The sequence below is a fragment of the Longimicrobiales bacterium genome (assembly GCA_028823235.1).
Classification (GTDB): Bacteria; Gemmatimonadota; Gemmatimonadetes; order Longimicrobiales; family Gaopeijiaceae; genus UBA2589.
Map to the genome: position 1 here is coordinate 57,672 of JAPKBW010000010.1, position 57,671 is coordinate 115,342.

48 protein-coding genes and 1 pseudogene (2 of these 49 cut by a window edge) are annotated in these 57,671 nt (G+C 60.8%); 16 read left to right on the forward strand and 33 right to left on the reverse strand.

Features of this window, described 5'->3' with window-relative positions:
- The 11 genes and pseudogenes from OSA81_07625 to OSA81_07675 form a co-directional block, all read right to left on the reverse strand.
- Window positions 1-876, reverse strand: partial view of an aspartate aminotransferase family protein gene (locus tag OSA81_07625; GenBank protein ID MDE0898870.1) — the 5' portion only. 447 nt of this gene lie to the left of the window's left edge; 876 of the gene's 1,323 nt are visible here — the first part of the coding sequence; it begins with the start codon at window positions 874-876; its stop codon lies off the left edge, out of view.
- Window positions 873-2,360, reverse strand: a complete 1,488-nt coding sequence (locus tag OSA81_07630; GenBank protein MDE0898871.1) for a CoA-acylating methylmalonate-semialdehyde dehydrogenase — start codon at window positions 2,358-2,360, stop codon at window positions 873-875. Before OSA81_07630 ends, OSA81_07625 begins: the two co-directional genes overlap by 4 nt.
- A gap of 46 nt (window positions 2,361-2,406) precedes the next feature.
- A complete protein-coding gene (locus tag OSA81_07635; protein ID MDE0898872.1) occupies window positions 2,407-3,999 on the reverse strand; it encodes a M20/M25/M40 family metallo-hydrolase in 1,593 nt (530 codons plus the stop codon).
- Window positions 4,000-4,056: 57 nt separating this feature from the next.
- A complete protein-coding gene (locus tag OSA81_07640; protein MDE0898873.1) occupies window positions 4,057-5,310 on the reverse strand; it encodes a P1 family peptidase in 1,254 nt (417 codons plus the stop codon).
- Window positions 5,311-5,324: 14 nt separating this feature from the next.
- Complete coding sequence (locus OSA81_07645) at window positions 5,325-5,795, reverse strand: EVE domain-containing protein (protein MDE0898874.1); 471 nt, start codon at window positions 5,793-5,795, stop codon at window positions 5,325-5,327.
- A gap of 124 nt (window positions 5,796-5,919) precedes the next feature.
- On the reverse strand, window positions 5,920-7,335 hold the full coding sequence (locus OSA81_07650) for an MATE family efflux transporter (GenBank protein MDE0898875.1): 1,416 nt from the start codon (window positions 7,333-7,335) through the stop codon (window positions 5,920-5,922).
- Window positions 7,336-7,383: 48 nt separating this feature from the next.
- Window positions 7,384-8,769 (reverse strand): M24 family metallopeptidase, encoded by a 1,386-nt coding sequence (locus tag OSA81_07655; GenBank protein ID MDE0898876.1) that lies wholly within the window; start codon window positions 8,767-8,769, stop codon window positions 7,384-7,386.
- A 13-nt stretch (window positions 8,770-8,782) separates the two neighbouring features.
- On the reverse strand, window positions 8,783-9,097 hold the full coding sequence (locus OSA81_07660) for a hypothetical protein (protein MDE0898877.1): 315 nt from the start codon (window positions 9,095-9,097) through the stop codon (window positions 8,783-8,785).
- Between the two features lie 215 nt (window positions 9,098-9,312).
- Window positions 9,313-10,932 (reverse strand): phosphoenolpyruvate carboxykinase (ATP), encoded by a 1,620-nt coding sequence (gene pckA / locus OSA81_07665; GenBank protein ID MDE0898878.1) that lies wholly within the window; start codon window positions 10,930-10,932, stop codon window positions 9,313-9,315.
- Between the two features lie 132 nt (window positions 10,933-11,064).
- On the reverse strand, window positions 11,065-12,045 hold the full coding sequence (locus tag OSA81_07670) for a phosphate acyltransferase (protein MDE0898879.1): 981 nt from the start codon (window positions 12,043-12,045) through the stop codon (window positions 11,065-11,067).
- Window positions 12,046-12,108: 63 nt separating this feature from the next.
- Window positions 12,109-13,335: pseudogene (locus OSA81_07675) on the reverse strand (hypothetical protein).
- A 106-nt stretch (window positions 13,336-13,441) separates the two neighbouring features.
- Between OSA81_07675 and OSA81_07680 the strand changes: the two are divergent.
- From OSA81_07680 to OSA81_07695, 4 genes are all read left to right on the forward strand, one after another.
- Entirely contained in the window at window positions 13,442-13,585 is a 144-nt protein-coding gene (locus OSA81_07680; GenBank protein MDE0898880.1) for a hypothetical protein, read from the forward strand.
- Window positions 13,586-13,983: 398 nt separating this feature from the next.
- Entirely contained in the window at window positions 13,984-14,442 is a 459-nt protein-coding gene (locus tag OSA81_07685; GenBank protein ID MDE0898881.1) for a hypothetical protein, read from the forward strand.
- Between the two features lie 223 nt (window positions 14,443-14,665).
- Window positions 14,666-15,526 (forward strand): RNA polymerase sigma factor RpoD/SigA, encoded by an 861-nt coding sequence (locus tag OSA81_07690; GenBank protein MDE0898882.1) that lies wholly within the window; start codon window positions 14,666-14,668, stop codon window positions 15,524-15,526.
- 151 nt (window positions 15,527-15,677) lie between these two features.
- A complete protein-coding gene (locus OSA81_07695) occupies window positions 15,678-17,753 on the forward strand; it encodes a hypothetical protein (protein MDE0898883.1) in 2,076 nt (691 codons plus the stop codon).
- A gap of 60 nt (window positions 17,754-17,813) precedes the next feature.
- Here the strand turns inward: OSA81_07695 and OSA81_07700 are convergent, their stop codons facing one another.
- From OSA81_07700 to gcvH, 8 genes are all read right to left on the reverse strand, one after another.
- Window positions 17,814-18,158: a single-stranded DNA-binding protein gene (locus OSA81_07700; GenBank protein ID MDE0898884.1), complete on the reverse strand. Its 345-nt coding sequence runs from the start codon at window positions 18,156-18,158 to the stop codon at window positions 17,814-17,816.
- 111 nt (window positions 18,159-18,269) lie between these two features.
- A complete protein-coding gene (polA, locus tag OSA81_07705; GenBank protein ID MDE0898885.1) occupies window positions 18,270-21,065 on the reverse strand; it encodes a DNA polymerase I in 2,796 nt (931 codons plus the stop codon).
- A gap of 366 nt (window positions 21,066-21,431) precedes the next feature.
- The gene (locus OSA81_07710) at window positions 21,432-23,735 is read right to left on the reverse strand and encodes a transglycosylase SLT domain-containing protein (GenBank protein MDE0898886.1); all 2,304 of its coding nucleotides are present in this window, start codon (window positions 23,733-23,735) and stop codon (window positions 21,432-21,434) included.
- A gap of 183 nt (window positions 23,736-23,918) precedes the next feature.
- Window positions 23,919-24,611: a MotA/TolQ/ExbB proton channel family protein gene (locus OSA81_07715; GenBank protein MDE0898887.1), complete on the reverse strand. Its 693-nt coding sequence runs from the start codon at window positions 24,609-24,611 to the stop codon at window positions 23,919-23,921.
- A 453-nt stretch (window positions 24,612-25,064) separates the two neighbouring features.
- The gene (locus tag OSA81_07720; GenBank protein MDE0898888.1) at window positions 25,065-25,322 is read right to left on the reverse strand and encodes an ABC transporter ATP-binding protein; all 258 of its coding nucleotides are present in this window, start codon (window positions 25,320-25,322) and stop codon (window positions 25,065-25,067) included.
- Window positions 25,323-25,433: 111 nt separating this feature from the next.
- Window positions 25,434-26,273 (reverse strand): biotin/lipoate A/B protein ligase family protein, encoded by an 840-nt coding sequence (locus tag OSA81_07725; protein MDE0898889.1) that lies wholly within the window; start codon window positions 26,271-26,273, stop codon window positions 25,434-25,436.
- A gap of 35 nt (window positions 26,274-26,308) precedes the next feature.
- Window positions 26,309-29,179, reverse strand: coding sequence for an aminomethyl-transferring glycine dehydrogenase (gcvP, locus tag OSA81_07730; protein MDE0898890.1), 2,871 nt, complete (start codon window positions 29,177-29,179; stop codon window positions 26,309-26,311).
- A gap of 90 nt (window positions 29,180-29,269) precedes the next feature.
- Window positions 29,270-29,656 carry a glycine cleavage system protein GcvH gene (gcvH, locus tag OSA81_07735; GenBank protein MDE0898891.1) on the reverse strand — a complete coding sequence of 129 codons (387 nt, stop codon included), beginning with the start codon at window positions 29,654-29,656 and terminating at the stop codon, window positions 29,270-29,272.
- A gap of 694 nt (window positions 29,657-30,350) precedes the next feature.
- Here gcvH and OSA81_07740 point away from each other — a divergent pair.
- The 4 genes from OSA81_07740 (at window position 30,351) to OSA81_07755 (ending at window position 34,263) form a co-directional block, all read left to right on the forward strand.
- A complete protein-coding gene (locus OSA81_07740; GenBank protein ID MDE0898892.1) occupies window positions 30,351-31,514 on the forward strand; it encodes an acyl-CoA dehydrogenase in 1,164 nt (387 codons plus the stop codon).
- Complete coding sequence (locus OSA81_07745; GenBank protein ID MDE0898893.1) at window positions 31,511-31,708, forward strand: twin-arginine translocase TatA/TatE family subunit; 198 nt, start codon at window positions 31,511-31,513, stop codon at window positions 31,706-31,708. The genes OSA81_07740 and OSA81_07745 overlap by 4 nt, the downstream gene beginning before the upstream one ends.
- Before the next feature lie 55 nt (window positions 31,709-31,763).
- A complete protein-coding gene (locus tag OSA81_07750) occupies window positions 31,764-32,594 on the forward strand; it encodes an RNA methyltransferase (protein MDE0898894.1) in 831 nt (276 codons plus the stop codon).
- A 124-nt stretch (window positions 32,595-32,718) separates the two neighbouring features.
- On the forward strand, window positions 32,719-34,263 hold the full coding sequence (locus OSA81_07755) for a sensor domain-containing diguanylate cyclase (GenBank protein ID MDE0898895.1): 1,545 nt from the start codon (window positions 32,719-32,721) through the stop codon (window positions 34,261-34,263).
- A 120-nt stretch (window positions 34,264-34,383) separates the two neighbouring features.
- On the opposite strand, the gene OSA81_07760 is transcribed toward OSA81_07755, so the two are convergent.
- The 8 genes from OSA81_07760 to OSA81_07795 form a co-directional block, all read right to left on the reverse strand.
- A complete protein-coding gene (locus OSA81_07760) occupies window positions 34,384-34,878 on the reverse strand; it encodes an FKBP-type peptidyl-prolyl cis-trans isomerase (protein MDE0898896.1) in 495 nt (164 codons plus the stop codon).
- 2 nt (window positions 34,879-34,880) lie between these two features.
- The gene (locus OSA81_07765; protein ID MDE0898897.1) at window positions 34,881-35,375 is read right to left on the reverse strand and encodes an FKBP-type peptidyl-prolyl cis-trans isomerase; all 495 of its coding nucleotides are present in this window, start codon (window positions 35,373-35,375) and stop codon (window positions 34,881-34,883) included.
- Between the two features lie 276 nt (window positions 35,376-35,651).
- Entirely contained in the window at window positions 35,652-36,953 is a 1,302-nt protein-coding gene (locus OSA81_07770; GenBank protein MDE0898898.1) for a hypothetical protein, read from the reverse strand.
- Between the two features lies 1 nt (window position 36,954).
- The gene (locus tag OSA81_07775; protein ID MDE0898899.1) at window positions 36,955-37,584 is read right to left on the reverse strand and encodes a cytochrome c; all 630 of its coding nucleotides are present in this window, start codon (window positions 37,582-37,584) and stop codon (window positions 36,955-36,957) included.
- On the reverse strand, window positions 37,577-38,095 hold the full coding sequence (locus OSA81_07780) for a DUF3341 domain-containing protein (protein ID MDE0898900.1): 519 nt from the start codon (window positions 38,093-38,095) through the stop codon (window positions 37,577-37,579). Before OSA81_07780 ends, OSA81_07775 begins: the two co-directional genes overlap by 8 nt.
- On the reverse strand, window positions 38,092-39,486 hold the full coding sequence (gene nrfD, locus OSA81_07785) for a polysulfide reductase NrfD (protein ID MDE0898901.1): 1,395 nt from the start codon (window positions 39,484-39,486) through the stop codon (window positions 38,092-38,094). Before nrfD ends, OSA81_07780 begins: the two co-directional genes overlap by 4 nt.
- Complete coding sequence (locus OSA81_07790) at window positions 39,486-42,506, reverse strand: 4Fe-4S dicluster domain-containing protein (GenBank protein ID MDE0898902.1); 3,021 nt, start codon at window positions 42,504-42,506, stop codon at window positions 39,486-39,488. Before OSA81_07790 ends, nrfD begins: the two co-directional genes overlap by 1 nt.
- 18 nt (window positions 42,507-42,524) lie before the next feature.
- Window positions 42,525-43,151 carry a cytochrome c3 family protein gene (locus tag OSA81_07795; GenBank protein ID MDE0898903.1) on the reverse strand — a complete coding sequence of 209 codons (627 nt, stop codon included), beginning with the start codon at window positions 43,149-43,151 and terminating at the stop codon, window positions 42,525-42,527.
- Between the two features lie 180 nt (window positions 43,152-43,331).
- Between OSA81_07795 and OSA81_07800 the strand changes: the two genes are divergently transcribed.
- The 5 genes from OSA81_07800 (at window position 43,332) to OSA81_07820 (ending at window position 48,307) form a co-directional block, all read left to right on the forward strand.
- Window positions 43,332-44,315, forward strand: coding sequence for a MoxR family ATPase (locus OSA81_07800; protein ID MDE0898904.1), 984 nt, complete (start codon window positions 43,332-43,334; stop codon window positions 44,313-44,315).
- Window positions 44,316-44,448: 133 nt separating this feature from the next.
- Window positions 44,449-45,408, forward strand: a complete 960-nt coding sequence (locus OSA81_07805) for a DUF58 domain-containing protein (protein ID MDE0898905.1) — start codon at window positions 44,449-44,451, stop codon at window positions 45,406-45,408.
- Window positions 45,405-47,420 (forward strand): transglutaminaseTgpA domain-containing protein, encoded by a 2,016-nt coding sequence (locus OSA81_07810; protein ID MDE0898906.1) that lies wholly within the window; start codon window positions 45,405-45,407, stop codon window positions 47,418-47,420. Before OSA81_07805 ends, OSA81_07810 begins: the two co-directional genes overlap by 4 nt.
- Before the next feature lie 31 nt (window positions 47,421-47,451).
- Window positions 47,452-47,754 carry a hypothetical protein gene (locus OSA81_07815; GenBank protein ID MDE0898907.1) on the forward strand — a complete coding sequence of 101 codons (303 nt, stop codon included), beginning with the start codon at window positions 47,452-47,454 and terminating at the stop codon, window positions 47,752-47,754.
- 169 nt (window positions 47,755-47,923) lie between these two features.
- Window positions 47,924-48,307, forward strand: a complete 384-nt coding sequence (locus OSA81_07820; protein ID MDE0898908.1) for a glycosyltransferase — start codon at window positions 47,924-47,926, stop codon at window positions 48,305-48,307.
- Between the two features lie 365 nt (window positions 48,308-48,672).
- On the opposite strand, the gene OSA81_07825 is transcribed toward OSA81_07820, so the two are convergent.
- Together OSA81_07825 and OSA81_07830 are read right to left on the reverse strand one after the other, a co-directional pair.
- Window positions 48,673-49,923 carry an ABC transporter permease gene (locus OSA81_07825; protein ID MDE0898909.1) on the reverse strand — a complete coding sequence of 417 codons (1,251 nt, stop codon included), beginning with the start codon at window positions 49,921-49,923 and terminating at the stop codon, window positions 48,673-48,675.
- The gene (locus tag OSA81_07830) at window positions 49,920-50,876 is read right to left on the reverse strand and encodes an ATP-binding cassette domain-containing protein (protein ID MDE0898910.1); all 957 of its coding nucleotides are present in this window, start codon (window positions 50,874-50,876) and stop codon (window positions 49,920-49,922) included. The genes OSA81_07825 and OSA81_07830 overlap by 4 nt, the downstream gene beginning before the upstream one ends.
- Window positions 50,877-51,048: 172 nt before the next feature.
- On the opposite strand from OSA81_07830, the gene OSA81_07835 reads away from it, so the two are divergent.
- Window positions 51,049-51,246 (forward strand): AbrB/MazE/SpoVT family DNA-binding domain-containing protein, encoded by a 198-nt coding sequence (locus OSA81_07835; protein MDE0898911.1) that lies wholly within the window; start codon window positions 51,049-51,051, stop codon window positions 51,244-51,246.
- A gap of 13 nt (window positions 51,247-51,259) precedes the next feature.
- Here the strand turns inward: OSA81_07835 and OSA81_07840 are convergent, their stop codons facing one another.
- On the reverse strand, window positions 51,260-52,609 hold the full coding sequence (locus OSA81_07840; protein ID MDE0898912.1) for a hypothetical protein: 1,350 nt from the start codon (window positions 52,607-52,609) through the stop codon (window positions 51,260-51,262).
- Window positions 52,606-53,763 carry a hypothetical protein gene (locus OSA81_07845; GenBank protein ID MDE0898913.1) on the reverse strand — a complete coding sequence of 386 codons (1,158 nt, stop codon included), beginning with the start codon at window positions 53,761-53,763 and terminating at the stop codon, window positions 52,606-52,608. The genes OSA81_07840 and OSA81_07845 overlap by 4 nt, the downstream gene beginning before the upstream one ends.
- Window positions 53,764-53,881: 118 nt before the next feature.
- On the opposite strand from OSA81_07845, the gene OSA81_07850 reads away from it, so the two are divergent.
- On the forward strand, window positions 53,882-56,248 hold the full coding sequence (locus OSA81_07850; GenBank protein ID MDE0898914.1) for a carbohydrate binding family 9 domain-containing protein: 2,367 nt from the start codon (window positions 53,882-53,884) through the stop codon (window positions 56,246-56,248).
- Between the two features lie 62 nt (window positions 56,249-56,310).
- On the opposite strand, the gene OSA81_07855 is transcribed toward OSA81_07850, so the two are convergent.
- Entirely contained in the window at window positions 56,311-56,823 is a 513-nt protein-coding gene (locus tag OSA81_07855) for a hypothetical protein (GenBank protein MDE0898915.1), read from the reverse strand.
- Window positions 56,824-56,830: 7 nt separating this feature from the next.
- Window positions 56,831-57,088, reverse strand: a complete 258-nt coding sequence (locus OSA81_07860; protein MDE0898916.1) for a hypothetical protein — start codon at window positions 57,086-57,088, stop codon at window positions 56,831-56,833.
- A gap of 95 nt (window positions 57,089-57,183) precedes the next feature.
- On the opposite strand from OSA81_07860, the gene OSA81_07865 reads away from it, so the two are divergent.
- Window positions 57,184-57,671 carry the 5' end (the start) of a YpdA family putative bacillithiol disulfide reductase gene (locus OSA81_07865; GenBank protein ID MDE0898917.1) on the forward strand. It continues 508 nt past the right edge of the window, so 488 of the gene's 996 nt are visible here — the first part of the coding sequence; its start codon is at window positions 57,184-57,186; the stop codon falls past the right edge of the window.

The window sequence follows — 57,671 nt, forward strand, 5'->3', positions numbered from 1 at the left end:
GGCACCAACTGGCGCTCCGTTCGCGATGCCCTTGGCCATGACCATGATGTCGGGCACGACACCCCAGTGCTCGATACCAAACCAATGCTTTCCGGTCCGCGCAAAGCCTGACTGAACCTCGTCGATAATGAGAAGGCCCCCGTACCGCCGAATGACTTCAGCCGCTTTTTGGAAGTAGCTTGGAGGGGGCACGACGTAGCCAGCTACGCCCATGATGGTCTCTGCGATGAACGCCGCTGGACGACCGTTGGTGGTCGTCATGATGACCTCTTCGAGGTCGTCGACGAACTTGTCGACGCAGGTGTCGTCACACGGCTGCTTGTACGGACACCGATACGGATTCGGGCTCTTGGCGTGCTTGATACCCGCAACCGGTGTCGCGAGAGGGCGCCAGCCGGAGTGTGCAGTCACACTCGTCGCCATGAATGAGCGACCGTGATAGCCGACCCGGAGCCCAATGATCTCGCTGCGGCCCGTCGCGAGACACGCCATCATGAGTGCCGTCTCGATGGCCTCGGTGCCGGAATTACTGAAGAAGGTACGCTTCAGATTTCCGGGGGAGATGTCAGCGATCTTACGCGCGCCCTCGACGTGCGCCTCGCTCGCATAGAGCGTCGAGACATGTCCGAGTTTGTGCATCTGCTTCGACGTAGCCTCAAGCACTTTCGGGTTGCAGTGGCCGACCGAGGTGGTGAGGATGCCGCTGAACAGATCGAGATACTCTTTGCCTTCCGGGTCACGAACATAGACGCCTTCCCCGGACTCTAGGACGAGCGGCTCGTCATAGAGATGAAGCATCGCCGGAAGCAGAAACTCCCGCTGACCGTGGACGGTCTCTGCGCTTGTAATTCCACTTGCCAGTCCCTGAGCACTCATGGCTTTGTGATCCGGTGAGGATCAGCCTGGCCGACCGACCAGCGTGAGATGACCACGCGCTGATCCGTGTAGAAGGAAATCCCGTCACGTCCGGCTGCCTTGAGATCGCCGAAGAATGACTGCTTGGAACCACCAAAGGGGAAGAACGCCATTGGTGCGGCAACGCCGATATTCACCCCGATCATGCTGATGCCGGCCTGGTAGCGGAATTCTCGCGCTGCATATCCGCTACTGGTAAAAATCGAGCAAGCATTTCCATATCGACTCGCATGCATCATGGCGATTGCCTCCTCGACATTGTTCGCCCGATTGATGCCCGCGACGGGACCAAAGATCTCTTCCGTCGCGACGGACATGTCCGGAGCGATGTCCTCGAAGACCGTCGGGCCAATCCAGTAGCCGCCCTCGAGCCCATCCACCGTCTGGCCTCGGCCGTCGAGCGACAACTTCGCACCCTCGACGACTCCCTTATCGATATAGGAGTTCACTCGGTCACGATGTGCAGCGGAAATTACAGGCCCCATGTCGGTGTCCGGCTCTATGCCATCCCCAACTCGAATCGAAGCCGCATGATCCAGGAGCCTCTCTCGGATCTGGGCATGCGCATCCCCGACACCGATCACCATGCTCCCGGCGAGACAACGTTGACCCGTTGATCCGAAAATAGACCCGGCGCACGCGTCGAGCGTCGCGTCCATATCCGCATCCGGGAGAACGATCAGATAGTTCTTGGCGCCTCCGAGGGTCTGCGCACGCTTCCCAGACGCGGTGGCCCGGGTGTACACGATCTTGGCAACATCACTCGATCCAACGAATGACACTCCAACGATGTCCGGATGGTCGCAGATCGACTCGACCGCCTCCTGGCCACCGTGCACGATGTTCAGCACACCAGGGGGAAGGCCGGCCTGCTCAGCGAGCTCAACGATCTTCTGGTGCGTGAGCGGATCCTGCTCGCTCGGCTTGAGCACTACGGTATTGCCCGTCGCAATCGCGTATGGCCAGAACCAGAGAGGAATCATGACCGGGAAATTATACGGGGTGATGATTCCGAAGACGCCGAGTGGCTGTCGCCACGTAGCTGAGTCGATCCCCTTGGAGATCTCCTCCACGGTGTCACCCATCATCAGAGCGGGAATGCCACACGCGTGTTCGATATTCTCGATGCCCCGCTGCACCTCGCCACGCGTCTCGGCCAGGATCTTCCCGTGTTCAGTCGTGAGCTGGATGGCCAGCTCTTCTTTGTGCTCTTCCAGCAGAGTCTTGAGGCGGAACAGCACCCTCGCCCTGACGGGCGCAGGTGTCGAACGCCACATCGGGAACGCCGTCTTCGCGGCCTGAACAGCGGCATCGACGTCCGCTCTCGTGGAGAGTGGCACACGACCGATTTCCGCACCCGAGGCCGGATTTTTCAAAGAGAGCGTGTCTGTCCCCGACGACTGTCTCCAGCCGCCACCTACATAGTTCCGTACGAGCCTGCTCATGTCGCTTTCCGCCGAGTCGTGGGGGTTCTGATCGTGATTCGCATAACTACATCCGCGGGCTGTTCTGTGAACTGCGCATGGCAGGCGAGCAAGTCGGCCATTCGCCTGGCTGCCCACCACGACCCGCAATGACCGTGCGCCTCGTGCGATCCACGAAGTTCGGGTCCTCCGAAGCCAGATATACGAGGGACGCCGTCAAGACTGCGTTGTTCTTCAGGTCGTCAAAAATGAGCTTGTCGAAGGTGTCGCGGTGTGTGTGCCATGTGTGCGAGCCGTAATCCCAGGACAAGGCACCAAGGCTGAAGCCCGGGGCGCCGTGACAGACAAACGAGGCATAGTCAGAGCCGCCCCCGCCCGGATTCCCGGGGAGATCCAGCTCGACATACTGCGAGACCTCCTGTGGGACCTGCGACATCCAGCTGGCCAGAGAGCCCGTCGCACCGGTGAGTCCCTGCGCGGAAATTCGAACCACACGCCCGGTGCCGTTGTCCTGGTTCCAGAGGGCCTGCAATCCCTCGACGACCTCAGGATGGTCCTCTGTGTATGCGCGGGAACCGTTCAGACCCTGCTCCTCGCCACTCCATAGGCCGACGAGAATCGTGCGCTTCGGGTTCGGATACGCTTCACGCAGAATCCGCATCGTCTCCATCATGAGAACGGAGCCGGAGCCGTTGTCCGTGGCACCGGATCCACCTTCCCACGAGTCGAAATGAGCGGAAAGCATTACGTATTCGTCCGGCCACTCCGATCCCGCGATCTCGCCGATCACGTTGAAAACCGGAACCTCACCCCGGTTCTCAGCCTCCGCAGTGAGTCGCAGTAAGGGTGCCTGCCCATTGGCGGCCAACCTGTGGACCAGGCTGTAGTCCTCACAGCCCAACTCGAAGGTCGGCGTCTCGCGATTATACGCGTTGAATACCCTCGTCGTCCCGTAGGAACCCGGCCACTGCGACGTAACGATTCCAGCGGCACCGGCCTCTTCGAGCTGAGCGTGCAGGTCTCGTCGTCGTCCGTCGGTCGAGCCGGTTGCCGCGAGGCTCTGATTCCACGCTCGGCGCACCATCGTGCGCTCTTCCTCCATGCGCTCCATCGAACCCGCCATGCCGAACTCTTCCCACTGCTCATTAGCGCGACACGTCGACTCCGGCGCGGACATCATCACCCACTTACCGCTCACCGTGCCGAGAAAACTCTGCCAGTCCGCAGGTGAACTGATCGGCGGCAGATACGTCACTTCACCTTCGACCGGGCGTCCATTCGTCCCCGGACTCCAGGCAAGAATCCGGCCTTCGAGGGAGCGCACGCGAGGCGAGATCAGATCCACATGACTTACGCCACGATCCCAGCCCTCCCAGGTGCCATACTGCTCGAGCTCGGCATCGACACCCCATCGCCGCATCGTCTCGACCGCCCAACGCTGGGCGGCCTCGATTCCGGGCGAGGCCGTCAGGCGAGGTCCGATTTCATCGAGCAGGACCTGTGAGAGTGCCTCGAACTGAGAGTTGTTCATGCCCTCGTCCCAGATGCCCTGCAAGACGGGGTCATCCGTCGCCAGGCGCTGAGCTTCGACCGCGGCCGGAAACGCGGTGAGTCCGGCCACGGCAGCCGCGACCCATGTCATCGTTCGAATCTTCATCATCAGGTCCTCAGTGTTCGGTTCAGTAGTTGTAATGCTGATTTGTACCACTCGCTTGGCTCAGCGCGAGTCATTCGCCTGATTCGCGCGTTCGATGATCACCCGGAGTCGACCCTGCGGGAGGGCCGGGACCGTATAGCCGTTGACTCCCGTAAGTGTCTCCGCAGCGAGCATGGCGTTGAGGATGGCTTCCTCGGTCGCGTGCACAGATGCGGAGATGAACGGGTTCAGTTGGTCGTTGGGAAGCATCTCGAGCCCGACCACCTGGCCACGCTCAGCCGCGGCCGCTCGGTTCGCGGTGCTAAAGCCGATGAAAATGTCACCCGACCCGTTGTAGCCCATCCCGCCAATCCGAGCGAGGCCCATCGTCGTGCGTGTGACGAGGCGCTTGATCTGCGTAGGGAGAAGGGGCGCGTCGGTGGCGAGCACGATAATGATAGAGCCGGTGATCTCGGGTACCGGTTCGAGAATGCCGCCGGCGTCGGGCACGGTAGTAGGGGTGCTAGTGTCCAACCGATCCGAGTCCTCTGCCTCGTCGCACCACGGGGCGCCAGAACGACGCACATCCGCTGGGATCGATCGGTCTGAATAGCACGAAACGGGCTCGGGCATCATCTCGCCAACGGGCACGCCTGCAATTCGAAGGTCCCTTCTCGCACCCTGGTTGCACTGGACGAGGACGCCAACGGTGTACTCCCCGACCTGACGCGACGACGACCCGATGCCACCCTTGAAGCCGTGGCAGCGCATGCCCGTTCCGCCACCAACCGCCCCCTGGGTCACGGGACCAGACCGGGCGCCGTCAAGGGCAGCAAACGTGTGCTCCTTGGTGACGTGAAAGCCATTGATATCGTTCAGACTTCCGTCATACGTCTCAGCGACTACGGGCAGCGCCCAAAGAAATGTCGGGTCACGCTCGCGGTTCCACTCGATCACCGCGTCACGGACAATCCCAACGCTGTGCGTGTTCGTGATCAGGATCGGGCCCTCGAGAATCCCCGAATGCTCGATCCATGTCGTCCCAGTCATCTCGCCGTTGCCGTTGAGGCTGAACCAGGCCGCAAACGTGGAGTCGCCTGCCGCCCGCCCCCGTGGCAGGATCGCGGTGACACCCGTCCGCACCGGACCCTCGCCCACGACGAGGAGCCCCTCGCCCTCAATGATCGTCGTATGACCGACCTCTACGCCCGATACGTCAGTGATCGCGTTATAGGGACCCGGCTGGCCCTCGAGTCGAATTCCAAGCTCTCGAGCGTCAGGGACGTTCTGCCCGACGACTGGAAAGCTCGCTGCAAAAACAGCGACAACCGCCATGGCCGGGAGAGCCCTCACTTCAAGCCCGCCATCTTCGTGACATAATCGAACTCGGTCTTCTTCACGGACTGCACGGAGAGGCGACCGTATCGCACCAGTTCCATGTCGGAGAGCTTCGGGTCGGCCTTGATTTCATGCAGACTGTATGGCTCCTCGACGTTCGCGACTTTTGACACGAACTCGACGTCGACCATGGACCACCGTGGGTTCTCCGAATCCGACTTAGCGTCGAAATACTTGCTCTTCGGGTCCCAGGCGAAGTGATCGGGGTAGGCCTCTTTACAGACCTGGGCGATTCCGACGACGCCCGGCGGCTTCGCGTTGCTGTGGTAATAGAGGACTTCGTCGCCGACCTTCATTTTCCGCATGTTGTTGCGGGCCTTGTAATTCCGGACGCCGTCCCAGTGGGTGGATCCGTCTCGCTCCAGATCTGCGATGGAGTAAACGTAGGGCTCGGACTTCATCAGCCAGTACTGCTTCGGCATGTGTGTGCTCGCGTGGAGTCAATCCGTCTTTCGCGGACGCCCATAATGGGGAGGCGAGCACAGGATCGCGAGGCAGCGACCTAGCTTTAAGCATCGGCCTCGGTGTCAGGCCGACGAGTTGTCGTCAGGCCGGTTTCGCGACATCGATGTCGACCTCGATGTCTCGCCACTTCTCGCGCCTGAACACGATCACGCTCAACACCGCACGAGTCATGTGACCCAGCACGATCGCCAGCCAGATATCAGACGGATCGAGGGTCGAGAAGGTCTGTATGGAGAAGCAGATGCCTAGCGGAATCACGATCTGCGAAACGATCGAGATGTACATAGGACTCTTCGTGTCTCCGGTGCCCTGGAGACCACCTGTATACGCGAGGGCCACGGTAATGAAGAGTCCCGAGACAGCGAGGTAGCGGAGCAGTTCAACACTCAATGCGAGAACCGTCGGGTCATCCATGCCAAAGAGCCCCAGTAGCTGGTATGGCACGAGGAAGAACCACACTCCGATACCTGCTGCAACCGAGAGCCCAAGGCCAGCAGCCACATGGACCGACCGCGCGGTTCGGTCTGGCTGCCCGGCCCCCAGATTCTGCCCGGCAACTGCGGCGGTGGCGCCCATGATTCCAACGGATGTCCATGTAATGAAAGAAAAAATCTGCGTGTAACTGACTACATAGGCAGCCTGTGCCTGAGCGCTCGCAGCGAGTGACCCGACGAACGCGAGCATCAGCACTCCACCCACATTCATGGCGACGCCCTGAATACCGGTCGGCAGGCCGAACTTGAAGAGCTGCCGGATGACCTTCCAGTCAGGTGCCCATCCCATACCCTTGTGGAAGGCAACGACCCAGCCTCCGCCGAACAGTCGGATGAGCGCATATACGCTGATCACGCCACCGGCGATGACCGTGCCCATCGCTGCGCCCAGCGTCCCGAAGGCCGGAATCGGCCCCAAACCCCGAATGAAGATCACGTTCAGTATGATGTTCAGCATCGTCATGACGACGCCAAGGCGAAGCGGTGTCTTCGCATCGCCGGCCGAGCGCAAAGCCCCGCCGATCATGAAGAACATCAGCATACCGAACGAGAAGACGAACATGGTCCGGAGGTACGGCAAGGCTTCCGCCTGGACCTCGGGTGTCGCGTTGACCAGATCGAGGAGCATCGGTGAAACGAAATATCCGATCGGAGCCAGAACGAAGCCGACCATCATGACCGACGTGAGGAAGGCCTGGTAAACCGTCCGGTTCACCTTCTCGGGTTCATTCGCCCCGGTAAAGCGCGCGACCAAGACGCCCATCCCTGTGAAGAGCGAGCTGATGAAGACGACGATGACGAGAAAGATTTGCCACGAAACGCCGATCGCCGCGTTTCCCGTGTATCCCACGTAATTTCCGACCATCGCGTGATCGACGAGCCCCTGAAGGCCGCCAATGAGGTTCTGCAGCATCGTCGGCCACGCAAGCTTCCACACGGCACCCCGAATCGGGCCCTCGACGATGGAGCGGTCGAAGGATTTTCCCGTCTCCGAAGCGCTCAAGCAATCACCGCGGTCAATCCCTCCGACCTAACCAGGGTCAGGGTCACACTACCACACGAGATGGAACGTGCTCTGTCGTCGATACACCCAGTGCCGGTCTCCATTCTCGTCCAGATACGCCTCTTCTTCCTGCCGGCACGACACCGGCTGTCCGCCCCACTCGGGAATCTCCGTCGTGGCTTGCAGCTCGATCGAATGCCAGACGTTAGCCAGCATGAGCGCCTCGCCACGGACAGGCACGCCCTCCTGTGCATCCCAGCGCCCGATCAGCGGCCCGGCCCCGTGACCGTGGTCCCCGATGGGGTGTGTATAGACGGTGCCGTTGATTCCTTCGCCGCGCATCTGGCCAAGCGTGTTCGCGAGGACCTCGTTGCCAGTCAGTCCCGGCTCCATGTGTGAGAGCAGGATGTCCTGGAGGCGATTCGAGTTCGCGAGACACTGCTTCAGGCCTGAGGGTACGTCGACCTCACCAGTCTTAAGGACGTATCCCATGTGCTGTGTGTCGGTGTGGAGGTTCATCGCCACTACTCCGAAGTCCGTCCAGAGAACATCCCCCGGCATGATGACCACATCTCCATCGGCCGGAACCCCTCCCTCACGCTGAACGTCCACCGAGGTCTGGAACCAGGTTGTATATCCCAGGTCCTGAAGCTTCTGACGCATCCACCAGACGACGTCGGCTGTGGTCGTGACACCCGGTGTGATCACTGAGTTCGAGAACGCCTCTGAGATCAGCGCGTGCACGCTCTCTTCAATCTTGCGATAACGCGGCATCATCTCGGGCAAACGCAGCGAGATGTAGTTCATTGCGAGTCGGGGCTCCCGTTTCACTCGATCGACGTAGCGGTCGCCCAGCGCTTCCAACAAAACCTCGGCCTCGCCGGAATGCAGTCCATCAGAAAAGGCCCATACTGGATCAATATTGAGGACGATGTTGTCCGGATCACGATCCTCGACCAACTCCCGGAGGAGATTCCACTGCTCGTTACCCACGAGTTCAGCAGTGGGCTGCGTGGGTGCCGGTCGAGTCGAACGGAAGGCTTCGAATACTCCTCCCTGGCTCGTGCCTCCGAGTGCGATGCGCTCGACGGTCCCGTCGTCCTGACGCGTAATCACATAGATAGAACGGCGCCGAGCAGCAAAAGTGGTCGGCGCGGTAATCGACCAGAAAACCGGGTCCTCTGCGTACTCCCGCATGGACAGGATCCACATATCGACACCGTACTCAGCCATCAACCCTGGTAACACCTCCTCTAGCCTGGTCTCGAGCCAGCCCTGCTGCTCTGTGGCCTGATCGCGGAGGGTGGGGAGCGGGTGATAACGCGCAGGCGCCGCGTCGGGTACGTTGGCGGGCGCCTCTGACTCACAGCCGGCAGCCAAGAGTACGACGGCACTGAGTAGAGCAAGCGAGGATCTCGAAAACACGAGCGACATGAGCAACTGTCCGTTAATGGGTCCGACGTCCGGGGGAGGCCTCGAAGCTAACCGGAGGCCAGTGAACCCGGGCATCCTTGGAATTGTCGATCCGCGCTCGACTGGGCCAGATCACTCCGATCACGCTTACGAGGACCCACTCGAGAATGCTCATCTCTTGTTTCCCTTTCTCGCCATGGAACCAGGCGAGGATCACCACCTCAGTAACACCGCCGATCGCCGTAAAAAAACTCACGCTGAAAACCCAATCGGGCCATTCGTATTGCTCATCGAGCATATCGACAATTTCCAGGATGGTCGTGAAGCCAATGGCGGACGAGCCTGGCACGAGCCCAATCCAAGAAACCCGTCGCTCATTGGCTGCTGAAGGTCTGCGACCTTCTCGACACTCCAGCTCGCATAGGCGGGGGAGTGTGTGGCGGTGGGTGCTCCCCCTGGGGCCCCCTTGGCACGACCTACGTGCCCAACCCGAACGTCAAGAGGGGCCGACGCACCAGCGTCGACCCCTCTCCGTTCTCTTCCACGAGTGCGACTCGCCTCCGGTCAGGCTGGTCCAGCAGCCTTCACCGCGTCAGATACCTGGTCGGCGAACTGTTCGAAATTCGCGCGGAACATACCGGCGAGTTCCGCTGCTACCGCGTCGTACACAGCACCGTCTGCCCAGGCATCCCTCGGTCGGAGCACCTCGGGCGGCACACCGGGCACCGCGGTCGGCACGTCCATGCCAAAGACGGGATCGACCGCGAACTCTCCGGAATCCAGATCGCCGGCAAGCGCTGCGTTCACCATCGCGCGGGTGAAGCGTAGCTTCATGCGATCGCCAACTCCGTAGCCGCCACCACTCCAACCAGTGTTCACCAGCCAGACGGCCGCACCCTGCTCCCTGAGTTTCTCACCGAGCATCTCTGCGTATACGCCCGGATGCCTCGGAAGGAACGGCGCACCGAAACACGCGCTGAACGTCGCGACTGGCTCGGTTACACCACGCTCGGTGCCAGCGACCTTCGCCGTGTATCCCGAGAGGAAGTGATACATCGCCTGTTCGGGTGTAAGGCGAGAGATCGGAGGCAGCACTCCAAAGGCGTCCGCCGTCAGGAAGACCACGTTGCTCGGCTGGCCACCTCGGCTGGGAAGTACCGCGTTCGGGATGTAGTGAATCGGGTACGAGGCCCGCGTGTTCTCCGTGATCGATCCGTCTTCGAAGTCGATCTCGCAAGTCTCCTCGTCGAGAATCACGTTCTCGAGGATCGTGCCGAACATCTGCGTCGCCTGATAAATCTCCGGCTCGCCCTCAGGCGAAAGTCGGATCGTCTTCGCGTAGCAACCACCTTCGAAGTTGAACACGCCGTCGGTGCTCCAACCGTGCTCGTCATCACCAATAAGCCCTCGGCTCGCGTCAGCGGAGAGGGTCGTCTTTCCCGTCCCGGACAGACCGAAGAAGAGAGCCACGTCGCCTTCCGGACCGACATTCGCCGAGCAGTGCATCGGAAACACGCCGGCCTCGGGCAGAAGGTGATTCAGAACCGAAAAAACTGATTTCTTGATCTCACCGGCGTACCGCGTCCCAGTAACCAGGACCTCGCGAGCCGTGAAATTGACCATGATCGCGGTCTCGGAATTCGAACCGTGCCGTGCCGGATCCGCCTGGAAGTGCGGCGCATGCAACACAGTGAAATCCGGCACGAAACCAATCCGCTCATCCGTGTCGAGGCGGAGGAACATGTTGTAGGCAAAGAGCGAGTGCCACGCGCTTTCGCTCACGACGCGCACGTTGATTCCGTGCGTAGGGTCCTCACCGGCTCGCGCATCCTGCACGAACAGGTCGCGAGCGTTCAAAAACTCGACGACATCCGTTCGCAGTGTGGCATAATGCTCACCAGAGACGGGAACATTCACCTTTCCCCAGTCGACGGGTCCTTCGGTTTTCTCGTCACGGACCACAAAGCGATCGTTCGGTGAGCGACCGGTATGTGGTGCAGTGACGGTCGAGATGGCGCCCATATGAACGAGCTGGCCATCGCCGCGAGCGAGCGACTCTTCGTAGAGTCGGACTGGCGCCAGGTTCCAGAAAACATCACCACGCGGCTCAAGACCGTGAGCGGCGAGACTCTTGCCGGCTTCTTCGGTCCCTGCCATCACGGGCTCTAGGGTGTCGGTGGACATCGGGGATCTCCAAGAAAATATACCAACGCATGCGCGCACGCCTTCCGCAAAAACGGCCAGCGATCACACACTCGTCTGGATCGAAGTCTGAAATAGAAATGCCCCCGTCGCAATCAGCGTCCGGGGCACAACTCAAATTTGTCCATTCCGGGCTTGCCAGTCCACCGACGCCACTGTCGCGAGGTTCAGGACGTCCTGGAGAGACGAGCCACGCTGGAGAATATGCATCGACTTCGCCATACCGAGGAGAACCGGGCCGATCACATCTGCGCCGCCGAGTGCATCGAGCAACTTGTATGAAGCGTTCGCCGCGGAAAGCCCGGAAAAGACGAGCACGTTGGCAGGGCCGGTGAGCCGCGTGAACGGGTAGATACTCCTCAGCTTGACCGCATTCACAGCCGTGTCGGCCTGCATTTCGCCGTCGATCTCAAGGTCCGGATCCATAGAGCGGACCATGTCGACCGCGGCCGCCACCCGAAGAGGTTCGTCGTGGCTTGCAGAACCGAAATTCGAGAACGTGACCATGGCGATCCGGGGCGTAATACCAAGTTCACGGACGAAATTCGCGCTTTGGACTGCGATTTCAGCCAGAGCCCGTGCGTCCGGCGCGATGTTCACGGTGGTGTCGGCGAAGAAGACCAGCTCCCGATTGGGAAACGCGAGCATGTAAAGTCCCGCGACCCGCCCGTTTCCACCCGGCTTTGGACCAATCACCTGCAGACAGGGCCGTAGTGCCTCTGCGTAATTGGCCTCGATCCCGGATACCAGCGCATCAACCTCGCCATCCTCGAGCATGCTCGCCGCAAAGTAAATCGGCTTGTAGAGGTCCCACTCCGCCGCGGCCAGCGTGAGCCCCTTCCGTCCACGCTTCTTGAAGAGCCGCGCCGCGAATTCCTCACGCTTCTCGTCGAGCTCGGCGGCATAGACGATCTCGACACCGTCCAGGCTCACTCCGAGTGCCTCAGCCTTCTCGGCGATTCGTGGCGGCCTTCCAAGCAGGACTGGCTTACAGATGCCTTCCTCGACCAGGTGGGCCGCAGCCTGAATGATCGTAGCGTTGTGACCCTCCGGAAACACGACCCGCGCCGGCTTCCTCCGCGCCCGATCGGTCATCCACCGCATGACCTCACGTCCGGGGCCGAGGCTGGCGCGCAGGCGGTCCCGGTAATCATCGAGGTTCACGTCCTCTCGGGCGACACCGCTTTCCATGGCCGCACCCGCAACCGCGGGAGCGACATGAAAGAGGACACGACTATCGAATGGCTTCGGGATCAAGTACTCCCGGCCAAACCTGATCTCAGATCCGTCGTACGCGCCGCGAACCGACTCGGGCACCTCCTGGCGCGCCAGGTCCGCGAGCGATCGCGTCGCCGCAAGCATCATCTCATGGTTGATGCTCCGCGCTCGCACATCGAGAGCCCCACGGAAAATGAAGGGGAAACCAAGGACGTTGTTGACCTGATTCGGATAATCCGACCGGCCCGTGGCCATGATCGCATCGTCGCGGATCGCAGCGACATCCTCCGGAAGGATCTCAGGGTCGGGGTTGGCAAGGGCGAAGATGATCGGGTTCTCAGCCATCGAGGCGACCATCTCCGGCTTCACCAGGCCCTTCACCGACAGCCCGATGAACACGTCAGCCCCTTCAAAGGCCTCAGCGAGTGTCCGCCTCTCGGTCTTCACCGCGAACGGAGCCTTGTACTCGTTCATGCCCTCTTCGCGCCCCTCGTAGATCACACCATTCGAGTCGACCATCAGAATATTCTCGGGAGTCACTCCGAGCCGCCCGAAATGCTCCGCCGTCGAAAGAGCCGACGCGCCGGCTCCACTGAAGACGACCTGGACCTCATCGATCTTCTTTCCGATGATCTCGAGCGCGTTGATCAGGGCCGCACCCGCAATGATCGCGGTTCCGTGCTGATCATCATGGAAGACGGGTATGTCGAGTCGCTCTTGCAGCGTCCGCTCGATAACGAAGCAGCTGGGAGCGGAGATATCCTCGAGGTTGATACCGCCGACAGTCGGCTCAAGGAGCTCGCAGAACTTGATGACGTCCTCTGCAGCCTCAGAGGCGACCTCGAGGTCGAATACATCGATCCCGGCAAAGCTCTTGAAGAGGACGCCCTTCCCTTCCATGACTGGCTTCGACGCCAGTGGCCCGATGTTTCCGAGACCGAGGACAGCGGTGCCGTTCGACACCACTGCGACGAGGTTGCCTCGCGCGGTGTACTTGAACACGTCTTCCGGGTTCTCATGGATGGCGAGACACGGCTCGGCCACCCCGGGGGAGTACGCGAGCGACAGATCGCGAGCAGTTGCAACGGATTTTGTCGAAACGACTTCGATTTTTCCGGGCCTTCCCTCAGAATGGTAATCGAGGGCTTCCTGGCGACGATCGGACATAGAAGAACCGGAATAGGTGGCCAACTTCAGGACGATGATCCTGTCAAATGGACGAGGCCATGTCAAAGCCCCGAAGCAGAGGCATATTTTCATCCATGAGGTGTCTGTGACCGCAATTCCACTCGTACTGCTCGCGCTGCCACCACTCACGGTGGCCGCTGGGGTCGATCTGTACCTGACGCGGCTCCTGCTTGGGGGCGGCGCCTACGGCGGGATTGTGGGGGACGCCTCTCCCTGGGGCTCTCGGTGATCTGGATCCGTCCGGGGTCCTGATCATGGTCGGCGCGTTCTACATTCTGGAGTTCACAGTAGAGCGTTTTTCACTGAGCACACTGGCCTGAAACGCCCTGCACGCAATCATTCGTCCGATATCAGGGGCTCTACTGGCTCTCCTTCTTCTGGATGGCCAATCGCTCCCGATCGTCGTGCTGGGCTCGCTCGCGGGAGGGCTGCTCACCTCGGTGACTCACGGAGCCAGAAGCGGAGGAGCCGTCCTCAGGTGGCTGGGCACAGGCAAAGCCCCGGCTCTTCTGCTGGGATCGCTCGTCCAGGATGTCATGGTCGTAGGGCTCGTGGCGCTGACCCTCGACCTGCCCGCTCGCAGCATTTGCCGTGACGTTGGTGTTCTGCCTCGTACTGATTCTCTTCTTGAGATCTCTGCTACGTGCCTTCGGCTACGCGATTCGGCTGATGCTCAGCCGCGTGTTCCTCACATTTGGACTGCGCCGATGGCGAGGTGCCAACGAACTGCCTGAGTGGGTCACCCTGGAACTGGAGGGTGAAGACATCCTCCCGACCGGCGGGCCGCTACGCGGCACACCCGGCGGGGCCTCGTCTCTTCCAGGCGCTCCCCATTTCGCCGTCGGCTGGGTCGTGTTGCGAGGCGGGGCCCGGATCTTCGTGTATAAGAAGAAACGGATAGTGCAGCGCGTCGCCATCGGCACTATGAATGCCCGCGATCTGGTTGAGACAGACTTCTTCCGGAGGGTCGATTTGGCAGATCCAGCCCGGACCGACCGGCAAACAATGGGCGACGCACCGTTCATTCTGTTCGGGCTCGTGGGCCCGAGTATCGAGAATCTCAGTGCCGAGTTGGTCGCGCCCTGAATACGCAGTACGCAATTCTGTTGTCCTGTACGGGTTTGGCTTGCACAAAAGAAAACCTTTGACCTTGTAAACACGCTTTCATATCTTCGCCGTCACCCTAGAATATCTCTAACTGGCCTTCCTTGAGCTTCCCTCCAAGACCAATCCCCAGGTGGATTGTTGGGGGGCTCTGCAACTAGGCCAGTGCCTCTTCGACCCGCAGACCGAGGACCGGCAGAAACGAATGTTTTCTTCCTCTCGTGGCCTGGATTCATTTGACCAGTACCTGCAGGACGTAGAGAAGTACCCTCTTATCCAAGATCCCCAGGAAGAGCGCGAGCTCGCCCGGAGAGCGCGTGTCGGGGACAAGGAAGCGGCCGAACGGCTCGTGACCGCGAACCTGCGCTTCGTCATCTCGTACGTGAAGAAGTACCAGGGACGAGGACTTGGACTAGCCGAGCTGGTGTGCATCGGCAACGAGGGACTTCTCAAGGCGGTGAAGAAATTCGACCCCGACAAAGGTGTGAAATTCATCTCCTACGCAGTTTGGTGGATTCGCCAGACTGTCCTGCAAGCACTGGCCGAGCAGACGAGATCCGTGCGGATCCCGTTGAACCAGAATTCCAACTTGGCCAAACTCGCCCGGACCAACACTGCGCTTACGCAGTCGCTCGGTCGAACGCCGACAGATCGTGAAATCGCCAACGAAATGGAGGAGCCGGTCGACACGATCAGGGCTCTCCGCCGCGTGGCCGCGTCTGAGCTAAGTCTCGATGCTCCGATGGATCGAGGTGATCGAGACAGTGCAAGTTTCGGAGAACGCTTCGCAGGAGCGGCAGCTGCAGACATCGAAGAGGATGTCGAGGCAATCGCTCGACGCGAATTCCTGGAAACCATGTTCGAGAGCTACCTCACCGAGCGGGAGAGAAAGATCCTCTACCTGTACTACGGGCTCGATGATGGTGAAGAGCGCACACTCGAGGAAATCGGTTCTCTCCTCGGTGTCACGCGCGAGCGGATCCGACAGATTCGCAACCGAGCGTTCGAGAAGCTCCGTGAAAGTCCGCAGGGGGCATCGCTCTCAGGGTTCTGGGACGCCAACTAGGCAAGGCCAGACGCACCCCACGCAGGTCTGAAGAGGGACTCCGCTCGCATGAGCGGGGTCCCTTTTTGCTATTGACTGGCCTGCGCCCTGATCGAAGAGCCGGGTCTCAACCCAACCGCGCCGGGAACGGGTGACTCCGAGGTTGCGTACCATGCTCGTGCTCATTCCGATTTCCCTTCATAGCGCGCGAGTCGTTGTCCTGACTCTGGCCACCACCATCCCAATCGTTGCGGTTGGCGAGCTGGCGGCGCAGAACCCAACCACCGTCGAGCCCGCGTCCGCGGCCTGGAACACCCCCCGAGTGCTCGAACTCATCGGACGCGCAACCAGCCAGCGACAGTCGACCGCAATTTCGGAAGACCTCAAGACCTACCGCGCAGATGCCCGGGGGTACGTGTATTTCTTCGTCGATCGGCCGAACGAAGAAGAACCCGTGCTAGTCAAAGCGGATCAGGTAGCCATCGACGTTCTGTGGGGCGCGCCCAACTCGACTCGGCAGACCATTGTCGGCCGGCGGGACGAAGAGCTGCTGCCGACGAATATCCGATACCACCTCGACCATCTCACGGTAGTTCAGGATGATTTCGGGGATTTCATCCGACTTGGTGACGGGGACGAGGTGGAGGCCGTTCTGCATCCGGTCGCACCGTCCGCCCCGGATACGTACGATTTTCAGCTGGCGGACTCACTCCGTCTCATGCATTCCGACGGGGCCACGGAGGTCCGAGTCTACGAGGTACTGGTGCGGCCAAGGAACTTCGACTTCCCCGGCTTCGTTGGGGCGATTTACCTGGATCGCGATCGAGCCGCGATCGTGCGAATGAACTTCTCGTTCACGCCGGCATCGTACGTGGACGACTACCTCGACTACATCCGCATCTCTCTCGACAACTCCCTCTGGATGGGCGCTCATTGGCTCCCATATCGCCAGGAGATGGAGATTCGCCGAGAGATACCGTACTTCGATTTCCAGGCCGGGAGTATCATTCGCGGCCGGTTCGAGATCGGCCCCTACGACTTCAACGAGACACTCTCTCCGAGCCTGTTCGCCGGACGGACAGTGCAATCCGTCTCACCAGCTCAGCAGAGGGACTTCGCCTTTGAGCGCGGACTGTTCGACGACCTCGCAGAGACCGGGGGGCTCGGTACCTCACCTAAGCTGGAAGGCGTCCAGGACCAGGTGAGGGCCGTCGTGGAGTCGGAGGTGATGAGCGGACTCGCTCCCGTTCGTTTCCACGGGTCTCAGATCTCCGACTTTGCCCGGTACAATCGGGCCGAAGGCGTGTTTGTCGGCGGTGGGATCACGCTCAGAGCGCCCGGAGGTTTCACAATCCGTGGGACCGGGGGGTATGCGTTCGGGAGGAGCCTCGCGTCCGGGACCCTCACATTGAACGGGTCGCACACCGGTGTCAGTCCCGTGATCGCCGCCTACTGGGATGTTATGAGCGATATCGGCGGCCACCCTGGCTCGACACGACTCGGGAACACGATCAGCTCTGCGGCAGGGGCTCGGGACTACCTCGACCCCTACTACAGAAGGGGCGCGACCGTGATGCTCAGCCTCCGACCCGACGCGGCCCTGTCCGTCGCGACCCGATTTGAGGACCACCGGTCCGCACGGGACGTGGTGTCGGATGGCCCCGATACCGGATTCCGCCCCGTACGCTCGATCGACGAGGGGACGATGGTGTCAGTGTCAGTCCAGGCGAAGACTGAGGTGAGACCGGGGGCGACGGTCCGCACGATGGTGACAGGAGGCCGGCTCGCCGACAGCAACTACGCGGTTATCACTGCGGACGCTGACTGGCAACTTGAGGACGCAGAGAGGCGTTGGAGCTTGCTGACGTCGGTGTCCGCAGGTCTGCAAAACGCCGATGCGCCGGCTCAGTCGCTGTTCCTCCTCGGGGGCCGCCACACACTCATGGGCCACGGTTATCGTCTCTTCGTCGGACAGGCCTACTGGCTCGCTCGGGTCGAGGGCACGATCCCCATTCGAGCTCCCTGGCTCGGGCTGCGAGCGTTTACTGCCCTGGGCTCTACATATCTGGGGGGAGCGACCCCGCCGGTCGCCTGGCAGGCGCGTGACTCGAACGGACTGCGCGGATCTGTCGGCCTCGGCCTGTCGATTGGGTGGGACACCGTCAGGATCGATGTCGGCCGCGCCGTGTGGGGCACGGGTTGGGAAGCCATGCTATCCGTCGCTCCGGAGTTTCGGAGCTGGATGTAGCTGGTGGGGCCCGATCAACCGGGTCCGGACTCAATGATCGTACCCGGACCCGGTATCTGATCAGGCCGCTCCGTCCAGATCGGCAGCCGCGCCCTTGGAGCGGAGCAACGCCACCTCACGAACGGTCACCTCAGCGGTAGGAATCACCACGCCATCCCGCTCGTACGAGTCATAATCCAGGCATCCGTCGACGTAGACGCGATCGCCCATTTTGATGTAGTCCTCGGCAAATCGCGCCTGCCGATTCCATAACGTCAGCCTGTGCCAGTCTGTCCGCTCCTCTTCCTCCACGCCCGGCGCACGGCGATTCGTCGCGAGCGAAAAGTGAGCCACCTTCGTGCTGTTCTTGGTCCCCTGGATGTCGGGATCCCGTCCGACACTCCCGATTAGCGTGATCCGATTCACCGACCGACCCGTGAACACCTCCAATCTGAGTACCTGACCCGCCGCTCCCGCGGGTTCGTGACGGAAGGTGTCAGGGCTCTGTGGGGCGGAGAGATCGCGGAAGGGGACAGGCTAGCCCTTAGCCTCATACCAGCTCTTCCCTACCCCCCACTCGGCCACAATCGGCACTCTGAGCTCAATCGCTCGTTCCATCTTCTCGACGACCAGACCGCGTATCTCGTCAACCTCCGCGTCGGGCACCTCGAGCAGCAGTTCATCGTGCACCTGGAGCAGCATCACGGCACCTGTATCGACCTCATCAAGTCCGGACTGCACGTCGATCATCGCCTTCTTCATCATGTCCGCCGCGGTGCCCTGGATCGGCGTGTTCTGTGCAACGCGTTCACCGAACTGACGCATGTTCCCGTTGTCCGCCCTGAGTTCTGGCACGTATCGGCGACGGCCCATCAGCGTCTCGACATATCCAGTCTCCCTAGCCATCTCGACCTGAGCATCCAAGTAGTCACGCACTCCGCCGAAGCGCTCGAAATAGGTAGCGATGAACTCCTTCGCCTGTTCACGGGAGATGCCCAGCTGCCGTGCAAGCGAGAACGGCCCCTGGCCGTAAAGAGTGGCGAAGTTCACGGTCTTGGCCTGACCACGCTGCTCAGCGCTGACGTTTTCGACCGGGACATCGAAAATCACTGAGGCCGTCTGCCGGTGGACATCGATCCCCTGGCTAAACGCGGTGACGAAGGCTTCGTCGCCGGAAAAATGCGCCATGACCCGCAGCTCGATCTGCGAATAGTCGACCCCAAGGAACGTCATCCCGGGGGCCGCGACAAATCCTTTCCGGATCTCACGTCCTAGATCGGTGCGAATCGGAATGTTCTGGAGATTGGGATCGCTGGACGAGAGCCGCCCGGTCGCGGCCACGGTCTGGTTGAAACTGGTATGAATCCTCTGCGTCCTCGGATTCACCAACTGCGGAAGCGCGTCGACATAGGTCGACCGGAGCTTCTCCAACTCCCGGTACTCCATCATCAACCGAGGAACCTCGTGGCCCATGGCCGCCAACTCCTCGAGCACGGACGCGTCTGTAGACGGTCCGGTCTTGGTCTTCTTCCGCACGGGAAGGTCCAGCTTCTCGAACAGAATCTGCCGGAGTTGCTTTGTAGAGTTCAGGTTGAAGTCGCCGCCCGCCACCTTGAAGATCTCGTCCTGGATCAGATCGAGCTCTCGCTTGAGTTTGGAACGCATGACTCGGAAGAAATCCTCGTCGATGCCGATTCCTGCCCGCTCCATCCGAGTGAGCACGGGCACCAGCGGCATCTCGAGCTCGTCCATCAGGTCGCCGAGCGAGGCCCCCTCCAGTTGCGCCCCGAAGTGTTCAGCGAGCTGACCTGAAATATCGACCGACTCACACAGATAGTCCCGTGCGCGAGCCACCGAGACATCACCGAACGCTACCCGACTGCGGCCCGAACCCGTTACGTCGTCTCGATTGAGCGGTTTGTGGGAGAATATCTCCATGGCGAGGGTCTTCAACTCATGTCCCCTGCGGCCAGGATCGAGGACATAGCTCGCGACCATGGTGTCAAATGCGGTCCCCACCAGCTCGACTCCAGCGACGGACAGGGCGAGTGTCGACCTCTTCAGGTCGTGACCCACCTTCTCGATCGATGCGTCCTCAAGCACAGCTCTGAGGGGGGCTAGGGACCCTGAAGCGAGGCCCGGCAGATTCTTGACCTCTCCCTGCCCCTCCCCTTCAAACGTCAACTCGAACGGTTGCAGGTGGCCGAAGGGCAGATAGCGAGCCGTGCCTCCCTCGACCGCGAGTGCCATCCCGACGATCTCGCCACGAAGAGGGTCAGCGTCGGATCCTTCGATCGCGACAACCACTCGGCCGGCCTCACGAATTTCCGCAACCAACGCCGGAAGATCGGCCGCCTCCTCGATCGTCTGATAGTCGACAGCTTTTGCCGAGGCATCCACGGAACCCGTACCGTGAGCACTCCCACCTTCCTTCTGTACCTCGAGCGCGAATTGGTCGGCCAGTCGCCGAAACTCAAGCTCGACGAAAAGGTCGCGGAGCACCTCATTGTTGGGCTCCTGTACACGAAGGGCCTCCAGATTAAGCGGCACGTCCAGGTCCGTCATGATCGTGACCAACCGCTTTGACAGACGGACCTCGTCGGCGTTCTCCCCAATCGACTTCGCGGCCCGCGGCGGCTTAAGTGCTGACGCATTCGCGATCATCTCCTCGACGTCCGCATAGTCCTGCAGCAGAGCTACAGCGGTTTTGGGCCCGACGCCCCTCGCACCCGGAACGTTGTCCGACGCATCACCCACGAGGGCCAGATAGTCAGCGATCTGATTCGGCGGGACACCGAACTTCTCGCTCGCGTTCTCCTCCGTGACCCAGTCTGCTGCGACCCCGGTGGAGCCACCTCGTCCCGGATTCATGAGATGGATGCCCGGACCAACGAGCTGATAGAAATCCTTGTCACCGGAAACGATGACGGCGTCGAGACCCGCGTCCCGAGCCTGAATCGCCAGCGTCCCAATTACATCATCTGCTTCGTATCCATCGAGCTCAACCACCGGATCGTTGAAGCCTTCGACGATGGCGCGACAACGCCCCAAACTGGCCCTCAGATCCTCAGGCATTTTCTCGCGAGTCGCCTTGTACTCGGGATACATCTCGGACCGGAACGAGTCACCCGCATCAAAAACAATGGCAAGATAGTCCGGCTCGAAGTCCTCTCGGATGTCCAGCAGAAATCGCGTGAACCCGAAAGGAGCCGACGTGTTCTCACCAGCCGCATTGGTCAGCGGCCGATTGATGAACGCGAAGTACGAGCGATAGATCAGCGCATACGCATCGACCAGAAAAATGCGTGGCTTCGTCTTCGGTGGAATCTTCAACGGCTGGAGAACCTGCGTCCTGAGTGGATCGGCGCCGGAAGATAGAAGCCGATGCCTCGCCACGCGAAACTGAATGCGGGCAGAAAAAGCCTCGCGACTGTGGGGTCGCATGGCCGCGCAGGGTTTTCCAAAAAGGGGGCGTCAGGCGCACATCACGTTGGAAGCGTGAGGGCCCTTGTCGGGGTCGCGAAGCCCGTATTCCACCTCTTCACCTTCTGCCAGGGTGCTGAATCCTTGCGTCTCGATGGCTGAGAAATGGGCAAAATATTCTCGCCATCCTGCTGCTGAATGAAGCCCTAGTCCTTTCAGTCATCGAACCATTTTATGGCCCCCCGCGAGCGAGTGACGACGCTGGGTGAGGAGGACTCAGTCCTGCCCGTACAGCGCTCGATAGAGGCCCAGATTGCGGCGGACACTCTTCACATAACCACGCGTCTCCGTGAACGGAATCCGCTCCGTGAAGCGGAGGGGGTCCGAGGCTTCCGGGTACCGGCTCCAGCGGGTGGCACGGGTCGGACCAGCGTTATAGGCCGAGAGGACGAGCGGGAGATCGTTGTCGTAGCGACGGCTCATATCAACAAAGAAGGCCGCACCCAGATGCAGGTTGACCTCAGGCTTGGTCAAAGACTCCTTGGTAAAGCCGTTGGGACCGTGAGTCCGGGCCAGCTGCGCCCCGGTCGGCGGCATGACCTGCATGAGACCAATGGCTCCGGCATGGCTTACAATGTCCGCCTTGAATGCCGATTCCTGTCGAATGATCGCGGCCATCATGAACGGATCCACACCCCACTCGGCCGCTTCCCGGCGCACGAGTTCACGATACGGGAACGGATAGGCAACGTGCAGAATCTGTTGATCCCAAGCGACTTCGTCCGAGAGTAGGGCCCAGCCCAGATTAATCCCGTCGATCGTTCTGCCTCGTTCGATCAAGGCCTCGGCGAGCCGCAGACGGGGGCCACGCGTTTCTCCGGCCCGACTCCGGAGCCTCGCGACCTCGGCATCCGCGCCTCTCGACAAGCCTGCCTCGGTCAGAACATCGAGCCGTAAGAGGCCCTCGCTCAACCAGCCGGGCTCCGTCGCGCTCTCTCCTTCCGGGATGTCGAGCGCGAACGGCACGCCAAGCAGATCCGCAGACATGACCGCGTAATAATCGACAGGCTGTGTCAGGACACGATCCAGATGGCGCGTGCCTATCACCGAGTCCCCCAGCTCGAGTCGAGTGCGACCCGCCCAATACGAGGCTTCCTGCCATCGCCTACCGTTCGGGAAGTCTTCAAGGTACAGCTCAAACACGTCCGCTGCGGCACGTGGATTCGCCCTACGAAGGTGTATTTGCCCCGAGCGCATGCGCCCCTGACCAGCCCGCGCGTGCGTCCGCACGTTCTCAGCGAGGAAAGCGTAGTGCTCGAGCGCTTGATCGAGCGCTCCCCGGCCTTCAGCGTTGCTGCCCTGACTCCAGGCAACCTCTGCGGCTTCGCTACTCCCTGGGTACTCTTCCAGCAGCCAACGCCGCAACGTGATTACCTGTGACGCGAGGTCCTGACGCCTTCTCATTTGAGCCCAGATCTCAAGATTCCTCGCGCCAATCCTGGAATCCTCGGTCGTCTCCCGGAGATCTCGAAACTCTTCGAGCGCTTCCGTCTGCCGAGATACCACAGTAGACATCAGGCGAGCACGCTCAAGCCGTGTCGACTCCGAGACGACCTGACCGGCATCCGTGGCCAAATCCACAGCACGGTCGTACCCAACGAGGGCGCGCGAACCATCACCTGCGCGGTCGAGGATCCGGGCCATCTCAAGCGTCGTCTCCAGGTCGTACCCACCCAGGTCCGTCAGAGTCGCCGCGGCTTGACTCCTCGCGGAGCCCGCGGCGGTCGCAATGCCCACCTCCAGCATCGCCCGGGCTTCCGCCGAGTCTCCCGACGCGACCATCAATCGCCCAAGTTCAACCGTCGACACTGCTGCCCGGTTGTCCCGCTCGGAAGTGCGAAGGCGAGCGAACTCCACGGCAGCAGCAGCAGAGTCACCACTTGCCATGTATGCGTCCGCGAGGGCTCTCCAGAGCACTCCCACGGCGGTGGGCTCGACAGCCTCCTCCACGAGCTGCTGTACCCCTTCCGGGTCTCCGGCCTCGCTGGCGCGAAGTGCGAGTTCAACCGCTGTCCAGCTGCGCAGGTACGGAGTCGGGCGAAGCGCCTCCAGTAGGCCCAGAGCAGCGGCATGGTCTCCCGCATACCAGAGCGCTCGAGCCTGGCGTGACAGAGCGGGTAGCTCGTTGCCGGACTCGCTCTCCGCAACCACCAAGCCATAGGCTAAAGCAGCATCCGACCAACGCTCCGCATGCTCTCGTGCTTGCCCGAGGAGATACATCCCACTGTCCGCCCCTCTCCCGACCCATTCAGCCTCGTCGAGGAGGGCAAGCACTGCCGGCCAGTTCTCCCAACCAGCCTCGGCTCGCGCGAGCGTCAGCACATCACCGGGAGAACCATCGGCGGCCCCCTCCGCGCGCATCGCGCGAGCGGCATGCCAGAATCTTCCAACCGCGAGCTCATCGAGTGCGGAGTCCGAAACCGACGTCGCCGCGAAAGGCGTGACATCAGCGCGCTCTGATGATGAAGCACCCGCAAAACCCAGGAGCGTGAGCGCTGTAATGAGAAGGCGAGCGGTCATTCGAGGTGCGGTTCCGGTCAGAGAGACGCCATCGTGGCGAGTAGGGGCGGGTGCCTAAGCATAAACATTTGACGGCCCGAATTCCTACACTTGAGTTATCGCCTGCACCGGCCCGGGGGTCCAACGAAAAGAGGCCACCCCGAATGGGGTGGCCTCTCGGTCGAACTAGACTTCAGCTGAGTGTCAGCCAGCATTACCTCTTTCGATCGAATGGAGCGTGTCGACCATTTTCTGAGCCGACTCTTCCATGTCGATGACGAGGCCATCGATTTTTGCAACGAAGAAGTTGTGGCCGATGGACACTGGAATCGCGATGACTAGTCCCGCCGCGGTCGTCAGCAGCGAGACCTTAATACCACCGGCAACCAGTGTCGCTTCAACCTCACCCGCAGCCTCAATCGACTGGAACGCGAGGATCATACCGATCACCGTCCCAAGGAAGCCGAGGAGCGGCGCAACGTTAGTAAGCGTCGCAAGAACGACGAGACCTTTCTCGAGCTTGCTCATCTCGATCAGGCCCTGGTTCTCGATCGCTTTCATCACGCGATCAGTGCCCTCATCGCTCCGCTCGAGACCCGCGTACAGGATGTTCGCCGCAGGCGAATCCGTGTCGCGTGTCAGCTCCAGGGCCTCACGAATGCGCTGCTGCGTGAGAAGTTCGTCGACGTCCTGGAGGACGCGCTTCGTCTTGGAAGCAGTCACCGTAAGGCTCACGAACTTCCAGATGATCACGGCAATGCCCATCACCAAGCAGACTAGAAGAGGGTAGCGCATGAAGCCCATCCCCTGCCAGCTATCGTTGATCTGCTCACGCATCGTAAGCTCGGCGACATCCATGCCCGGAATTTGAAGTAAGGCAGCGTACAATTGGACCAACGGAACCTCCAGCCAGTTGTTCTTCGATTGTCATGACAGAGCCCTTCCACACCGAAGCGCAGAAGGGCGGGTTTCAACAGGATCGCAACATGGCCCGGCCCTGAAAGAGTGTCAAGCCCTTGTTTTGGCCCCGAAATCAGAGTTTTGCCAAACTACAAAACAACCTGCACCCAACCGGGTCGTGGCAGGTAGTACCTCGATGCACCGGGCATCTTTGATCAGGCTCGGACATCGTGGGTGAAACGGACATCCCGAGGGAGGTCTGCTGGGGCTCGGGACGTCACCCTGGAGGACGATTCGCTCTTTATTTTTGCGGGCTTCTGGATTTGGACGAGAGATCGAGGAGAGCAAAGCTCGGGTGTACTGGTGCTGCGGATCACGGTACAGGTCCGTCGTCTCCGCGAGCTCCACAATGCGGCCGAGATACATGACCGTGACCCGATCGCTGACGTGCTAAACGAGGGTCAGGTCGTGAGCAATGAAGCGGTAGGTCAACCCGAGTTCGCTCTGCAGGTCAGCGAGCAAGTTGATGCCCTGCGCCTGAACCGACGCATCGAGCGCGCTCACTGGTTCAGTCAGGATCAGGAAGTAGAGTTCGACCGAAAGCGCACGGGCGATGTCCAGACGCTGACGTTGGTCCCCGCTGAACTCGTGCGGATACCGGTCGATGTGCTCCGCCCGAAGGTCAACTTTCCCAGGGAGTTCGACCAACCGCTCACGCCGGTTCCGCCCCCCCCAGTCCGTGAACTTTCAGGACCTTCTCGAGCATTGCGGCAACAGACATCCACAGATTCAGAGAGCCGAACGGACCTTGAAAGACGATCAGCGTCGCCAAGTCCACGCTTCGGTCCCGTATCGGGAGGCAACCAGATGCTCGGCCGTTTCCAGTTCGTCAGACCGGTACGCGCCGACGCTCCACGCACCCCGGAATGCGCTTTCCATTTCACGTGTTACCGCTGCGGCCACTTGGTCGGATCCAACGCCCGACACCAGCGCATCCAATGTCACGGGATTTCCGCCCTCGGCAGATGCTGCAGGCCAATCGTCACCGACACAAATCGTGGCGAGCCTCGACTGGTCCTCCGTGAGGAGAATCGACCCGTGCTGCAGCAGGGCTCCATCAACCCTCGCCTGAGCGCTACCCACAAGCTTTCGGCCCTCGGAAACCACCTCGCCCTGAGCTGGAGACTGGAAGCAGGGCCCGGAAGCGAGGGGAGCGATACCACCTGAACCCGACATCGTGACGGGCGCCCCGAGCGACTGAAGCGCCGAGGCCAGCGCCCGATTGATTTCGATATAGCCCGCCCGTGCACCGCCGATCCGGCGCATCGGCGCGACGACCGAGTACGTGAGTTCCGCGTCGTGGAGGACTGCTCGCCCGCCCGTGGGCCTGCGCACCAGATCGATGCCCAGTTCGGTGGCACGCTCAAGCGAATACCGGCCAGCCGCAGGCTCATTTCTGCCGAAGGAGACAGTGGGCGACTCCCAGTCGTACAAACGAAGGACAGCCTCATCAACGCAGAGATTCGAAGCGAGCGCGTGATCGATAGCCATGTTCCAGGCGCCAGACCTCGGTGGATCGTGCAGGACCCGCCACGACAGCGCGGCGCGGGTCGGGCCTCTGGTTCCGCCGGTTGACCCGGGCAGCGTGGTCATCGTCATCAGCTCGGAGTCATGCGTTTTCCGTCATCGTGCCGCTATTCGTCCGAGTACGCCTCGATCGGTGGACACGAGCACATCAGGTTCCGATCACCGTACGCATTGTCCACTCGCCTGACCACCGGCCAGAACTTCATGTCCCTGGTCCAGGGAGCGGGCCAGGCTGCATGGCTACGCGTATACGCATGGTCCCATTCATCTCCCGTCACCATCGCCGCGGTGTGTGGCGCATTTTTCAGGGCATTGTCTTCGGTGTCGGAAATGCCGATCTCGACCTGTTCGATCTCAACGCGTATCGAAATCAAGGCATCTACAAAGCGGTCAAGCTCACGCATGTGCTCTGATTCAGTCGGCTCGATCATGAGCGTGCCAGCCACCGGGAATGACACTGTCGGCGCATGAAAGCCGTAGTCGATGAGGCGCTTCGCCACGTCCTCCTCAGTGATGCCTGTCGTCCGCTTGAGAGGACGCAAGTCAACGATGAACTCATGCGCGACGAGGCCGTGCTCACCTCGATAAAGAATGTCAAAATGCGGCTCGAGTCGCTTCGCCATGTAGTTGGCATTGAGAATCGCGATCTCTGAAGCGCGCCTTACTCCAGTCCTGCCGAGCATCGCAATGTAAGCCCAGGAGATGACGAGAATGCTCGCGCTCCCCCACGCGGCTCCCGACACCGCACCGATCGCCTTGGAGCCACCGGTCTGCTGAACGGTATGACTCGGAAGGAATGGAGCCAGCTTCTCGTTACAGCAGATCGGCCCCATGCCCGGACCGCCGCCACCGTGTGGAATGGCGAAGGTCTTGTGCAGGTTGATGTGGCAGACGTCAGCTCCGTAGTCGCCCGGTCGTGCGAGGCCAACCTGTGCGTTCAGATTCGCTCCATCCAGGTAGACCATGCCACCGTTCTCGTGCACCATCCGACAGGCATCACTGATGCCTTCCTCGAACACACCGTGGGTCGACGGATAGGTGACCATGAACGCGGCCAAATTAGCAGAGTGTTCGGTCGCCTTCGCTTGAAGATCGTCGAGGTCGATCGTGCCCTCAGTCGTGCTCTTTACCACGACGACTTTCATACCAGCCATGACCGCAGAAGCGGGATTCGTGCCGTGAGCGGAAGAAGGAATCAGACACACGTTGCGGTGAGTGTCACCGCGATCCTCATGGTAACCACGGATGACAAGCAGCCCCGCGTACTCCCCCTGAGCTCCCGAATTCGGCTGGAGCGAGGTCGCGGTGAATCCGCTGATCTCGGCGAGCCAAGTCTCAAGCTCCCGAAAGATCGTCGCGTAGCCCTCAGTCTGGTCGGCGGGCGCACACGGATGAAGACCCCCAATCTCGGGCCAGGTCACCCCAGCCATCTGGCTGGTCGCATTCAACTTCATCGTGCACGATCCAAGCGCGATCATGCTCGTGTTCAAAGAGAGATCACGAGATTCGAGCTTGTGCAGATACCGAAGCATCTCGGTCTCAGAATGGTAGCGATTGAAGACCTCATGCTCGAGGTATCCCGAGGTGCGTCGAGCCCACTCCGGTAGTCCGGGCGCACCCCCATCTTCGGATAGTGAGCGAGCAGAGAAGGTCGGCTTCGCTCCACCATTGAACGCGATGAACAGGTCATCGAGATCCTCCGGCTGTGTCACCTCGTCCAGGGCGATGCCGAGCGTGCCATCACGGAAGTCGCGAAGGTTGATTCCACGCTCGTTCGCCAACGCGAGTACGTGTCCGGCGTCCCCGTCTGGCCGCACCCTGATCGTGTCGAAAAAAACGTCCGTCAGCAGCTCATGCCCCAACAAGCCCAGTCCATCTGAAAGGACACCCGTGAGATTACGGATCCGCTCAGCAATACGACGGACGCCATCCGGTCCGTGGTACACCGCATATGCGCCGGCCATGATGGCTAGCAGCACCTGGGCGGTGCAGATGTTGGAAGTGGCCTTCTCGCGGCGGATGTGCTGTTCCCGGGTCTGCAAAGCCATCCGGAGCGCGGGCTTGCCATCCGCATCCTGTGAAACCCCGATAATTCGGCCCGGCAACTTCCGTTTGAACGACTCGCGAGCGGACATGAAAGCAGCGTGCGGCCCACCGAAACCCATGGGCACTCCGAACCGCTGTGAGTTCCCAACGACAACATCCGCGCCCCACTCTCCCGGAGGAGTGAGGAGTGCCAGCGCCATGAGATCCGTTGCGACGACAACGGTCGCATTCACTTCGTGCGCGCGGGTCGCGACCTGGCTGTAGTCCAAGACCCGGCCGTCAGTCGCAGGGTATTGGAGCAGAACCCCAAAGACATCCTCGCTGAGATCTACGCTCAAGTGATCCCCTACAAGGACCTCGATCCCGAGCGGCCATGCCCGCGTCTTCACCACGTCGATCGTCTGGGGGTGACAAAGCTCCGACACAAAGAACGTGTTCGCGTCCCCCTTCGCCTCTCCGTGAGCCAAGTGCATGGCTTCCGCAGCGGCCGTAGCCTCGTCGAGAAGCGACGCGTTCGCGATCTGAAGACCGGTCAGATCCATCACCATCGTCTGATAGTTCAGGAGTGCCTCGAGTCGACCCTGAGCAATCTCCGCCTGGTACGGCGTGTACTGCGTATACCAGCCGGGGTTCTCCATGATGTTGCGCAGTATGACGCCCGGCGTGTGCGTGTCGCTGTACCCCATCCCAAGCAACGATCGGAAGACACGATTTCCCCCTGCGATGTCCTTCAGGCGGGCCAACAGCGCGGCTTCAGTCAGGGCCTCAGGAATCGAAAGAGCGCCCTTCATCCGAATCCGTGCGGGGACCACGTCGTCCACCAGCTTGTCCACAGAGTCGTACCCGATCGTGCCGAGCATCGCGTCGAGAGAACTCGCGTTCGGGCCCAAGTGTCGCGCTTCAAAGTCCGGTGCCGCATCAATCCGTGTCATCGTATCTCTTGTGAGAGGGCCACGGCCACCCTAAGGCGGACGCGGCCCGATCCATCATAATCAGTGCAGTTTTGGGGATTCCAGCTCGGGTTAGCCGATGTGCTCCGCGTATCCGTCCGAACTGAGCAGACCAGCCACTTCGCCTGGGTCAGCCAGCTTGAGCTTTATCATCCAGCCCGCGCCATACGGGTCCGAATTCACGAGCGACGGATCATCGTCGAGTGCGTCATTCACAGCCACGACTTCGCCCTGCAGCGGGCAAAAAAGGTCGCTGACCGCCTTTACGGCCTCGATCGTGCCGAAGACATCCATCTTGCTGAAGCTCGTGCCACCATCCGGGAGTTCGACGAACACCACGTCTCCCAATTCACCCTGCGCGTAATCCGTCACTCCGATGGCGTACACACCGTCCTCGTCGGTCGGCTTCAAATATTCGTGCTCTTCCGTGTAGTGCAGATCGCTCGGGATATCAGACATTGGTGTCTCCAGCGGGTTCGTCGGGCGGGGTGTCGAATGTGCGGATCGTGGGCAACGTGCAGAGGTGTATCGCGCCTGAGGATGACGGGGTATCGGGCCGAGGTCAAGAACTCCTACCCTCGCTCGCACTCCCCCTTCTCTGCACCCGCGTTCTTGGTCTGAATCTTGAAACCCAGGCCATGTTTTGATGAACTCATTGCTCCGCTCCGTGCAGACACGGTATCCGGCGCCTCCGTACTCGCCCTGGCTGCCTCGGACGTTGTTCGTCTCGCTGCCGGTGAGACCACTCGAGGAGCTTCGGTGAGGATCAGTCAACTGATCTGTGATGGCTCCACTTGTCTCACTCATTGACGAGGTGGTGGCGGCCATTGAGGGCACCGGCTCTCTCGAAAGTGGCAGCCTCGCAGCCACACGGGCCGCTGACGATTTCCGACCCGCGATGGACGACCCGCATATGGAATCAGTACTTCGAGGTCATGCCGATCGAATACATCCCTGCCATCGCCACAGACCGCGGGCTTGGTGTCGGTCCCGGAACTCGATGACTCAAGGGCGGCCCTGGTGCTCTCCGCCAGGCTCCGTGCGTTCGCCCAGGCGAAAGAACGGGGGCATCGCGGCGCCTTCCCTCCAAACAGGTGCTCAACCGGATTAGATTCCCCAGCGAACCACTTCAGGCCCGAGCCCCAACAGTCCGATGTCGCTAATTACTTCAGCACGGCCCCCGCTCACCGACCTCACCGAGCGAGAGCGCATGTTCCAGGAAGCCGTGCGTGACTTCGCGACGGCTGAGATCGCGCCCAACGTCGCGAGGATGGACGAGACCGCACAGATGGATCCAGAACTCATCACCCAGCTTTTTGAAATGGGATTGATGGGAATCGAGATCCCCGAGTCACTCGGCGGCACGGGCGCCGACTTCTTTACGTCGGCTCTCATCGTCGAGGAACTATCACGGGTCGACCCCTCCGTGGCCGTCCTTGTGGACGTTCAGAACACACTCTTCATCAACGCACTTCTGCGTTGGGCTACGAGTGAGCAGAAAGAGCGCCTGCTCCCTCGCCTCGCGTCGGACACAGTCGGCGCATACGCACTTTCGGAGGCGGGAAGTGGCTCCGATGCGTTCGCTCTGTCATGCCGAGCAACCGTCGATGGCGACGACTGGATCCTGAACGGTCACAAGCTGTGGATCACAAACGGCCACGAGGCGGGCTTGTACATCGTCTTTGCCACCGTGGACCCGGGCGCAGGCTACAAAGGGATCACCGCCTTCCTCGTTGAGCGCGAGTCGGAGGGCTTCTCGATCGGGAAGAAGGAGGACAAGCTCGGGATTCGAGCCTCGTCGACAACTGAACTCGTCTTCGAAGACGTCCGTGTTCCCGGCGCCAACGTTCTCGGGGAGGTCGGGATGGGCTACAGGACGGCAATTGAAACGCTAAACGAAGGGAGGATCGGCATCGGTGCACAGATGGTGGGCCTCGCGCAGGGCGCTCTCGACCACACCGTCCGGTATGTTCGGGAAAGAGAGCAGTTTGGTCGGGCGATCGGATCCTTCCAAGGCGTCCAATTCCAACTCGCCGAAATGGCTACCCAGATCGAAGCTGCACGGCTCCTCGTTTACAACGCCGCGAGACTGAAGGATGCCGGCCAGCCGTTCGTGACCCAGGCCGCCATGGCAAAGCTGTTCGCCTCCGAAGCGGCCCAGAGGGTGGCGTCCACCTGCATTGACCTGCATGGTGGATACGGCTTTACCAAAGAATACCCGGTCGAAAAGTTATACCGCGACGCGAAGATCGGGACCATTTATGAAGGCACGTCCAATATGCAGAAGCAGACGATCGCCAAGGCACTCCTGCGATGATCGGACTCACGACAGGGCTCGGACTCATCACATTTGGCGTTACAGAGGCATTGTTCGTGTTCGCCATCATCACGATGCTTTTTGGGGCGAAGAAGATACCTGCCCTAGCGAAGGGCCTGGGCAGCGGTATTCGCAACTTCAAGGGCCAGTTGCGAGCACCGGACGACGACAACGACGACGACGGGGCGGTCTGACCGCGGCTGAGATCGGCTGCGGAATGAGCAGGCCCGGGGTGAAAGCGAGCCTCCCATGTCCGTAGACAAGAGACTGTCCCGTATTGCGGTCGTTCTCGATCATCCAAAGAACGTGGTGAACATCGGCGGCGTTCTTCGGGTCATGAAGAACTTCGGGATGACCGACCTGCGGCTTGTGAACCCTGACGAGTTCGACGCGTATCGTCTCGAGGGCATTGCCCACCGCACTCTCGATTTGATCGAGGCGTGCACCATGCACGACACCCTCGACGACGCCCTTTCCGACGTTTCCTACGTAGTAGGCACGACCGCGCGAAGCAGGACCGCTGGGCGTACGTACGCCCGACCACGAGAACTGGCTGTTGAGATCGGTCACCGCACCCAAGAGGGGAAAGTTGCGATCCTCTTCGGACGGGAAGACCGAGGGCTCACGAACGATGCACTCGATCGTTGTCATTCAGTGGCCATTATCCCCACGAGCCCTGAGTACTCGAGCCTTAACCTAGCGCAGGCGATGCTCGTGCTGGCGTACGAAATCTTCGTCGAGGTCGATGGCGGCAGGGAGGAAATGCCAAAGGGCCGTCGTGCCACACGACCTCCAACTCAAGGAGAGCTGGAGCAAACCTTTGATGCGCTCGCCGATGGGCTGACCCGGATCGAATTCTACAAATCCCGGAAGCCGGAAGCAGTCATGCGCACGCTCCGAACCGTGATATCACGAGCGGATCCTGACCTGCGCGAGGCGAAGCTGTTTCAAGCCGTCGGATACGAGATCGGAAATTTCCTCGATCGCGAGGAGATCGCAGGACCAGGGGCTCCTTCGAGGAGTCGGTCCGCGCCAGCCGGGGAGCCAGTTGGTGATTCAGACGACAGCCCAACAGAATAGCTCCACCTTGAAGCGCTTCCCGCGACAAATGGCACATTGTGGGTAGGCCACGGGCCACACATTATGGGTGCGCTGTAGCCAATTTTGGGTTGCCATGACCCGACACGAAAATTGACGCCTAGCCATGTCTCAATCCGATCGCCAAAGCACGGTTACTCAGGATGCGGATCGCTACCGCAACCTGCTTGAGGCCAGCCAACGGCTCGGGGCGAAGCTCAGCCCCGAGGAGCTTCATGAGGCGATTTATCGAGAGGCATCTCAGGTCGTCAGCGCTCCAGGCTTCTACCTCGCACTCTACGATCAAGGTCGAGACCTCGCACGCGTCGTATATCGAGCCGAACACGGTCATGGCCGAGAGGTTGATGTGCCGTTTCGAGGGTCCGACTCAGGAGTCATCACAAGTCAGAAACCCTCAGTCGTCAGCGATGTCACACCTGATGCATTTCTGCAAGCGCTGAATGAAGACGTACCGGATCCGGCCACTTCCGCGATCGTCGCTCCGCTCATACATAATGGGCGGGTGCTTGGTGTGATCTGCGCTCAGAGCTACGAGGACGAGGCTTATTCTGATTCGGAGCTCAAGGTCCTAGAAGGAATCGGGAGCGTGGCCGCCGTGTCCATATATAACTCGCAGCAGCTCGCTGATCTGGACCGGCGGCGGAGAGAGGCTGAACAGCTCGAGGAGATCGGGCGTGCGCTGACCGGAAAACTGGACCCGGATCAGGTCGTGGGCCTCGTTATTTCTGCGGTCTCCGATGTTCTTGATGTCGATGGAGTAGCCGTCTGGCTCAAGGATCCACGCAAAGTCGGTATGTTCAGCGTTGCTGACTCTGGCGGAGAGATCGCGCTTCCCATTGGGCTCGAGTGGGAGCTCGCTGGCGAACTACTCGACCGGCTCGTCGATCAGAGCGAGCCCGTGATGCTGGACAACCTAGTCAACTCTAAGGACCTACCGGATCACGTCGCTGAGCACCTCACAGGGGGATCCGTCGTCGGGGTACCGCTGGTGTTCGGCGGACAAGTCGAGGGTGTGCTCACCGCGGGCAGTCGGCAGGCCTACCGGTTCACCCGCGAGGATGTCGCCGTGCTGCAGCGGCTTGCCAGTCAGGCCTGCGTTGCGTTGGGGAACGCTCGCTTGCATGCGAACCTCCACGCCCTGTCCCTGACAGACCCGCTCACCGCCCTACCAAACCGCCGGTGTCTCCAGATTCATCTGGATCATGAGGTCGCCGCCGCCCGCCGCGGTCGCCCCATGTCGATCGCTATTTTCGATATCGACAACTTCAAACGCTACAACGATACCCTTGGCCATGTCGCCGGAGACGAAATTCTCGTAGCCATCGGCCAAGTGCTTTCTGCCGAAAACCGTGCGATGGATATCGTGGCCCGCTATGGAGGCGATGAGTTCGTGTCGGCGCTTTCCCAGACAGACATCGAGGGGGTGCGACACTTCGTGGAACGCGTCCAAAAGCGTATCGGCGAGAATGAGACTCTCGTGAAGTTTGGAATCTCCATATCGATTGGATGCGCTGAATTCGATCCGGGAACGATGGCGAGCGTAAACGATCTACTGCGGGCCGCAGACGCCGACATGTACGAGGCGAAAGCGAAGAGACATGCAGCTGAAGGCCGCCGAGAAGTAAGGACCGTCCGTCGGGGAGACGCTTAGTCACCGCCGACTGAGCGCACTCTGATCAATGGATGCCATACCGGAGCCAGCAGGTGCCACGGCTCTCAGGCCAAGGGTAGGATCGGCGAGAACTCCAACACCTCACCGGTTCACAGCCCCCTAAGACGTCACTCCCAGCACAACCACCTCATAGACAACCACCGAATCCGGCGGAACGAGCTGGTTTCCCTGCAAGTCAAATAGCCCCAGGCCGCCATAAGCACGGTTAGGCGGAACAATCATCAGTCGCTTACCGCCAACCCGAGTGTTCAGAATTCCGTCTTCAATTCCTGAAACCACCCTGTTGTTGCCCATGAGAAAGGTGATCTCTCCCATCTGGAACTGAGTCCCGTCTGGGAGCCAGCCAGTAAGCAACACGGTAATCGCCAGGCCGAAAGCGGCCTCATCCCCGCTCCCTTCAACGATGTCTTTGAAGTACACGCCCGTGCTGCGTCGCTGCATCGTGGTGAGGTCGATACCCAAGCTCGCCGCGAACTCCGTCTCCGAGACGACATCGACTACCTCAGTCGGTGTTTCACTACACGCGACCAGGGCGGTGAGGACCAGGCCGAGCGACATCCGTCGGGCTAGCTTGGGCACTCGAAAGGAACCCATGGTCAGTTCCCCTGCGCGGTGCCGCCGCCTGTCGGATCAAGCGGAATCGAGTCGACCGTGATATCGAACACGAGGACCGATCCGGCGGGTATCGCGCTCTGGACCTGATCTCCGTAGCCCAGCTCCGGCGGGATCACGACCTTCCGCGTTCCTTTCTCCAACATGCCCAGCACCCCCTGCTCGAAGCCGGCGATGACCTGTCGTTGCCCCATGAGAAAGCTGAACTCGCCGGTGCCGAACTGGCTTCCGTCGGCCAGATAGCCGGAGTAGGTCACGAGCAACTCTGAGTTACTAAGCACCTCTAAGCCAGCGCCGATTTCGAGATCCTCGATGTAGACCCCCGAAGGGAGCATTTCCATCCGGGCGAGATCTACGTTCAGGCTCGTCGCGAATTCCAGCTCCTCGACCACTTGGGTCGAACTGTTATCGCAGGCGCCCAAAGCGGCGCCAAAGGCGAGGGAGAGAAGCCCTCCGGCTCTTGAGTTGAGCTTCTTCATACGGACCATCCGTCTCAATAGTCGAATCAGTACCAGATCAGCCATCCCACCAGCCCGTTCCCTTCGCCACACGTCCCGCTCAGAAGCGAGGCTCGCGCGACTCAAAGAGGGCTTCGCGGCCTAGGAACCTGCCGCACCACAAAAAGGTCAGCCTCTCCAGCCTTCTCGCGGAAGTACTCCTTTCTTTACGCTAGCCAGTCCATTGGATTTCGCGCCAGATATGAAAGCGCCGCCTAGTGACCAGCGCAGCAGATCCAGTACCCGAGAAACGACTCCCTAGTCACCAGCCACAGGCACCGGCAATTCCGCCTCGAGCGGTTCCGGATCGACCATCGGCTGCCACAGCTGCAGGACCGGGAACGTCGAGAAGAACCAGCGAACGGATCCGAGATAGAGCCCCAAGAACATCAAACCGATGAGCGGCTGCCAAATGGTGAAGACGGGGTCCCCTTCGTGGTGCAGGCTCGGCGCCACCATACCGTACCGCTCAAGCCAGAGGCCGAGCATGATGATCGAAGCGAAGAACCCGTAGATCGGCGGCTTCATCTTCGGCTTCCGACCGATGAGCCCAATGAACGGCACAACGAAGCAGAGCAGGACCGTGATGGTCGAGTAGGTACCCCAGGTTATTCCGGAGCGACGGATGATCCACGCCTGCTCCCAGGGCAACTTGCCGTACCAGATGACAATGTACTGGGAGAAGAAGAGATATCCCCAGAAAACGGTGAAGGCGAATGTCAACTTGCCGATGTCGTGGCGTTGCTGAAGCCCGATCAGGTTTGAGATGTCTTTGTGCTTAGTCCGCAGATAGATGCTCCACAAACCGGTCACAGCTACGCCACCCCAGAACGCTCCCATGAAGTACCAAGGGCCAAACATGGTGCTGAACCAGTGCGGCTCCAGCGACATTGCCCAGTCGTACGCGACGATCGTCATGACGAAGGCGTAGATGAGCGCCATCGCGGGGCCCATCGTTGTCATGCGATGGTAACTGTTGACCTCTTCCTGTTCCTGACCCATCCAGCCCTGGGCGAGCTTGGTACGCCAGGAGGCCCGCCGTGCGTCATCTTCGTCAGCACCTGCTGTCCGGCCCATATCCGGCCGGACCGCAAGGTAGACGAAGTAGCAGCCGAGACCGAATAGGACCGCGAGACCGACCACATTTCGTGTGATCAGAAACGGCATATTCAGGTAAGCTGCCTTTTTTTGAACGATGGCATCGGTGGCCATCATCTCGATCCACGGGAAGTAACTGTCCCCGAGGAAGAGCATCGGCAGCATCAGTACGAAGGCGATGGGCAGGAACGCCGCACTCGCCTGACTGACACGCCGCACAGACCAGTTCCACTTCGCCTTCACGATCCAAGTTGCGATCGCAAACATGACGCTTCCCATCGCGATGCTTGAGAAGAACATCCAGTTCGTGATGTAACTGACCCAAGCCGACTGCGCATCCTGTGTCAGCCGTACGACAAACGCGAGGAGACCCACCACGAAGAACGCGGCGGTGACCATCGTCATCGTCTTGTCGCGGGGGAGATACCGGACCGGGACCTCGGAGGGAATGTGATGATGCATGTTAGTTCCCCGCCTCGCTCTGGAGCTGTCTCACGTAGTTCACCACGTGCCAACGGTCAAAGTGAGTGATCCGACTGCCGTACTCGGGCATAAGCCCTCGGCCGACACGCACCATGGCATAGATATATTGGTCCGAATACGCGGCGACTTGTGCCCCCGATACATTGTATACCGGAAGCAAGGGGTGCTTGTCAGCGATGTTGGCATTCGCGCCGACGCCGTCCGGCCCGTGACAAACCACACAGAACCGGTTGTAGATCTCTTCGCCTCGCTCGAGAGACGCAGGCGACGTCGGATCCGTCGGATTCGTCATCCCTTGAATCGCAGGGCCGCCCACGCCCGGCACACCGAGCTCGAACTGCGTGAAGTAGGGAATCACCACTCCTTCGGGCTGACCGAGATTCACGGTACCGTCCTCAGCGGGATAGTTGCCCGCAGAAAAGGGCACCGCATTCTCAGGTGCCCTGCGCGGATTCTCGTATGGGTCAAACGAACGCTGATCGCGCATCGAGCGTCCGAACACAGCCACCATCCCGTCGTCCAGAGGCTTGCAACCGCCGAGTGTCATCAGTGCGAGAACGGCCACCATCGGGCGTAGTATCCTCGACTGGGTCGTAGCGCGCTTACGCATCGGCGGCACCCTCACGAAGCTCGATGGGTTCCCCTGCGTTCATGATCTTCCGTGCTTCCTCAAGGCGATCACCATCCGCCTCGATGTAGACGCCGTACCGTCCCGCTGTGAACTCAGGGTCGTAGACGACCGCGGGCTTCACGTTGGGGAGGCGGCTCAGAATGAAAAGTCCGATGACCGTGGACAGTGCACCGAACAGCACAGTCATCTCGAAGGCGATCGGCACAAATGCGGGAATCGATATGATTGGCTTTCCACCGACGACCAGCGGCCACTCAGCCGACGTCCAGCTCGTGAACGCAAACCCTGCAGCGGTGCCCGTCAGCGCGCCGACGAGCGTGAACACACGGACAGGACTCTGATCGTAGCCAAGCGCATCCTCAATGTGATGCTCTGGATACGGAGCGTAGGCTTTGATGTCCTTGAAGCCAGCCTTTCTCAATCCTTCGATCGCATCGACCGTCGAGTCGAGGTACTCGTACGAGGCGAGAATTCCTTGCGCGGTACTCATGTGTGCGCCTCTTCGGCCGCATGGTCGGAATTCTTCTTCCGCATCGGCGGAGGCAGAACCTCCTTGAGCTCCTGAATCGCGATGGGCGGAATCAATCGCGTGAAGAGCAGGAACCAGAACGAGAACCAGCCGAAGCTCCCGACCAGAATCATCATCTCGACGGTTGATGGCCGGTAGATACCCCAGGCGAACGGCTCATATTCATGGTGCAGCGACGTCACGACGATGACGTACCGCTCGAACCACATCCCGATATTCACGAAAATCGAGATGGCGAAGAGAGCGGGGATCGAGCGCCGAACACGCTTGAACCAGAGCATCATTGGAACGAAGCCGTTGCAGATCAGCATGATCCACGTGGCCCACCAGTACGTTCCGAAGAGCCTGTTCCAGAAAGCGGACCGCTCGATTTCCTCTCCGCTGTACCAAGCGAGAAAGAACTCGGAGAGGTATGCGTAAAAAACGATCATCGACGTGAGTAGGCACAGTTTCGCCATCGCGTCGAAGTGCTTCACCGTCAGATAGGCTTCGAGCCGGAAGACCTTGCGAAGCGGAACGGTGAGAGTGATCACCATCGCCACGCCCGAGTAGATCGCACCTGCGACAAAATACGGCGCGAAAATCGTGGCGTGCCAGCCTGGGACGATCGACATCGCAAAGTCCCACGACACGACCGAGTGGACTGAAAGCACCAGCGGCGTCGCGAGAGCCGCGAGGAAGATGTAGGCCTTCCCGAAGTGGTGCCATTGACGGTCCGTGCCCTGCCAGCCCAACGAAATCACGTTGTACAGCTTCCGACGCAAGCCCGTGGCGCGGTCACGCGCTGCCGCGACATCGGGGACAGTCCCGAGGTAGAAGAACACCGCAGAGACCGTGAAATACGTGGTGACCGCAAAGACATCCCAGACCAATGGCGACTTGAAGTTCGGCCAGAGAAAACGCGAGTTCGGGTACGGGATGAGCCAATAGGCATGCCACACCCGCCCAACGTGAATCAGCGGGAAGAGTCCCGCGGTCATCACAGCGAAAACCGTCATGGCCTCCGCGGCCCGATAGATGGATTGACGCCATGGCGCGCGGAACAAGAACAGAATGGCCGAAATCAGCGTTCCGGAGTGGGCGATACCAACCCAGAACACGAAGGTGGTGATGTAGACACCCCAACCGACTGGCGACATCAGGCCACTGACGCCGATGCCTTTGTAGATCTGGTAGAACCAGGCTCCCAGGAACATGCCGACGCCCGCCACGGACAGCCCGAAGAGCATCCACCACACCTTACCGGGGGTGGACATCATCTTCAGGACATCGCGGTTTACATCATCGAGACGCTTGACGTCCGGATGAGTCAGGGCACCACGTTCTCTGGATCCAGGAGTGTTCATCGGCATCAGCCGTGCCCTCCCGATACCTCGTGGAACGTGACCTTCTTCAGGTAGTTCACAGCCGGCTGCGTGTTGATGAGCTCGTCGAGCACCTTGTAGGTCCTCTCGTTGGCGACGATCTCGGAGACACGCGATTCAGGATCCCGAATGTTTCCAAACACAATTGCTTCGGCCGGACAACTCTGCTGACAAGCCGGCACGATCTCGCCGTCTCGCACGTCGCGACCCTCCTCCAGCGCCGCTCGGTTTTCCGCATCACGGATTCGCTGCATGCAGAAGGAGCACTTCTCCATGATACCGTTCGTGCGAACAGTGACGTCCGGATTCCACTGCCAAGTCATCGGCTCAGGGACGTTCTCATCCGTGTACCGATACCAATTGAAAACGCGAACCTTGTAAGGGCAGTTGTTCGCGCAGTACCGGGTCCCGACGCAGCGATTGTAGATCTGCGCGTTGACACCTTCGGGTGTGTGGTACGTCGCATAGACAGGGCAAACCGGCTCACACGGCGCATTCCCACAGTGCTGACAAATCATCGGCAGGAAACGGACGTCGAGCTCACTCGCCTGTGTAGCATCGACATGCTCGTAGTACCGCTCGATGCGGACCCAATTCATGTCACGGCCCATGACCACTTGGTCTTCTCCGACCCAAGGCACGTTGTTCTCGGCATGACAAGCTGTCACACAAGCGCTGCACCCCGTGCACTTGTCTAGGTCGATCGCCATCGCCCAGCGCGGCCCTTCGTGGGCATCCGCGTAGAGGCCGTGATCTGCACCAGGGAGAGGGAAAGCGGTGGCCGCTCCATCATGTGCCGGAACCGGCTGAACACCCCCGTATCCCTGCAATTCCTGCAGTTCCTCATGATGCGCACCCTCCGCCTCGGCCTCTTCATGACCCAGGCTCGCGAAGGCTATCGCCGGCGCGATCGGACGATCGTACTGCTGGTTCGACCCCTCGATTGTCGCCATCCGACGGCGTTCACCGGTCGGAACGACCGACACCGTGGTCACAACCATCACGAAGGCGCCCGAAGGCTGTTCAGCGATCGCAGGCAAAAGGTCCAGAGCGTTGACGCCCTGTCCTGTCGCCCACCGGCCCATCTTCGTATGGCCACCGCCCAGCGCCAGCGCGACCGAATCTTCTCGGATCCCGGGGTAGGTCCAGACCGGCACATCGACAGTGCCGTGCGGAGAAGTGACCGTCACGATGTCACCCTCGCGAACTCCCCGAGCCTCGGCTGTAACTGGATTCATCTCCAGCCACGAATGCCATGTGATCTTAGAAACCGGGTCAGGTAGCTCCTGCATCCAGGGACTGTTGGAAAAATCTCCACCCCCGAACTTCGGAGAGGGGTGCACGATCAACGTGAGATCGCCGCCCTGATCGAAGGCCGGCACGTCAAAGCTCAGGGCCAAATCAGGTGACCGGAGCTGGGGCATCATCGCCGCACGGGCCATGCCCATTTCCATGACGCCCGTCCGGAGGTGGCTGCGCCACATCTCCTCAAAGGCCGCCGGATCGTTCGCGTGCATCGCCTGGTGAGGCGCCCGCAGATACTCGTAGAATGTCGTCGCGCCGAGGTCATTGCCGAGGTGAGCGGAGACGGAAATGAGTGCGTCTCCAGCCTGCTTCGAGTCAAAGTGCGGCACAGCCTGCATGACTGGCTGCTGAATTCCGGTCACGCCCTCACGCGGGTTTGAATCGCCCCACGATTCGAGAAAGTGTCGGTCCGGCATAATGAGGTCCGCGAGAGCGGTCGTCTCATCCATGGCGGAAGCAAAGGACACCTTGAACGGTACTTGCTCGAACGCGCTGTTGAATCCGGAGGCCTCAGGAAGCGAGTACGCCGGGTTCGTACCGTGAACGATCGCCACACCGACCTGCCCGCTCGCCATGGCATTGATCGCGGCAGCCATGTCCGAGAACGAAGTCGAGGCTGCTGTGGGTCCGCCACCAATGTTGATGGTGCTCCCGATATTGCCCGCAACGTCATTCAGAATCAGAACTGCCAGATTCGCCGCGGTTGCGTTCCGATGGTGCGCTCCAACTCCGGGCCCCATGGCGAGGCTCGGACCTTCACTCGAGAAACGGTCAGCGAGTTCACGGATCGACTCTTCACTCACACCGGCGGCTTCGGCTGCCCCCGCGATGCTGTAAGACTGCAGCAGGTTCGCGTACGGGCCGGTCGGGTTCGGACCCGCGATATGCGACGCCATTCCGAGTGCGACAGCGGCTTCGGACCCAGGTCGGATCGGAATCCACTGGTCAGCGTTAAGCCCGGTCGTCGAGAGCCGCGGCCCTAGGTATACGAAACGCCCCTTGTCGTTCCCCTCGGCATCGACCGCGCTCATCTGGGCGAGGCCCTTGTTGTGCGCTACCGGCGAGGAACCGCCGTCGATGAAGTCGTTCCCAAACGAAAGGAGGACCCGAGCCCGCCCTACGTCATACGACGGGAGTTCGTCCACTCCGTAGGCGATGCGAGTCGCCTCACGAAGCGGGGCGTCTGACACCGCGTCGTATTCGACTCTCGTGCCGCCGACTCCCGCAACGAACTGATCGACGAGCCTGCTCATGGTCGGGCCCATGTGCCCGCCAACGAACATGACGTTGCCGCTGGTACGAATCCGCGCCGCGAGCAACCGCTCAGCCTCGTCCCATGTCCCCTGACGGAAGCGATCGCCCTCGCGGATCATCGGCCCGTGAAAACGATCGGGATTGTAGAGGTGCTGAAGCGTCGCGTGCCCGCGTGAGCAAAGCCCGCCCTGGGAAACCGGATGGTCGGGGTTGCCCTCGACTTTTACGGCCCGCCCTTCACGGGTCCGCACCCACATACCGCACTGCGCCGAGCAACCGCCACAGGTCGTCGCATACCACGTTGCCACGCCAGGCGTGATCTCTTCGTCCGCAACTACATAAGGAAGGAGCTTCTCGACCTCGCTGGTGCCGCAGCCGGTCATGGTCGCTCCGGCGCCGGAGACGCCTAGGACCTTAAGGAAGTCGCGTCGCTTGATGCCGTCAGTCATATGGTTTGATTCTCCCAGCTAGTAGTGACAGACGGAGCAGTCTGTGGATGCCTGCTGCTCGCCGGTCGCCGGATCCGGCTCCCGATGGCATTCCACACACCAACCCATGTTGTCACCACCCCAGACCGGGTCTCTCTCGGAAAGCACGCCCATCTCCTGTACCTCACCGTGACACTGCTGGCACTCAAGGCCTGCACTGACGTGCCGCATGTGAGGGAAATGGGCATGGTCGGAAATCTTGTAAATACGATTCCATGGAATCGGCTCGTCACGATCCATGTACTCCTGGATCTTCGCGATCTCGGTTTGCTGCTCCGGGGTCGTGCCCTGCACGACTTGGTGGCAGCCCCAGCACGTCGAGACAGGCGGTATACCTGCGTCAACCGAGCGTTCTGCCGAGAAGTGGCAGAACTGGCAGTTCATGTTGTTCTGCCCGGGCTCGCTGCCCGCATGTTGATCATGGGGAAAGGCAATGGGCTGCCCAGATTCGGCCACTACGGCCTCACCCTCGGCACCCCCACCCTGAACAAAGGCGAGACCCCCCAGCGCAAACACGCAGGCGAGTCCTCCGATCAGCCAGTTCTTTTTCATGTCGAAGCCACGGCTCTCTGGCAAGGCATCGCGCCCTTGAGAAATCGGGCGCAAGGTGGGTTTTTCCGCGTCACACAAGGCTTGTGACAAACAGAACTTGACCCTTGAAACGGCATGAAGCTACCGGAATCCCGCGTGCGAGGTCAAGACGGACGAGGCCCCCGATCAAGAACCCTTTTCGCCACGCGAGTGTTATATTTTTTCGCCTTCGACCCGCCCGTGTGAGGCGCATCTTTGTCCGACACGACCGCTGCCGTACAGACGAGCGAATCTCACCCCTCTCTCGAACTGCTCGACCACCTCGTTCAGGAGGTCGAGACTGTCTTTCACGGGAAGGGAAAGGTTGTCCGCCTCGCCGTCGCCGCCCTGCTCGCGCGCGGCCACATTCTCTTCGAGGACGTACCCGGCGTGGGCAAGACCACGCTCGCCCACGCGCTTGCCAAGGCGCTCGGCCTGAGCTTCCGCCGGATCCAGTTCACCTCTGACCTGCTTCCATCGGACGTACTCGGGGTCTCAATCTACAACCCCCAAACGGCACAGTTCGAGACACGGAAGGGCCCGATCTTCACGAACGTCGTGGTTGCAGATGAGATCAATCGTGCCCCGCCGCGGACCCAGAGCGGGCTTCTCGAAGCGATGCAGGACGGTCGCGTCACGATCGACGATCAGACGTTTGACCTTCCTTCGCCGTTCATGGTCATGGCGACACAGAATCCGCTCGAGCATCATGGAACGTACCCGTTGCCCGAGAGTCAGCTCGACCGCTTCCTGATGCGCATCACGATCGGCTACCCAGACGATGAGGCAGAACGCAAGATCCTGACAGAGTCTAGGTCACTGGCTCCGGTGGTCGATCGCCTGCGAACAGTGCTGTCGCCCGCTCAGGTGAGCGCCTTGCAGGATCGTATCGAGGAGGTAGTGGTGGATCCCGCGATCCTCGACTACCTCATGGCGATCGTCCAGAGGACGCGCACCACGCCAAAGCTGCGAATGGGTGTCAGCCCTCGGGGGAACATCTCTGTGTTCAGGGCCGCTCGCGCGTATGCGCTGACTCGGGGACGGACCTATCTGATTCCGGACGACGTGCGCGATCTCATTATCCCGTGTCTGGCTCACCGGATTCTTCCCGCCGGTGCTTCCGGTAGCACGTACGACGTCCATAACGAGACCGCGGTGATCCTCGAAGGTATCCTCGGAGAGGTCGAGGCTCCGTTTTGACCGTCCGGTGATAGGACGACTGATCGCTAGCCTTCGGAGCACGCGCGCGCGACTCCGCGCCTGGCGGCGCATTCATTTCACCTCGGGCGGGATCGCTTTCACGTTAGGAACGGTGGCTGTCGCGTGCGCCGCGATGAATACCGGCAACAACCTCTTATACCTGTTGATGGGCTCGATGCTGGGCTTCATCACGGTCAGCATCTGGCTCTCCGAGCAAGCGATCCGCGGGCTGCGAATCGAGAGGCGCTCCCCACGAGCTGTCACCGTCGGTCACGACCTGCGCCTTACCTATGAGGTCACGAACCAGAAGACCCGTCTGCCGTCGCTCGCGGTGGAAATCTCGGAGGACGGCCTCCCGGACCGAGCATTTCTCGCCCACGTGCCGCCCGGAGGCCATGAGACCGTGTGTTCGCTCAACTCGTTCGTGCGGCGCGGCATCTATTCGCTGAACATCGTGACTCTCTCGACAGGCTTTCCCTTCGGCCTCTTCCAGAAAGAACGTGACGTTGAGCTCGCCGGCGAAATCCTGGTCTGGCCACGGACGGATCGGCCAGTGCGAGAAACGAGCCCGGGTTCGGGAGGTACCGCACGTGCCAGCTCCGCAGCCAAAGGAGCCACAGGGTCGCGCGGCGAGTACCGGAGCCTGCGAACATACCGAGCCGGAGATGACTCTCGGGACATCCACTGGAAATCGTCCGCCCGAATGCGTGAACCCGTGATCCGGGAGTACGAGCGAGACGGTGTCGAGACACGATGGATCTGCCTGGATCTGGGCGCGGAACCAGGTGAAGCGGCAGAGGTCGCAGTCGAGGTCACAGCATCGCTGGCCGCAAGGGCGATAGCTCAACAACGGCCGTTCGCACTCGTGTCTGGCAAGGACGTACTGGAGCCCGGGGATGGCGTCGGTCAACTCGAACGTGCGCTCGACATCCTCGCGCGCGCCGATTTCCGTCCGGACGCGCCCGCACCCGCACCCCCGATCGATCTGCAGGCGTGTGTCCTTGTTTCGGTCGACGGACGTCCAGGATTCGGCGACACGATTACTGTTGGGAGAGAAGCGACGCTTCGCCTCGAGAAAGAGTACGATTCTTGAATCTCCGCCTCGTCCATCGACGCCTGGCAGTACTCATGGGCCTCGCCGGCCTGGCTGCATTCGCGGGGAGAGCAGGGTTCGAGCCGATGCCGGCGTCGCTCGCCATCATCGCACTTGGAGTCGCACTGTTCTGGCACCCGGAGAAGGCGCTCTCCGACCGGCTCGAGCGCGTCTGGTTACCACTCGCCGCATTACTCGCAGGCAGGGCGCTTTTTCATTTCTTCGTGGTCCGCGACGACATAGTAATTCCGGTGGTCGACCTGCTCCTGCTGCTGCTCTCAGCGGAGGCCCTAAGGGCGCTCGAATCGCGCAATGACCTTCGGCTGTACGCTCTCTCGTTCGCCCTCATCCTGGCGGCGACCGCATATCGCCCGGGCATACTTTTCCTGATAGCCTTCGTCGCCTATGTGGGCTTGGCGACGGTGACTCTCATGGTGGGGCACCTCCGGCGGCAGTCGGAGCGCCATGGAGTCGCAGAGGCGCTCCTAGGTCGGGGCATGCTGGCAACAACGGGAGCACTGTCGGGAGTAATCCTGGCCGTCGCGCTCGTCATCTTCGTGACCTTCCCTCGCGTGTCTCAGGGCTGGGCTGGGCGGGGTGACACCCCGGTCACCTCGATCGCAGGCTTCAGTGATCAGATCTCAATCGGTGAGCACGGGTCGACGATTCTCGGGAATCCGCAGATTGTGCTAAGGGTCGAGTTCCCGGACGGCCGGCCAGGCAATGTGGGTGACCTGCATTGGCGTGGTCGATCCTATGACCGATTTGATGGCGTCCGCTGGATCCGGTCCCAGAATCTTCCACCATCCGCCGCCCCGACCTCGTGGTACAGGGAACGATGGAGTGGAGAAATCATTGAACAGAGAATTTTCGGAGCTGCGCTCGACGAGAGAGTGCTGTTCGCGTTGCATCCGGCGCTCGTCATCGACTCGGACAACGGCATCCAGCCGCTGTTCGACAATGCCGGAGACTACCTCTACTGGGGTTCTGGCACACCGGCTTACACAGCCTTCTCTCCCTCAGGAATTCCCTCCGCTGAAGACCTGAGGCGTCCCGCGAGAGGATACCGCCCGTCTAACGATCACTTTCTTCAGTTGCCGCGAAGGCTCGACCCAAGGATCGCCGAGCTCTCGGACTCACTGACCGCTGGCATCGACAATCGATACGACCAGGCTGTCACCATTCGGAACTGGCTACAGACGTTCGGCTATACCCGCCAACTCCCGACCACCGCTCGCCAAGCCACACTTGAGCACTTCCTCTTCGAACGGCGTGCCGGGCATTGCGAATATTTCAGTACAGCTATGGTCGTCATGCTCCGAAGCCTTGGCATTGAAGCGAGAAACGTGAACGGATTTCTCGGCGGCCAGTGGAGTGACTTCGGGAACTACCTAGCGGTGACGCAGAATGAGGCGCATGCCTGGGTGGAAGCGTGGTTCCCGGGATACGGCTGGGTGACGTTTGACCCGACCCCATCCGGCGATGGCTCGACCGAAATCTTCTCCTCGTGGTTCTGGCCGGGCCGCATTCTCTTCGACGGAATTCAGCACGGCTGGAACAAGTGGGTGCTCGACTACAGTGTTGATGACCAGGTTGGTATCTTCGCGGGATTACTCGGAGAGCGAACTGGCGAACAGGACGCCCCATCCGCCCCACTGAGCGACGAACGGGGTCCGGTTCCGCTTGGCTTGGTCGCATTGCTCACAGTCGCGGCCCTGGGCGTGTACGGGGCGCGTCGGGGTGGCCAACGCCTCGGTCCCTCGACCCAGATGTATCTGCAACTCCGCTCTGTGACGCAGCGGGCCGGAATCCCCGTGAATCCGGGCGTGACGCCGTTGCTGCTCGTCGAGCGGATTAAAAATGCCAAGGAGGCGGCCGGTCGACCCGCCGAACGTGTGGTCGACTTTTATCTCCGGGCACGCTACGGACAAGAGCCGCTCCGGCACTCAGATCTGCGTGAAATGAAGAACGCCCTCAATACGGCCAAGAAGACTCTGAGGTCCAAGCCGTGACGCGTGGCTTCGAATTCCCTATCGTGCTTCTATGAATTCAACCTCCCCCCGCTCCGTCGAGTACCCTGCCCCCGTTGTGCACATCGCGACAATCGCGCACGAGGGTCTTCTCTGGGATGTTTACCTAGACTTCGAGAGTGATCCGCTCCGCCCCGTGAATTTCCGGGCTCGCATGCGTTTCGAGCCTCCATCCGGAACAGAAGGAGCAGCGTCGACGCAGACAACTGTCATCATAATCGAGGACAGCTATGATGACGCAGTCGCGAAGGCGCACCGATTCGATGATCGGCAACTGAAGGGGCTCCTCCGGTCGACCCTCCCAGAAATTGACTAAGGCCTGAATGAAGCGGCGGTCGTGATCATCCACGTTTTGTACGTGGTGCTCGCGAGCGGCATTGGCCTGTTTGCCACACTTGCTTCGGATATCCTGCGACTCTCTGGTTGCAGGGAAGGTCATCCAAAAACCCGGACCTGACGACATCTCCGGGAACCAGTGGCCGCCCGTGTCGGTGTCCGAGTACAACGAAGACGATCAGATCAAGGACCCGATCAAGAGCCTCCTCGCCCTCGCTTATCCGCGTGGCCGCCGGGAGATCCTGATCATATCGGACTCCTCAAGCGATCGGGCTGACGAGATCGTGCGCAGCTATGAAGATCAGGGCATCGGGCTTCTCGGGCTCGAGGGCCGAGGCCGGAAGAAGCGAGCTGCCAACACTGCCGCTGCACACCTCACCGGTGAGATCGCCGTCAACACGGACACATCGATTCGCATCACAAAAGACGCACTCAAGCCGCTGATCGTGGTATTTCAGGATAAACGCATTGGATGTGCATCCGCGCTGATCCGCACCGGCTTGCCCCCCTCTGCCGGAGTCCCTGTCGCGTGACTTTTCAGCCGCTCTCCACACACGTGAGCACGGATTCCGCCCGGTCTCGGTATCGAGATCCGTCTGCTACGTAACCAGAACAGCATCTCCGAAGAAGGAGTGCCGCCGAAAAGTTCGGACCATCACGCGTGGCATACAGACGCTTGGCATAAGCGAAAGCTCATGAATCCTTTTCATTACGGCTGGTTCGCATAGATGCCCTTCAGGCATAAGGTTTGCCGGTGGGCGCCACCCTGGGGGGCGGCAGCGTGCGGACTCGCAATCATGGCTCCTGACGGACACGTCCCACCAACAAGACAGGAACGCTGCGACCCTCGTGGGTAGCGCAAAGAATTTCGCCAAGCCAGATCGGAGCACTTCCCTCCTCAAGCCTCCCGGATCCACCTCAGCAACTCGGGTAGCGTCGGACGCTTTCCAGCCATGAGAATCCCGACCTTGTAGATCCTCCCGGCGACCCAGGCGATGGCGAATATGGCGAACAGCATCAACACGAATGACAAGCCGATCTGCCAGGCCGGCACGCCACCTCCCGCTACTCGACCCCACATGAGAATCGGACTAAAAAGGGGCACAAGCGAGAGCGTGATCGCTATCGTGGAGCTTGGGTTCTCGATCACGTTCGTGACCATCACGATGGGGATGATCAGCAACATGATGATGGGCCACTGCGCCTGCTGGGCCTCCTCGTCGCTGTTGCACATGGCACCAACAGCAGCGTAAAGCGCCGAGTACATGAAGAATCCAAACACAAAGTAGCCGACGAACAGAGCAAGCAGTCCGAATCCCGGCAGAAATTCGATCGCCTCTGCCATACTCGCCATTTCGGGGCGGGCCGAGATGAGCATGGGCAACCCCATCGTGAACATCAGGACGCCGGATAACAACCAAATGCCCATCTGAGTCATGGAGACGGCACCGACCCCCAAAATCTTGCCCAGCATCAGATGCCACGGCTTCATCGACGAAATGATGACCTCGACGATGCGGTTGGTCTTCTCCTCGAGCGTCGCCCGCATGACCGCCACGGCGTACAGCATAATCACCATGTAGAGCAGGAACGCTCCCATGTAGGCGACTACGAACTCGGGATCCTCTATGTCCGCGCCCTCTTCCGAGAGCATCTCGATGCGGAGTTCTCCGCCACTGAGCATCGCATCGGCATCTACGCCCTGCTGCTCCAGCTGATATTCAAGCGCCGCGAGAGAGATCGTGCTCCGTAGTGTGACCTGGCGGATCGCACTCGGCCGATCCTTTGTGTAGAGGATCGCCTCACCGGTTTCGAGCGTGAGTTCGTCGAGCAGCAGGAATCCGCCGAGGAGGTTGTTGTCCGCAGCCTCCCGAAGCTCAGTGACTACGTTGACCCTCCACCTCTCCTCACGTACGTCCCAGCCTCCCTCCGCAAGCTGTGGCGCGAGCCGTTCGTAAAGCACGCCGGTGCCATCGACAACCGCCACCTCTCGAGCATCACGTGAGCCCTGCGAAGCAAAATACGCTGGGACCACGATCATCGCAGACAGGAACAGCGGCCCGCCGACGGTGGCTGCGACGAACCACTTCGATCGCACCCTCTGGAGGTACTCGCGGCGGATCACCGCCCACACGTTGACCCACATCATGCACCTCCCGGAGTTGCGCCCACGGGCGTGCCCGCGTCACCAACCACCCCGGCCCCAGCGTGCCGCACGAATATGTCGTGGAGCCGTGGCTCCACGAGATCAAAGCGAAGGATCTCCGCTCCACTCTGAACCCCGCGATGCAGGATCGCCTGATGGTCAGCGCCGTCCCGCAGGATGAGGCGTAGCTCTTTCCCTGTGTCTTCGATCCGGTCGATCTCCGGGCCGTCAAGCCAAGTGTCGGGCCCGATGAACTCGACGGCGACAACACCCTTTCGCTCAGCGGCCTTCAGTTCGTGGAGATTCGCGTCGAGCACCTTCTTCGCGTTCGAAATCAGACAGACCCGCTCACAGAGTCGCTCGGCCTGATCCATGAGATGGGTGGAGAACAAGATCGTCGTACCCCGCGAGTGAAAGTCACGCACGATCTCCTCCAGAACATCCTGATTGATCGGATCCAGACCAGAAAACGGCTCGTCAAGAATCAAAAGCTCAGGCTCATGAATGACTGTGCCGACGAACTGGATCTTCTGCTGCATTCCCTTGGACAGATCTTCGATCTTCTTATCAGCCCACTCACTCAGACCAAGACGCTCCAGCCAGGCAAGCCCGCGCCTCTTCCCTTCGGCCCGGCGCACACCACGGATCTCTCCAAGGAACGTCACGAACTCGATGCACTTCATCTTCCTGTAGACGCCGCGCTCCTCCGGCAGGTAGCCAACCTTTGTACGCCGCGTTACGTCTGGGTTCGCACCGAATAGCTCCACGGACCCCTCATCGGGATGAAGAATCCCCATGATCATTCGGATCGTCGTCGTCTTCCCTGAGCCGTTCGGGCCGAGCAGCCCGCAGATGCTTCCCCGCGGAACCTCGAAATCGAAGCCTTCTACAGCAGTGTGCTTGCCAAAGCGTTTCGTGACGCCCTGCAAGCGTATCGCGAAGCCGGTGTCGTTCATTTCGTTCGCTACGATTCGTGGTGAGGTTCTGGGCGTACCGCCTAGCTACGCGGACTGGATCTTCCCGGAACGCCAAAATGTGGCGCAAGTCAACCGAAATCTGCCCTCCGTACCGAATCGCAGCCCGATCGCTTAGATTATCCGGCTACAGGGTAACATTAGAGGAGTCCAGATGGCCATCTATCGTACGCTCTATTACACCGATGTAAGCGTCGGTGTCGGCGGGCGCGTCACGATTCCGCAGGACATGCGTGAAGATCTCGGCATTGAGGAGGGGGATTCCCTCACGGTGCGAGTGGAAGCAAACCCCCACGGGGGTCGTCAGATGGTGATCTGGCGGGCGGACGAAAAGGCCGACGAAGACGAGTAACTCTTCTCGTTTTTCATCGATTCAGCTCCAGTTGAGATGAATTTTCGATCTCCGTCCAGCGGACGAGGTCGCGTAGCGGGCCCCTTCCGTCATGTAACCACCAGGGCGGTGGGAAGGACATGTCCTGAATGGGGACGATCCGAGAGGCTCCGAGGCGGCCCAACATCAACGCGACCGATTCGAGGCGATCGCCCAACCCCGCGTGTCCGATGGTCTGGAGATGAGAGGAAAGCGGCCCAAGTGCCCGGCCCAGTTCGCCAATATCCGCCATTCGGCGCACGCGAACGCCGCGGTACGCGGTTGGCGGACCCAGTTGGGTCGAACCCTCACCGATAACGGTCCATGAGGATTGAGCTCCACCATGGTGGAGAGATCCTTCTCCGCTCGCGGCGTGCATTTCGGCCGCTCCGCGTAGCTGCTGCAGCGAACCACCTTCCTCCACTTCGAGAGGAATCGCCGGCAGCACCTCCTCCAGTGCTCGCAGCGATCGTGCGAGTGACTCAGCAAACTTCTCTGCGCTGACTCCCAGACCGGTCCCACCATCCGCAGGGTCTTCGACATACACGACGTGAGGGCACACACACCCGCGCTGCTCGAACATTGCAATCGCCCGCGCTACTTGATCGGATACTGACTCAATCTCCGCTGTTTCGAGGTCCCGACCGATTACACATGCGGCGACTCGGTGGTGATATCCCAGCACCCGCGTCGTAGGTGGGGCCAGGGCCCGAAGCGCAGCAACCGTCTCGTCGCTGCCGTATACCACCGCGACCTCCGCTTCGCTCAACGCGATCCGCTCCAAGATCTCAGAGCCTCCACGCCACTCGACGATTGCGACGGAGTCCGTGAGATCAGAGTCCACTTCGGCGAGAGCCTCCACGAAGAGCTTCGGCAACAGGGTATCGCCAAATCCGGGCTTGAGCAGGGTCGGACTCTTCACCAGGAGGCTACGAATCAGCGCGTTCACCCCAACGCCAGGGACGCTCCCTGACACGACTTGGACGCACAGCCGGGGGCCCATCCCGGCGACGGACCTGCCTTGGACTGACTGGAATCCGTCGAGGGCAGCCGGATCGCCAAACTCTGCTCGAACTGTCCGCTTGAGCTGATTCCGCGACCAGTCCCGGGCCATGCCATCGAGGACCTCGGCCGCCATAGCAGAGGACAGCCTCGCCTCCTCGGGAAGAGCCGCAAGGGCGCGTTTCCGGATGGGATCAGCATCCTCCAGGAAGCGCTCTCCGACTGAGCCCAATACTTCAACGATCTCTTCGACGGGTCGACGAACCAGCGAGTCCCGGGTGGCGCGAAGCTCGGCAATGTGTGCCTCGAGCTGTTTCGCTGTCACTTCTGTGCGTCCTGTCATCGGTCATCCACCGCCGACATAAGGTCATCCATGGCACGCGAACATCCGCGCGACTCCGCACCCGGAGCCCTGCCACGCAATCGAACACGCCCCTCCATCACGGACCCGACATCCTCTGTGAGGACATGAGACACCGAACCGAGGTTTGCGAGATCGAAGAAACAGAGAATTCCGTCATCACCCTCCGGCATCGGAGCGAGCGTAGTTGCGTCGAGTGCGCGCACGCGGAGCCACGGAGCCGGCACATGCACTCCGACCGCGTCCAGACCCTCCGCGAGAACGGGCTCCCAAAGCTGAGAGAGGAGTTCGGTCATGCCGTACTCGTTCACAATTCTGGAGGGCGGCACTCCCGTATGCTCCGTGATCGCCGCATAGAGCTGATCCCGTGGCACCTCTCGCCGCACACCCTTAAAGCCTCCCGTCTCCATAATCCGACTTCCGTCCGGGAGTCCTGCCAGCCCATCTCGCCCCCGTTCCATCACATGAAGGAATGACAGCGCTGTTCCCAGGACCAATACCGGCTCCCCGGCCGATCGGACAGAGTCGAGCATCTCGCTCGACCGCGCGCCCCATCTGCCATCGGAACCCACGAGCCAGTCCATCTGCGTAGCAAATCGGGAGACGGCCTCTCCGACCATGAACGACAACGAGGAATCCGGTACCTCCTCGGGGTCAGGGATTAGAGACACCATGCGTATTTGTTCAACATCGGGAAGAAGGGCCGCCCGAAGGGGTGGCGTCAGAGAGGCTCGATACAGATCGAGAGAAGGCACTAGGTGCCTGCCACGCACTGCACCGCCCCGAGTAGTGCCACTGGTCTGAAAGACGGCCTCAGCTTGGCGGCCCTCCGCTGACAGGAAGTCGAAGTACTTGAACGCCGCCGCCGGGACGGCCGGGACGTCCTCCCAAGAGGCGACAGACTCCGGGGTGACCCCGCGCGCAACGCAAAACGCTCGGTACGGATCACAGGTGCTGAACTGATGCTTGAACGACACGAGAGCCCACGACGAGAACTCGCCGTCAGACCATTGCCCCGACCTATCTTCCGCGCCGAAGCGGGCCTCGAGGGAACTGAACAGGCCCTCGAATCCGAGGTAGTCGGCCGGTCCGGCAGCTGGCCCATCGGGAGCCGTGGAGTCGTCATAGGCAGTCATCAGGTGAATCTAAGCTCTTACCGACATTGGACTACGCCAGCATCTCAGCCGAGAGGCGTGTCTCCCTTGGTGTTGGACCAGAAGGTGCGAAGTCTTTATAAATCTTGGGGTGCAGTCCATGAGTCGGTCAGCGTCCGCTGTCCTCGTTCTCCTTGTAGCTCTCTCCCCGTTCCCCACCTGTATCCAGGCACAACAGACGGGCGGCGGAAGTCCATCCGGGACGGACGCGTCGTCGCTTCCCTCGCTGATCGCACATCGACCAACGGGGGCCCTGACGATCAATCTCGATGGACGGATCGAGGAATCCGTGTGGATGGACGCCACGCCCATCACGGACTTCACTCAGCAGGACCCTGTCGAAGGCGCGCCGCCTTCGGAGAAAACTGAAATTCGGGTCGTCTATGACGACGACCATCTCTACATCGGCGTCATCATCTATGACGACCCGGACGGAATCCTCGCCTTCCAGCGCGAGCGCGACGCCAGTCTGGGCACCGACGATCGCTTCATGTGGATCCTCGACACCTTCCGGGACGGACGCACCGGTTACTTCTTCGAGATCAACGCCGCAGGGCTCATGGGTGACGGCGTGATTGCAGGCGGCGGCGGTGGGCATAGAGGCGGCGGCGGTGGCGGCGGCACCAACAAGGCGTGGGATGGCATCTGGGAGGCCCAGACGTTCATCCGACCCGACGGGTGGTCCGCGGAAATCCAGATCCCGTTTCGCACTCTGAACTTCAACCCGGATCAGGATGAATGGGGCATCAACTTCCAGCGCACGATCCGGCGGCGGAACGAAGAGATCATGTGGCGCGGCTACCGTCGGAGCGAGGGACTGCGGAATCCGGTGTTCGCAGGTCGACTCACCGGACTTCAGGGGATGTCTCAGGGGCTCGGCCTAGAAGCCGTCCCATCCGCGATCGCGAACTACAAGAACGTGCCCACGAATGCAGATCCGACGACATTCCCCAGCGATGTCAGTCTCGATGTGAACTACAGCGTCACCTCGAGTCTGAGAGCCTCCGTCAGTGTGAACACCGACTTCGCGGAGGTCGAAAGTGATCAGCGTCGGGTAAACCTGACACGGTTCCCGCTCCGGTTACCCGAGCGACGGGATTTCTTCCTTGAGGGATCAGGTGTGTTTTCGTTCGCTCCCAGGAGCGGGCCTTCCCCCTTCTACTCGCGGAATATCGGACTGAGCAGCGGAGAGCCGATTCCGATCACGTACGGCACACGGCTGACGGGTCAGGCCGGTGCCTTCGAGCTCGGGTTCTACCAGATCGCGACGGCGAATCACGAGTACCTCGATCAGATCGATGAAATCGACGTCACGGTGCCGAGTGAACACTTCACGGTGGCACGCGTGAAGCGAAAGCTCTGGGAACAGTCAGCTATCGGGGCCATCTACACCCGACGCGGGACTTCTGTCGACCCAACCGGATATGCCCCGATCGACCAACATACGGCCGGGGTAGATGTCGACTTTCGCACACGGCATTTCCTGGGTAACAAAAACCTGGAGCTGGAAGCGTTCGTGGCATGGAATTCGAACCCGAACGCCACGACTGATCCCGAGTGGCAAGAACTCGGCGCCGACGATCTCACCTCGCACGGTCTTCGCATCAGCTATCCGAACGACGTCTGGACGGCCCATGTGTCGTATCGGCAGTTCGGAAACTGGTACGACCCAGCGGTAGGATTCGTCACGAGAAACAATTTCCGCCGACTCGAGCCACGTGTCGGCTGGGCACCTCGGACACCGAGTATCTCGTGGCTCCGACGCATGGACTTCTCCGTGCAGTTCCGGGAGCAGGTGAGCCTCAGCTCCGCCTTCCCTGGCGACGATCCACAGCTGCTGCCCGGCGCGGGTGGCACGGAGGAGCGCCAGTGGGAGTTCAACCTGCTCGGACTCGACTTCGAGAGTGGGGACGGATTCGACATCAAGGCAACGCAGACCTACGAGTATCTGGACCGAACGTTTTCACCGAGTGATGGCGTCGTGGTCACGCCCGGTGACTACACGATCTGGGAATACCAGGTCAGCGGACGTACAGCGGGACGGCGCCGTGTATCCCTGTTTGGCGGCACAACCGTCGGTGGCTATTGGGACGGCGACCGGCAAAGCTATTTCGCCCGAGCAAGCTTCAGACCGAACCCGGGGTGGACGCTCTCCACCAACTTCTCCTATAACGACGTCCAGATGCCCGACGGAGACTTTACGCTCTCGCTGTACGAGGTCGAGGCGGACTGGAATCCGTCACCATGGGTCTCGATTACTGGCCAGACGCAGTATGACGATGTGAGTGAGATCGTCGGCCTGTTCACGAGACTCCGCTGGATCGTGAATCCCGGGAACGACATCTACGTCGTCTACTCACACAACTGGCGTCGCGAAGCGCTCGACATCCTCGATCCTGACAACCACACGTACAACACATTGTCGCGGGGAGGCTCGATCAAGGTGAACTACACCTACCGCTTCTAGGAACGAGACCAGCGGGCAGGGTCTGAGGGGGCCGGTCCGGGGCAAACGCCCTGGGTCCGCCCCTATCGCGCTGCCCCAGCGCCCTTCACCCCGCGCTCCACAAACCCTGCAGGGTCCCGATAGTCGACCTCGACCCCCCGGCCCCGGAAGCGATCACGCGTGGCCTCGAACTCCCCGTCAGACCAGGGGCCAATCGAGCCCCCATCCTGACCAACAACCTCCAGCGTAACACCCTGACGAATCCGACTCTCTGCCTTGTTGTTGATGAGCAGATTGGTGTCCGCATGCGAGTGGATGTCGATGAAGCCAGGAGCCAAGGCGAGGCCGCGTACGTCGAGCTCGGTCTCACCCCGGGCAACCCCTAGACCAACCTCGGTGATTCGATCGCCGGTGATCGCGACATCGACCTCCCGACCGGGTGATCCGGTCCCGTCGTAAACCATCGCTCCACGCAGGACTAGGTCGGCCCGACGTCCGAACCACGACTCGAACATGCTGCCCGCGAACGCCGAGCCACCCCATAGCGAACCAGCTCCGGTAATCGACGATGCTCGAACGAAAGTCCTTCTCTTCATGGCACCATCATCCTCTTTTGACCCGGCCGGGCTCCAGCCCGCCCGAATGCAAAATCTTTTCCTGCAGCCGCGTCCCTTCCTCTTCCGTGAAGTCGAGAACGCGTTGAACTGAAGCGTTCACTTCGTCATACGCGTCACGAGGGAAGTCTGTCCCCTCGGCGTGGGACAGTGCCCCTTCGAGCGTCTCCATCTCTCGCTCGGCCTTCTCCATTGCGCGACGGAGCCTGTTGAGCGCTTTTCGCGCCTCTGATTCTGCAGATGTCATGCCGTCATTGTGATACCGCCGGCCACCAGAGAACAGACTTCACGCTTAGGGAACAGGTCGGAACAGATGATCGGCATGGGGTACCCCGAGCAACCATGACCGACCGACTCGAACTTCTCGTTGTAGGCGCTGGACCGTGTGGCATCGCCGTAGGCGCTGCCGCTCGCAAGGCTGGAGTGTCGTGCACCCTTTTCGATAAGGGATGCGTCACGAGCTCACTGATGGACTACCCCTATTACATGACCTTCTTCAGTACCGCGGTCATGCTGGAAGTCGGCGGTGTTCCGTTCACAATCCCAGAGTCGAAGCCGACCCGGCGCGAGGCGCTCGCTTACTACCGGCGAGTCGTCGAGCACTGGGGCCTAGATGTTCGCCAGTACGAAGAAGTGCTCGAGATCGAGGGTGAAGAGGGCGACTTCACGGTGAAGACCGTGATGCGCGACGGAACTGAGCAGGTGTACGCCGCGGCGGCCGTGGTCGTCGCAACCGGCGGCTTTCAGGGCCCGAACTTCTTGAAGGTCCCCGGCGAGGATCTCGATAAGGTCAGGCACTACTACCACGAGCCCTACCCGTACTATGACCA

Coding starts and splice junctions, on each gene's coding strand:
- OSA81_07690 (MDE0898882.1), top strand. CDS start 14,666: ATGTTTTCTTCCTCTCGTGGCCTGGATTCATTTGACCAGTACCTGCAG.
- OSA81_07790 (MDE0898902.1), bottom strand. CDS start 42,506: ATGACTGACGGCATCAAGCGACGCGACTTCCTTAAGGTCCTAGGCGTC.
- OSA81_07770 (MDE0898898.1), bottom strand. CDS start 36,953: ATGCATCATCACATTCCCTCCGAGGTCCCGGTCCGGTATCTCCCCCGC.
- OSA81_07815 (MDE0898907.1), top strand. CDS start 47,452: ATGAATTCAACCTCCCCCCGCTCCGTCGAGTACCCTGCCCCCGTTGTG.
- OSA81_07775 (MDE0898899.1), bottom strand. CDS start 37,584: ATGCGTAAGCGCGCTACGACCCAGTCGAGGATACTACGCCCGATGGTG.
- OSA81_07855 (MDE0898915.1), bottom strand. CDS start 56,823: ATGAAGAGAAGGACTTTCGTTCGAGCATCGTCGATTACCGGAGCTGGT.
- OSA81_07850 (MDE0898914.1), top strand. CDS start 53,882: ATGAGTCGGTCAGCGTCCGCTGTCCTCGTTCTCCTTGTAGCTCTCTCC.
- OSA81_07695 (MDE0898883.1), top strand. CDS start 15,678: ATGCTCGTGCTCATTCCGATTTCCCTTCATAGCGCGCGAGTCGTTGTC.
- OSA81_07640 (MDE0898873.1), bottom strand. CDS start 5,310: ATGGCGGTTGTCGCTGTTTTTGCAGCGAGCTTTCCAGTCGTCGGGCAG.
- OSA81_07860 (MDE0898916.1), bottom strand. CDS start 57,088: ATGACATCTGCAGAATCAGAGGCGCGAAAAGCGCTCAACAGGCTCCGT.
- OSA81_07645 (MDE0898874.1), bottom strand. CDS start 5,795: ATGCCGAAGCAGTACTGGCTGATGAAGTCCGAGCCCTACGTTTACTCC.
- OSA81_07655 (MDE0898876.1), bottom strand. CDS start 8,769: ATGTCGCTCGTGTTTTCGAGATCCTCGCTTGCTCTACTCAGTGCCGTC.
- OSA81_07635 (MDE0898872.1), bottom strand. CDS start 3,999: ATGATGAAGATTCGAACGATGACATGGGTCGCGGCTGCCGTGGCCGGA.
- OSA81_07765 (MDE0898897.1), bottom strand. CDS start 35,375: ATGAAGAAGCTCAACTCAAGAGCCGGAGGGCTTCTCTCCCTCGCCTTT.
- OSA81_07670 (MDE0898879.1), bottom strand. CDS start 12,045: ATGACCGATCGGGCGCGGAGGAAGCCGGCGCGGGTCGTGTTTCCGGAG.
- OSA81_07825 (MDE0898909.1), bottom strand. CDS start 49,923: ATGATGTGGGTCAACGTGTGGGCGGTGATCCGCCGCGAGTACCTCCAG.
- OSA81_07725 (MDE0898889.1), bottom strand. CDS start 26,273: ATGACGATGACCACGCTGCCCGGGTCAACCGGCGGAACCAGAGGCCCG.
- OSA81_07830 (MDE0898910.1), bottom strand. CDS start 50,876: ATGAACGACACCGGCTTCGCGATACGCTTGCAGGGCGTCACGAAACGC.
- OSA81_07710 (MDE0898886.1), bottom strand. CDS start 23,735: ATGACCGCTCGCCTTCTCATTACAGCGCTCACGCTCCTGGGTTTTGCG.
- gcvH (MDE0898891.1), bottom strand. CDS start 29,656: ATGTCTGATATCCCGAGCGATCTGCACTACACGGAAGAGCACGAATAT.
- OSA81_07835 (MDE0898911.1), top strand. CDS start 51,049: ATGGCCATCTATCGTACGCTCTATTACACCGATGTAAGCGTCGGTGTC.
- OSA81_07740 (MDE0898892.1), top strand. CDS start 30,351: ATGTCGCTAATTACTTCAGCACGGCCCCCGCTCACCGACCTCACCGAG.
- OSA81_07750 (MDE0898894.1), top strand. CDS start 31,764: ATGTCCGTAGACAAGAGACTGTCCCGTATTGCGGTCGTTCTCGATCAT.
- OSA81_07780 (MDE0898900.1), bottom strand. CDS start 38,095: ATGAGTACCGCGCAAGGAATTCTCGCCTCGTACGAGTACCTCGACTCG.
- OSA81_07630 (MDE0898871.1), bottom strand. CDS start 2,360: ATGAGCAGGCTCGTACGGAACTATGTAGGTGGCGGCTGGAGACAGTCG.
- OSA81_07840 (MDE0898912.1), bottom strand. CDS start 52,609: ATGACAGGACGCACAGAAGTGACAGCGAAACAGCTCGAGGCACACATT.
- OSA81_07760 (MDE0898896.1), bottom strand. CDS start 34,878: ATGGGTTCCTTTCGAGTGCCCAAGCTAGCCCGACGGATGTCGCTCGGC.
- OSA81_07845 (MDE0898913.1), bottom strand. CDS start 53,763: ATGACTGCCTATGACGACTCCACGGCTCCCGATGGGCCAGCTGCCGGA.
- OSA81_07805 (MDE0898905.1), top strand. CDS start 44,449: ATGAATACCGGCAACAACCTCTTATACCTGTTGATGGGCTCGATGCTG.
- gcvP (MDE0898890.1), bottom strand. CDS start 29,179: ATGACACGGATTGATGCGGCACCGGACTTTGAAGCGCGACACTTGGGC.
- OSA81_07755 (MDE0898895.1), top strand. CDS start 32,719: ATGTCTCAATCCGATCGCCAAAGCACGGTTACTCAGGATGCGGATCGC.
- nrfD (MDE0898901.1), bottom strand. CDS start 39,486: ATGCCGATGAACACTCCTGGATCCAGAGAACGTGGTGCCCTGACTCAT.
- OSA81_07745 (MDE0898893.1), top strand. CDS start 31,511: ATGATCGGACTCACGACAGGGCTCGGACTCATCACATTTGGCGTTACA.
- pckA (MDE0898878.1), bottom strand. CDS start 10,932: ATGTCCACCGACACCCTAGAGCCCGTGATGGCAGGGACCGAAGAAGCC.